Source organism: Azospirillum baldaniorum (assembly GCF_003119195.2).
Taxonomy (GTDB): Bacteria; Pseudomonadota; Alphaproteobacteria; order Azospirillales; family Azospirillaceae; genus Azospirillum; species Azospirillum baldaniorum.
Genome location: NZ_CP022261.1, coordinates 57672 through 115034, shown reverse-complemented (window position 1 = coordinate 115034; position 57363 = coordinate 57672). Strand labels below are relative to the sequence as shown.

At 67.6% G+C, this 57363-nt stretch carries 50 protein-coding genes and 1 pseudogene (2 of these 51 running past the window's edge); 26 read left to right on the top strand and 25 right to left on the bottom strand.

The genetic code is table 11. The features are described from left to right. Positions 1 to 941, bottom strand: the 5' portion of a protein-coding gene (locus Sp245p_RS31075; protein ID WP_014242650.1) for a sensor histidine kinase. The gene continues 460 nt to the left of window position 1, outside the view; only the first 941 of its 1401 coding nucleotides appear in the window; it begins with the start codon at positions 939 to 941; the stop codon falls past the left edge of the window. Positions 942 to 1471: 530 nt separating this feature from the next. Between Sp245p_RS31075 and Sp245p_RS31070 the strand changes: the two genes are divergently transcribed. The 4 genes from Sp245p_RS31070 to Sp245p_RS31055 all read left to right on the top strand — a co-directional run bounded on the left by Sp245p_RS31070 (position 1472) and on the right by Sp245p_RS31055 (position 13646). Next, entirely contained in the window at positions 1472 to 8488 is a 7017-nt protein-coding gene (locus Sp245p_RS31070; protein ID WP_014242649.1) for a peroxidase family protein, read from the top strand. 86 nt (positions 8489 to 8574) lie between these two features. Next, the gene (locus Sp245p_RS31065) at positions 8575 to 10326 is read left to right on the top strand and encodes a type I secretion system permease/ATPase (protein WP_014242648.1); all 1752 of its coding nucleotides are present in this window, start codon (positions 8575 to 8577) and stop codon (positions 10324 to 10326) included. Then, positions 10323 to 12245 carry a cadherin-like domain-containing protein gene (locus Sp245p_RS31060; protein ID WP_109139235.1) on the top strand — a complete coding sequence of 641 codons (1923 nt, stop codon included), beginning with the start codon at positions 10323 to 10325 and terminating at the stop codon, positions 12243 to 12245. Before Sp245p_RS31065 ends, Sp245p_RS31060 begins: the two co-directional genes overlap by 4 nt. Positions 12246 to 12365: 120 nt before the next feature. Next, positions 12366 to 13646 (top strand): HlyD family type I secretion periplasmic adaptor subunit, encoded by a 1281-nt coding sequence (locus Sp245p_RS31055; protein WP_211101819.1) that lies wholly within the window; start codon positions 12366 to 12368, stop codon positions 13644 to 13646. Positions 13647 to 13673: 27 nt separating this feature from the next. On the opposite strand, the gene Sp245p_RS36610 is transcribed toward Sp245p_RS31055, so the two are convergent. The 3 genes from Sp245p_RS36610 to Sp245p_RS31040 all read right to left on the bottom strand — a co-directional run bounded on the left by Sp245p_RS36610 (position 13674) and on the right by Sp245p_RS31040 (position 15308). Beyond that, on the bottom strand, positions 13674 to 13958 hold the full coding sequence (locus tag Sp245p_RS36610) for a helix-turn-helix domain-containing protein (protein ID WP_014242645.1): 285 nt from the start codon (positions 13956 to 13958) through the stop codon (positions 13674 to 13676). Between the two features lie 39 nt (positions 13959 to 13997). Then, positions 13998 to 14273 (bottom strand): hypothetical protein, encoded by a 276-nt coding sequence (locus Sp245p_RS31045; protein ID WP_014242644.1) that lies wholly within the window; start codon positions 14271 to 14273, stop codon positions 13998 to 14000. A 162-nt stretch (positions 14274 to 14435) separates the two neighbouring features. Continuing rightward, positions 14436 to 15308: an alpha/beta fold hydrolase gene (locus tag Sp245p_RS31040; protein ID WP_158310479.1), complete on the bottom strand. Its 873-nt coding sequence runs from the start codon at positions 15306 to 15308 to the stop codon at positions 14436 to 14438. Between the two features lie 538 nt (positions 15309 to 15846). Here Sp245p_RS31040 and Sp245p_RS31035 point away from each other — a divergent pair. Further along, complete coding sequence (locus Sp245p_RS31035) at positions 15847 to 16032, top strand: YdcH family protein (RefSeq protein WP_014242642.1); 186 nt, start codon at positions 15847 to 15849, stop codon at positions 16030 to 16032. A 43-nt stretch (positions 16033 to 16075) separates the two neighbouring features. Here Sp245p_RS31035 and Sp245p_RS31030 read toward each other — a convergent pair whose 3' ends face one another. The 4 genes and pseudogenes from Sp245p_RS31030 to Sp245p_RS31020 form a co-directional block, all read right to left on the bottom strand. Then, entirely contained in the window at positions 16076 to 16663 is a 588-nt protein-coding gene (locus tag Sp245p_RS31030; protein ID WP_014242641.1) for a hypothetical protein, read from the bottom strand. A 91-nt stretch (positions 16664 to 16754) separates the two neighbouring features. Beyond that, complete coding sequence (locus Sp245p_RS36090) at positions 16755 to 17159, bottom strand: hypothetical protein (RefSeq protein WP_246119834.1); 405 nt, start codon at positions 17157 to 17159, stop codon at positions 16755 to 16757. A gap of 99 nt (positions 17160 to 17258) precedes the next feature. Continuing rightward, a pseudogene (locus Sp245p_RS36375) lies at positions 17259 to 17399 on the bottom strand (recombinase family protein); the annotation flags it as partial. Positions 17400 to 17402: 3 nt separating this feature from the next. Then, entirely contained in the window at positions 17403 to 18314 is a 912-nt protein-coding gene (locus tag Sp245p_RS31020; protein WP_014242639.1) for a recombinase family protein, read from the bottom strand. A gap of 727 nt (positions 18315 to 19041) precedes the next feature. Between Sp245p_RS31020 and Sp245p_RS31015 the strand changes: the two genes are divergently transcribed. Together Sp245p_RS31015 and Sp245p_RS31010 are read left to right on the top strand one after the other, a co-directional pair. After that, positions 19042 to 19956, top strand: a complete 915-nt coding sequence (locus Sp245p_RS31015; RefSeq protein WP_173400361.1) for an aldo/keto reductase — start codon at positions 19042 to 19044, stop codon at positions 19954 to 19956. Beyond that, positions 19956 to 20636, top strand: a complete 681-nt coding sequence (locus Sp245p_RS31010) for a DUF6064 family protein (protein ID WP_014242637.1) — start codon at positions 19956 to 19958, stop codon at positions 20634 to 20636. The genes Sp245p_RS31015 and Sp245p_RS31010 overlap by 1 nt, the downstream gene beginning before the upstream one ends. Before the next feature lie 314 nt (positions 20637 to 20950). On the opposite strand, the gene Sp245p_RS31005 is transcribed toward Sp245p_RS31010, so the two are convergent. After that, entirely contained in the window at positions 20951 to 21904 is a 954-nt protein-coding gene (locus Sp245p_RS31005; RefSeq protein WP_014242636.1) for a ParB/RepB/Spo0J family partition protein, read from the bottom strand. Next, the gene (locus tag Sp245p_RS31000) at positions 21891 to 22922 is read right to left on the bottom strand and encodes an AAA family ATPase (RefSeq protein ID WP_041814736.1); all 1032 of its coding nucleotides are present in this window, start codon (positions 22920 to 22922) and stop codon (positions 21891 to 21893) included. Before Sp245p_RS31000 ends, Sp245p_RS31005 begins: the two co-directional genes overlap by 14 nt. 372 nt (positions 22923 to 23294) lie before the next feature. On the opposite strand from Sp245p_RS31000, the gene Sp245p_RS30995 reads away from it, so the two are divergent. Further along, positions 23295 to 25421 carry an ATP-dependent helicase gene (locus Sp245p_RS30995; RefSeq protein WP_014242634.1) on the top strand — a complete coding sequence of 709 codons (2127 nt, stop codon included), beginning with the start codon at positions 23295 to 23297 and terminating at the stop codon, positions 25419 to 25421. Between the two features lie 220 nt (positions 25422 to 25641). Here the strand turns inward: Sp245p_RS30995 and Sp245p_RS30990 are convergent, their stop codons facing one another. Together Sp245p_RS30990 and Sp245p_RS30985 are read right to left on the bottom strand one after the other, a co-directional pair. Next, the gene (locus Sp245p_RS30990; protein ID WP_014242633.1) at positions 25642 to 26922 is read right to left on the bottom strand and encodes a hypothetical protein; all 1281 of its coding nucleotides are present in this window, start codon (positions 26920 to 26922) and stop codon (positions 25642 to 25644) included. Continuing rightward, a complete protein-coding gene (locus tag Sp245p_RS30985; protein WP_129557278.1) occupies positions 26919 to 27461 on the bottom strand; it encodes a hypothetical protein in 543 nt (180 codons plus the stop codon). The genes Sp245p_RS30990 and Sp245p_RS30985 overlap by 4 nt, the downstream gene beginning before the upstream one ends. Here Sp245p_RS30985 and Sp245p_RS30980 point away from each other — a divergent pair. Beyond that, a complete protein-coding gene (locus tag Sp245p_RS30980) occupies positions 27442 to 27915 on the top strand; it encodes a hypothetical protein (RefSeq protein WP_014242632.1) in 474 nt (157 codons plus the stop codon). The two genes, Sp245p_RS30985 and Sp245p_RS30980, sit on opposite strands and share 20 nt — an antisense overlap. On the opposite strand, the gene Sp245p_RS30975 is transcribed toward Sp245p_RS30980, so the two are convergent. From Sp245p_RS30975 to Sp245p_RS30970, 3 genes are all read right to left on the bottom strand, one after another. After that, positions 27912 to 29309, bottom strand: a complete 1398-nt coding sequence (locus Sp245p_RS30975) for a helix-turn-helix domain-containing protein (RefSeq protein ID WP_014242631.1) — start codon at positions 29307 to 29309, stop codon at positions 27912 to 27914. The two genes, Sp245p_RS30980 and Sp245p_RS30975, sit on opposite strands and share 4 nt — an antisense overlap. A gap of 919 nt (positions 29310 to 30228) precedes the next feature. Further along, the gene (locus Sp245p_RS35280; protein WP_014242629.1) at positions 30229 to 30405 is read right to left on the bottom strand and encodes a hypothetical protein; all 177 of its coding nucleotides are present in this window, start codon (positions 30403 to 30405) and stop codon (positions 30229 to 30231) included. A gap of 1155 nt (positions 30406 to 31560) precedes the next feature. After that, on the bottom strand, positions 31561 to 32376 hold the full coding sequence (locus tag Sp245p_RS30970; RefSeq protein WP_014242628.1) for an AAA family ATPase: 816 nt from the start codon (positions 32374 to 32376) through the stop codon (positions 31561 to 31563). 226 nt (positions 32377 to 32602) lie between these two features. On the opposite strand from Sp245p_RS30970, the gene Sp245p_RS30965 reads away from it, so the two are divergent. The 4 genes from Sp245p_RS30965 (at position 32603) to Sp245p_RS30950 (ending at position 35141) form a co-directional block, all read left to right on the top strand. Next, complete coding sequence (locus tag Sp245p_RS30965) at positions 32603 to 33613, top strand: zincin-like metallopeptidase domain-containing protein (RefSeq protein WP_014242627.1); 1011 nt, start codon at positions 32603 to 32605, stop codon at positions 33611 to 33613. A 201-nt stretch (positions 33614 to 33814) separates the two neighbouring features. Further along, positions 33815 to 34216 (top strand): hypothetical protein, encoded by a 402-nt coding sequence (locus Sp245p_RS30960; RefSeq protein ID WP_129557277.1) that lies wholly within the window; start codon positions 33815 to 33817, stop codon positions 34214 to 34216. Between the two features lie 49 nt (positions 34217 to 34265). Beyond that, complete coding sequence (locus Sp245p_RS30955; RefSeq protein WP_014242625.1) at positions 34266 to 34724, top strand: hypothetical protein; 459 nt, start codon at positions 34266 to 34268, stop codon at positions 34722 to 34724. 27 nt (positions 34725 to 34751) lie between these two features. Beyond that, positions 34752 to 35141 (top strand): hypothetical protein, encoded by a 390-nt coding sequence (locus Sp245p_RS30950; RefSeq protein WP_144019442.1) that lies wholly within the window; start codon positions 34752 to 34754, stop codon positions 35139 to 35141. Between the two features lie 46 nt (positions 35142 to 35187). Here Sp245p_RS30950 and Sp245p_RS35275 read toward each other — a convergent pair whose 3' ends face one another. The 3 genes from Sp245p_RS35275 to Sp245p_RS35270 form a co-directional block, all read right to left on the bottom strand. After that, on the bottom strand, positions 35188 to 35337 hold the full coding sequence (locus Sp245p_RS35275; RefSeq protein WP_158310478.1) for a hypothetical protein: 150 nt from the start codon (positions 35335 to 35337) through the stop codon (positions 35188 to 35190). A gap of 786 nt (positions 35338 to 36123) precedes the next feature. After that, a complete protein-coding gene (locus tag Sp245p_RS30945) occupies positions 36124 to 36678 on the bottom strand; it encodes a hypothetical protein (protein WP_014242620.1) in 555 nt (184 codons plus the stop codon). A gap of 81 nt (positions 36679 to 36759) precedes the next feature. Further along, positions 36760 to 37365, bottom strand: a complete 606-nt coding sequence (locus Sp245p_RS35270) for a hypothetical protein (protein ID WP_041814732.1) — start codon at positions 37363 to 37365, stop codon at positions 36760 to 36762. Here Sp245p_RS35270 and Sp245p_RS35265 point away from each other — a divergent pair. Then, the gene (locus Sp245p_RS35265; protein WP_158310477.1) at positions 37351 to 37824 is read left to right on the top strand and encodes an OmpA family protein; all 474 of its coding nucleotides are present in this window, start codon (positions 37351 to 37353) and stop codon (positions 37822 to 37824) included. The two genes, Sp245p_RS35270 and Sp245p_RS35265, sit on opposite strands and share 15 nt — an antisense overlap. A gap of 5 nt (positions 37825 to 37829) precedes the next feature. On the opposite strand, the gene Sp245p_RS30930 is transcribed toward Sp245p_RS35265, so the two are convergent. The 4 genes from Sp245p_RS30930 to Sp245p_RS30915 form a co-directional block, all read right to left on the bottom strand. Continuing rightward, complete coding sequence (locus tag Sp245p_RS30930) at positions 37830 to 39251, bottom strand: type IV secretion system protein (RefSeq protein ID WP_165360026.1); 1422 nt, start codon at positions 39249 to 39251, stop codon at positions 37830 to 37832. A gap of 320 nt (positions 39252 to 39571) precedes the next feature. After that, positions 39572 to 39820 (bottom strand): hypothetical protein, encoded by a 249-nt coding sequence (locus Sp245p_RS30925; RefSeq protein WP_014242617.1) that lies wholly within the window; start codon positions 39818 to 39820, stop codon positions 39572 to 39574. A 7-nt stretch (positions 39821 to 39827) separates the two neighbouring features. Further along, entirely contained in the window at positions 39828 to 40400 is a 573-nt protein-coding gene (locus Sp245p_RS30920) for a hypothetical protein (protein ID WP_129557275.1), read from the bottom strand. Beyond that, positions 40379 to 40891, bottom strand: a complete 513-nt coding sequence (locus tag Sp245p_RS30915) for a hypothetical protein (protein WP_129557274.1) — start codon at positions 40889 to 40891, stop codon at positions 40379 to 40381. Before Sp245p_RS30915 ends, Sp245p_RS30920 begins: the two co-directional genes overlap by 22 nt. An 871-nt stretch (positions 40892 to 41762) precedes the next feature. Here Sp245p_RS30915 and Sp245p_RS30910 point away from each other — a divergent pair. The 11 genes from Sp245p_RS30910 (at position 41763) to Sp245p_RS30860 (ending at position 53722) form a co-directional block, all read left to right on the top strand. Next, complete coding sequence (locus Sp245p_RS30910; protein ID WP_109139230.1) at positions 41763 to 43643, top strand: MobA/MobL family protein; 1881 nt, start codon at positions 41763 to 41765, stop codon at positions 43641 to 43643. A gap of 95 nt (positions 43644 to 43738) precedes the next feature. Then, on the top strand, positions 43739 to 44092 hold the full coding sequence (locus Sp245p_RS30905; protein WP_129557273.1) for a hypothetical protein: 354 nt from the start codon (positions 43739 to 43741) through the stop codon (positions 44090 to 44092). Between the two features lie 5 nt (positions 44093 to 44097). Beyond that, the gene (locus tag Sp245p_RS30900; protein ID WP_014242686.1) at positions 44098 to 44433 is read left to right on the top strand and encodes a hypothetical protein; all 336 of its coding nucleotides are present in this window, start codon (positions 44098 to 44100) and stop codon (positions 44431 to 44433) included. Further along, positions 44430 to 46955: a VirB4 family type IV secretion system protein gene (locus Sp245p_RS30895; RefSeq protein ID WP_014242685.1), complete on the top strand. Its 2526-nt coding sequence runs from the start codon at positions 44430 to 44432 to the stop codon at positions 46953 to 46955. Before Sp245p_RS30900 ends, Sp245p_RS30895 begins: the two co-directional genes overlap by 4 nt. Beyond that, entirely contained in the window at positions 46952 to 47857 is a 906-nt protein-coding gene (locus Sp245p_RS30890; RefSeq protein WP_165360025.1) for a hypothetical protein, read from the top strand. The genes Sp245p_RS30895 and Sp245p_RS30890 overlap by 4 nt, the downstream gene beginning before the upstream one ends. Beyond that, positions 47858 to 48046, top strand: coding sequence for a hypothetical protein (locus Sp245p_RS30885; protein WP_109139228.1), 189 nt, complete (start codon positions 47858 to 47860; stop codon positions 48044 to 48046). Between the two features lie 15 nt (positions 48047 to 48061). After that, the gene (locus Sp245p_RS30880; protein ID WP_041814756.1) at positions 48062 to 48781 is read left to right on the top strand and encodes a VirB8/TrbF family protein; all 720 of its coding nucleotides are present in this window, start codon (positions 48062 to 48064) and stop codon (positions 48779 to 48781) included. Between the two features lie 7 nt (positions 48782 to 48788). Beyond that, positions 48789 to 50123, top strand: coding sequence for a TrbG/VirB9 family P-type conjugative transfer protein (locus tag Sp245p_RS30875; RefSeq protein ID WP_158310482.1), 1335 nt, complete (start codon positions 48789 to 48791; stop codon positions 50121 to 50123). Beyond that, a complete protein-coding gene (locus tag Sp245p_RS30870) occupies positions 50120 to 51565 on the top strand; it encodes a TraB/TrbI/VirB10 family type IV secretion system protein (protein WP_109139227.1) in 1446 nt (481 codons plus the stop codon). The genes Sp245p_RS30875 and Sp245p_RS30870 overlap by 4 nt, the downstream gene beginning before the upstream one ends. A gap of 10 nt (positions 51566 to 51575) precedes the next feature. Further along, a complete protein-coding gene (locus Sp245p_RS30865; RefSeq protein WP_109139226.1) occupies positions 51576 to 52712 on the top strand; it encodes a hypothetical protein in 1137 nt (378 codons plus the stop codon). Beyond that, positions 52709 to 53722, top strand: coding sequence for an ATPase, T2SS/T4P/T4SS family (locus tag Sp245p_RS30860; RefSeq protein WP_014242678.1), 1014 nt, complete (start codon positions 52709 to 52711; stop codon positions 53720 to 53722). Before Sp245p_RS30865 ends, Sp245p_RS30860 begins: the two co-directional genes overlap by 4 nt. 194 nt (positions 53723 to 53916) lie before the next feature. On the opposite strand, the gene Sp245p_RS30855 is transcribed toward Sp245p_RS30860, so the two are convergent. Both Sp245p_RS30855 and Sp245p_RS30850 read right to left on the bottom strand, forming a co-directional pair. Beyond that, complete coding sequence (locus tag Sp245p_RS30855; protein ID WP_014242676.1) at positions 53917 to 55101, bottom strand: ATP-binding protein; 1185 nt, start codon at positions 55099 to 55101, stop codon at positions 53917 to 53919. Between the two features lie 88 nt (positions 55102 to 55189). Beyond that, positions 55190 to 55831 (bottom strand): hypothetical protein, encoded by a 642-nt coding sequence (locus Sp245p_RS30850; protein WP_014242675.1) that lies wholly within the window; start codon positions 55829 to 55831, stop codon positions 55190 to 55192. Between the two features lie 184 nt (positions 55832 to 56015). On the opposite strand from Sp245p_RS30850, the gene Sp245p_RS30845 reads away from it, so the two are divergent. Continuing rightward, positions 56016 to 56945, top strand: coding sequence for a hypothetical protein (locus Sp245p_RS30845; protein ID WP_244439582.1), 930 nt, complete (start codon positions 56016 to 56018; stop codon positions 56943 to 56945). 131 nt (positions 56946 to 57076) lie between these two features. Here Sp245p_RS30845 and Sp245p_RS30840 read toward each other — a convergent pair whose 3' ends face one another. Continuing rightward, positions 57077 to 57363 carry the final stretch of a replication initiation protein gene (locus Sp245p_RS30840; RefSeq protein WP_244439581.1) on the bottom strand. 970 nt of this gene lie beyond the right edge of the window, so only the last 287 of its 1257 coding nucleotides appear in the window; its start codon lies beyond the right edge, outside the window — the gene reads right to left on this strand; it ends in the stop codon at positions 57077 to 57079.

Below are 57363 nucleotides of genomic sequence, written 5' to 3'. Positions count from 1 at the left end.
ACTGCGGCGAGGGCCGAGCGGACGGCCGAGCGGTCGGTGGCCTCAAGCGATCCCGATGGGGGCTTCCAGCCGTCCAGCCGCAGCAGCGCCAGCCCGACGAGTTGCGCCGGCCCGTCACGCAGACCGTCCGCCAGCCGCCGCAGGAAGCGTTCGTTGCAATCGGCAGCCCGCCGGGCCGACTGCTCAATGCGCTCCCGCAGTTCCTCGTTCGTCCACAGCGCCTCCGACAGCGCCTCAACCTGCCCCGCCAGGGCGGCACGCTGGGCGGCAATCGTCCGGCTGCCACGGGCGACCACCCCGTAGAGTGCCATCGCCATCAGAAGCGCCACGATTCCGGTGATGAGCCAAGCGTCGGTACGTGCCCGCGCGAGGTCGTCGAACAGCATTCCGGCATTCTCATAGATCTCCGCGACAGCGACAATCCTCGGCTCGCTCTCGCTCCACACCGGGCTGTGGGTTTCCAGCAACGGCAGGCCGCCATCCTGTGGCACCTCGAAACCGGCAATCACGTCGCCGCGGAAGGCCTCTCGGGTCGGCTCGTCCAGTTCGAACGTCCGGCCGATGAGGTCCTTGCGGGTCGAGTAGGCCACAGTTCCGTCCGGCAGCCTTATGGTGACGGCGACGATCCGCGATCTCACGGCGTCCCGCTGCAACAGCCGGTCCAGCGCCGCCGCGTTGGTTTCCGGAAGCGGTTCCCCCCTGGCGAGCGCCTGGAGGTGCGGGGCCATGAAGCTGTCCACGAACAGCGCGGTCGCGACGGAGTCACCGTGCTGGACCTCCGCCGCGATGCGGGTCGCGATCCAGTGGCCGATCACCGTCATACCGAGAAAGACCACCGCGAAACCAATCAGGATGAACTGTCGGGTGAGGCTGAGACCGCCCCAGAAGGCGATTATCCGTGCCTGGAGCCGATCCCCATGATTTTCTTTGCGAACCGCCAAGGCCGTCTCCCGTTTCCCAAATTCCCTTATTCACGCATGTGAACTGCAATGTTCGCTCGATGAATGAGCGAATCCTCTGCGGGACAGAGGCATACCTACTTGGCTAAATATTTCCGTCAGCTCTATGACCGGAAAAGATGAACCAACGAAATTCCAGCGAGTTCTGATGATCATAGGAATGCCAAAGATAATTCTCCGTGGTCCATTCGATATTCCGTGACACGAACGGTCCTTTGGTGCCGGGCCGGTCGCCAGAACGGGGTAACGCCAGCGAAGCGGAAATGCCCGATCGATTGGATGGCGGAGTGGCGATGAGCGGGGCTGATCCTAAGACGGCCAGACGCTCCGCGGTCTTTCGAAATTTGAATTAAACTGGACGGAATAGCCGTTTCGGCTCCGGTTGCGGCGGTTGGTCTGAAACCCGTCGGACCTCGGTCGGAAAACTCGCCCGACCTTCGCCCCTCCTTTTTCCGACCTGGAACCAGCCATCCTCCGGCCATGCCCCCACACTCAACGTTCGGAGACAAGGCATGGTCAAACTGGTCAAGCACGACCTTGAGTTCATTCTCAAGCAGATCAACATCGCGGAACAACATGCCAATGGCACGCCGCTCAGCGAACTGGTGGACAGCCCGCTCCTGCCCTACGGTCTGCGGACGGTGGATGGAAGCTACAACAACTTCGGCATCGGGCGCGAGCAGTGGGGCTCCTCCGGCCAGCCCTTCCCGCCCCTGTCCACCGGCTCACCCCACCAGGGCAGCGGCAGCCTGCCGCCCGGCTATCCGACCAACAACGACTACGGCCAGCCCGGCAGCGTGGTCGATGTCGAGCCGCGGCTGATCTCCAACCTGATCGTGGACCAGACGCTGGACAATCCGGCGGCGATCACCGCCGCCCTGCAGCATGCCGGGCTGAGCGGCGCGGCGCTGACCCAGGCATTGGCCGAAATCCGGGGCGCCCACACGATCCTGAAGGCGGTCCCGGAGGGCGGCCCGGCCTACGACCTCGCGAAGGCGCAGCTCGACGCGCTGCTCGACCAGCACGACGTGCGGATGGACGGCCCGACCGTCCTGCTGCCGAATGTCGCCCCGGACGAGGGCATCTCGGCATCCTACAACTCCTTCTTCACGCTGTTCGGCCAGTTCTTCGACCATGGCCTTGACCTTGTGAAGAAGGGCGGCAACGGCACCGTCTACATCCCGCTGTCGCCGGACGACCCGCTCTACAACCCGGCCAGCCCGCACACGAACTTCATGGCGATGACACGGGTCTCAACCGGGGACGAGGCGGGCAACGTCACCACCCCCTGGGTCGACCAGAACCAGACCTACACCTCGCACCCCTCCCATCAGGTCTTCCTGCGGGAATACGCGGTGAGCGGCGGTGTGCCGCTGGCCACGGGCAAGCTACTGGAGGGCGAATACGGCCTCGCCACCTGGGGCGATGTCAAGGCGCAGGCGGCGGAGCTGCTGGGCATCCGCCTGACCGACCTGGACGTGGGCAGCGTTCCGGTCGTCGCGGTCGATCCCTACGGCGAGTTCATCCGCGGCCCGAACGGCTTGCCTCAGATCGTCGCCGCGCTGCGTCCCGACGGCACGCCCATCCTGGTGGAAGGTGACTTGGCGAACCCCCTCGACCCCTCGGCGATCCAACTGCCGCCCGGCACGCAGATCATGGGATCCGGCGGCACCACCGTCACCATTGTGGATGGCCAGACCGTGTCGGCGCTGCGGACCGGCACCGCCTTCCTTGACGACATCGCCCACAACGCGGTTCCGGTCGCCGTAAACGGCGTGCTCCAGGCCGACGCCGATGATGCGGCCGGCTATTCGGGCGGCGTCGATACACGCGGGCGGAATACGTCCTACGACGACGAGACGCTCGACGCGCACTACATCACGGGCGATGGGCGGGGCAACGAGAACATCGGCCTGTCGGCAATCCACCACATCTTCCACGCCGAGCACAACCGCGTCGTCGATCACGTCAAGGACGTCGTTCTGGCGTCGGGCGATCTGGCCTTCCTCAACGAATGGCTGCTCGGCCCCGACCTGACCGCCTGGCCGTCGGCGGACCAGCTCGCCTCCCTAGCGTGGGACGGTGAGCGCGTCTTCCAGGCCGCGCGCTTCACGACCGAGATGCAGTACCAGCACCTCGTCTTCGAGGAGTTCGCGCGGAAAATCCAGCCGGACGTCGACGTCTTCATGGTCCAGCCGGATGTGGAGCTGAACCCGGCGATCTTCGCCGAGTTCGCCAACGTGATCTACCGCTTCGGCCACTCGATGCTCAATCAGACCGTCGACCGGATCAACGCCGACGGCACCCGCGACGACATCGACCTGTTCGACGCCTTTCTCAACCCGCTGGAGTTCGGCGGCGCGGGCGTCGATCACCACGAGGCGGCGGGCGCCATCCTGCGCGGTATGACCGCCCAGGTCGGCCAGGAGATTGACGAGTTTGTGACCGACGTCCTGCGCAACCAGTTGACCGGCATCCCGCTCGACCTTGCGGCGATCAACATCGCCCGCGGCCGCGACACCGGCATGCCGACGCTCAACGAGGCCCGTGCGCAGTTCATGGCGATGGCCAGCGGCGACACCCAGCTCAAACCCTATGAGAGCTGGACGGACTTCGCCCTCAACCTGAAGACTCCAGCCTCCATCGTGAACTTCATCGCGGCCTATGGCACGCACGACCTGATCGCGGGCGAGGCCAGCATCGACGGCAAGCGCGCCGCCGCCATGGTCCTGGTCTTCGGCACGGCGGAGACCTTCTTCGACCCCATCGCCAACCAGACCCGGACCATCGGTCCGCTGGACAGCGCCGACCGGCTGGACTTCCTGAACGCGCGTGGCGCCTACGCCGACCGGCGGGGCGGGCTGGACGACGTGGATCTGTGGGTCGGCGGCCTCGCCGAGAAGAAGATGGCCTTCGGCGGAATGCTCGGCTCGACCTTCTCCTTCGTCTTCGAACTCCAGATGGAGAATCTCCAGGACGCCGACCGCTTCTACTACCTGTCGCGCACCCAGGGACTGAACCTGCTGACCGAGCTGGAGAACAACTCGCTCGCCAAGATGGTCCTGCGCAACACCGACCTCGGCGAGACGGGGACGGCGATCCCGGCGGACATCTTCTCCACGCCGGACCTGATCCTCTACGTGGACCACGCCAAGCAGCTGGCGATGACCGGACGGGACGACCCGGAGCATGAGGACCCGACGCTGGAGGCGATCTCCGCGATGGTGGAGCGCCGCGACCTCGACGGCGACGGGACGCTCGACTACATCCGCTACAACGGGGACGCCCACATCGTCATCCAGGGCACGCAGGGCAACGACAAGATCGTGGCCGGCGACGGCGACGACGCCGTGTGGGGCGACGACGGCGACGACACCATCGAGGCCGGCTACGGCATCGACCATGTCAGCGGCGGCGAGGGCGACGACATCATCACCAACGCCGGCACCGACATCGGCATGACCGACATGCTGAAGGGCGACGGCGGCAACGACGTCATCCATGGTGGCAGCGGCATGGCGATGCTGTTCGGCGGCTCCGGCAAGGACTTCCTGATCGCCGGCCCCGACGGGTCCAACCTCCAGGGCGGCACCGAGGACGATTTCCTGCTGGGCGGCGACGGGTCGGACATGATCTTCGGCGGCGCCGGGAACGACTGGGTCGAATCCGACGGGCGCTTCGACTACATCGCGGGCGACACCGGCGACATCTTCTTCAACTCGACGATCATCGGCCACGACATCATCAACGGCGGGCGCGGCGACACCGACTACGACGCGGACTCGGGCGACGACATCATGGTCGCCGGGGAAGGCATCCAGAAGAACATCGGCATGTGGGGCCACGACTGGGTCATCCACAAGGGCCAGGAAACCGGCGCCGACGCCGACATGAACGTCCAGGTGTTCACGACCTTGCCGCTGGAGGTGCTGCGCGACCGCTTCAGCCAGGTGGAGGCGCTGTCCGGCTGGCGGCACGACGACACGCTGCGCGGCGACGACCGCACCAGCGAGGACGAGGAAGCCGGGGCCGTCGCCGATCCGACGCCCGAAGGCAACTTCATCCACAACGAACTGGATCAGGCCGGCATCGACCGCATCGCCGGGCTGGACCAGATCATCACGCCCGGCATGATGCGCGAGGTGAACTATTGGGCCGACGGCTCCGGCGCCCAGAAGATGGCCTTCGTCGGCGGCAACATCCTGCTCGGCGGCGGCGGCGGCGACGTCATCGAGGGCCGTGCCGGGGACGACGTGATCGACGGCGACGCCTGGCTGAACGTCCGCATCAGCATCCGCGCGAATCCCGACGGCACGGGGGACGAGATCGCCACCGTGGACAGCATGAAGGGCAACGTCACGCTGACCATCGACGGGGCGCCGGTCACCCGGCCCCTGACGGCCTGGATGCTGACCGGCCACATCAATCCGGGCCAGCTCCAGGCGGTGCGGGAGATCCTGCACGACGACAGCGGGACCGACGTGGCGGTCTATTGGGACGTCCGCGACAACTACGTCGTCACGCGCAACGACGATGGCAGCCTGCGGGTGGAGCATGTCACGGTGTCCGACGTGGTCGATCCGGTGACCGGCCGGCAGCGGCTCTCGGATGGCACCGACACGCTGCGCAACATCGAGGTGCTGCGCTTCGCCGACCAGGAGGTGACGCTGTCCCCGCCGACGCTGGCGCTGAACGCCTACGACTCCGGCGGCAACTACGCCGACAGCTTCGGCAGCAGCGGCTATGGCAACTCCAACGGTTCGCACTTCTGGGGTCCGGACTGGACGGAGAGCGGCGACGGCGGCGGAGCGCCGGCCACCGGGGGCCAGATCCGGATCACGGGCGGCGCCCTTCTGGTCGGCCAGGGCGACGGCGCCACCATCACCCGCGCCGTCGATCTGTCGGCGGCGACCTCCGCGCGGCTGAGTTTCACCGCCAACCCAGACAACCTCGACGCCGGGGAGCAGGTCGCGGTCTGGTTCTCCCGCGACGGGATGACGTTCGAACAGATCGGCACCATCACAGGCAACGGCCCGGCCGCCACCATGGCCTTCGATCTGTCGGGCCCCTTCACGACGACCGCGGCGATCCGCTTCGTCGCGTCCTCCATCAACGCCGGGAACGAGTTCGTCAGCATCGACAACCTGTCGATCGACCTCGTGGTCCCCGCCGCCAACCCGACGACGGATCACGCAGCCAGCTTCACCGAGAACGGCGCCGCGACCGACATCGCGTCCCTTCCGGGGATCGAGGAGGACAGCGGCGTTCTGGCCTCGGCGCGGATCGTGCTGACCAACGCCCAGCCGCTCGACGACCTGCTGGTCGGTGCCCTGCCCGGGACCATCGCCGCAACCGTGGACCGCTCGGTGGCCGGGCGGATCACCGTCACCCTGACGGGCGCCGGCACGGTGGAGGAGTACCAGCGGGCCATCCAGGCCGTTTCCTTCCGCAACACGTCGGACAACCCGGACACCCAACCCCGCATGATCGAGGTGACGGTGAACGACGGGATGATGGACAGCAACGTCGCCCGCACCACGGTGACGGTGACCGCCGTCAACGACCCGCCCGCCGCGTCCAACGACAGCGTCTTCACCAACGTGGCCGCCAACACGCCTTTCCTCATCCCTGAATGGGCTCTGCTGGCAAACGACTCCGATCCGGAAGGACCAGTGTCGATCACAGGCGGCATCGTGACCCAGTCCGGCCTGACCGCCGTCCGCAGCTCCGGCTCGGTCAGCGTGACGGACAACGCCACGGCTGGCGGCAGCTTCACCTACCGCGTCAGCGACGGCGGCCTGACCGACACCGCCCAGGTGACCGTCAACCGGACCACCTCCAACACGCTGAACGGCGACGGCGGGAACAACATCGTCATCGGCAACGGCAGCGCCAACACCATCGACGCGGGTACCGGCGACGACATCATTCTGGCCGGTGGCGGGAACGACACCATCCGCTGGTTCGCCAACAATTTCGGTGTCACGGACGGGCGTGACTTCGTGGATGGCGGTGATGGGCAGGACGACCGTTTCGACGTCAACGGCAACAACACGGCGGAGAGCTTCGTCGTCTACAGCCGGGTGGCCGCAGTGGCCATGGGCATCGCCGTGCTGAACCCGGCCACCGAAATCGTCATCACCCGCAACGGCACGGTGATCGCCGAACTCGACAACGTCGAGGAGATCACGATCAACACCGGTTTCGGGAACGACAGCGTGACGACGGTCGGCGACTTCAACCCGACCAGCCTCAACTTCAACACCATCACGATCAACGGCGACGGCGGCGACGACACGGTGGACATCTCAGGCCTGCAGTCGGCCCACCGCATCCATTTCCGGTCCAACGGCGGCAACGACGTGCTGGTCGGCACCCTGCGGCCACAGGACGTGATCGAGCTGGCCGCGGGCACCGAAGCGTCGGACTGCACCGTCGAGCGGACGGAGGACGGCATGACCCGCCTGACCGGCGCGGGATTCAGCATCGCCTTCTCCGGCACCGGGCTGCCGCAGGTCCGCACCGCAAACGGCCAGATTTTGGACCTCGACGCACCGCCCACAAATGACGGCGGGAACGAGGACGAAGACGAGGGGAACGAGGGCGGCGGCGATGACGATCATGATGACGGTGACGATGATGATGGCGGCAGCGATGGCGGCGGCCAGGACGATGACGCCGAAATCGGCGAAGGCGAAGAGGCCGGGGGCAGGGCCAGCATCGTGGGGACCGCCGGCGCGGACGCGCTGATCGGGACCGGCAGGGGCGAGGCGATCATGGGCCTCGGCGGACGCGACGTGATCTTCGCCGGGGACGGCAACGACGACGTTTTCGGCGGCGACGGGGCCGACATGCTGTACGGCGACGGCGGCAACGACCGCATCCTGGGCGGCGACGGCGGCGACTTCATCAACGGCGGGACCGGCAACGACACGGTGTTCGGCGGCGACGGCGACGACGTGATCGTGGCGGAGGCCGGGGACGGCAACGACGTCTACTATGGCGACGACATGGTCGGCGGCGGCGGGCGCGACACGATCGACCTGTCGGCGATCACCGCCAACATCACCGCCGACCTCGGCACCGGCCTGATGGGACGCGGCAGCGTTCACAGCGCCCAGACCGGCAGCGACATCCTGTGGGGCATTGAGAACATCGTGACGGGGTCGGGCAACGACGTCATCACGGCGAGCGGTGCGGTCAACGTGATGGACGGCGGGGCCGGCAACGACAGCTTCCGCTTCCTGTCGGCAGCGGACGCTGACGGCGACACCATCCTGGGCTTCCAGCCCGGCGACCGGATCGACGTCAGCGCCATGGACGCCAACGGCTGCGCGGCTGGCCAGCAGAGCTTCACGCTGGTGTCCGGCGCCTTCACCGGAAAGGGCCAGCTCCTGGTCACCCACGAAACCCGCGAGGACGGTGACTACACCGTCGTCCAGGGCAACACGACCGGGACCGACGAGGCCGACTTCAAGGTCAGCGTCAAGGGGTCGCACGAGTTGACCGCCGGCGACTTTGTCCTCTAGCGCGCTGCGGCTCCCGCGGGCGGGCCCCAACCCGGCCCGCGGGAGCCGCTCCCCGCCGTCCTTCCCGTCCGCCAATAGGGTGCGTCATGAGTTCCACGTCGTCACGCAAGGCGTCGAAGCGCCGAGACGCCGAAAGGCTGCTCCACGATTTCCGCGGCATCGTCTTCTTCCTGTTCGGGATGTCGGGGATTATCAACCTCCTGGCCCTGACGGGCGCCTTCTACATGATGCAGATCTACGACCGGGCGCTGACCAGCGGCAGCGTGCCGACGCTGGTGGCGATGTCGGTCCTCGCCATCGGCCTGTACGCCTTTCAGGGGCTGTTCGACGTGATCCGCTCGCAGATCCTGGTGCGGGTGGGCGCGCGTCTGGACCGGAAGATCGCCCCGATGGCCCATCAGGTCGCCGTCGATATGCCGCGCTACGGCTTCTCGACCGCGGAAGCGCTGGAACGGGGACGCGATGTAGACACGCTGCGCGGCTTCCTGGGCGGCCAGGGACCGGTCGCCCTGTTCGACCTGCCGTGGATGCCACTGTTCCTCGTCTTCGTCTACCTCCTGCATCCCCTTCTCGGCGCGCTGACCTTCGGCGGCGCCTTCGTCCTGACGCTTCTGACCATCGTGACCGAGCTGATGACCCGCCGGCTGAGCGGCGCCACCCACCAGGCGGTGATCACCCGCAACGCCATCGCCGACTCGAACGCCCGCAACGCCGACATCCTGAAGGCCATGGGCTTCGCCGGGCGGGCCGTGGCGCGCTTCAACCGGGCTAACGACGCGCATCTGGCGCTGCAAACCCGGACCAGCGACATCGGCGGCACCTTCGGCGCGGTGTCGCGGGTGCTGCGCATGATCCTGCAATCGGCGGTGCTCGGGCTCGGCGCGTTTCTGGCGATCCAGGGGGACCTGTCGGCGGGCGCCATCATGGCGGCGTCGGTCGCCTCCGCGCGGGCGCTCGCCCCGATCGACCTCGCCATCGGCAACTGGAAAGGCGTGGTTGCCGCCCGCGCGGCCTACCATCGACTGAAGGAGACCGCCGTCGCCCTGGCCGAGGCGGCCGAGCCGATGGAACTGCCGCCGCCGCGCGCCACGCTGAAGGTGGAGAACATCACCGTGGCCGCCCCCGGCTCGGGCCGGGTGCTGCTGAGCGACGTCAGCTTCGAGGTTCGCGCCGGGCAAGCGGTCGGGATCATCGGCCCCAGCGGCGGCGGCAAGACCACGCTGGTCCGCGCCCTGACCGGAATCTGGCCTGTGTTGCGCGGCAGCGTTCGGCTGGACGACGCCGACCTCGCCCAGTGGGACGAGGGGGCCCTCGGCCGCAGCATCGGCTATCTGCCGCAGGAGGTGGCGCTGATGGACACCACCATCGAGGACAACATCGCCCGGCTGGAGGAGGAACCCGACCCCCGCAACATCGTGGCGGCGGCCCAGGCGGCGGGCGTGCATGAGATGATCTTGCGCCTGCCGGATGGCTACCACACTGAACTCGGCCCACAGGGGACGGCGCTGGCGGGTGGGCAGCGGCAGCGCGTCGGGCTGGCCCGGGCGCTCTACGGCAATCCCTTTGTCGTCGTCCTGGACGAGCCAAACTCGAACCTGGACGGCGAGGGCGAGGCGGCCCTGACGGCAGCGATCCGCGACGTGCGGAGCCGCGGCGGGATCGTCATCGTGATCGCCCACCGACCGAGCGCCCTGGCCGCCGTCGATCTGGTCGCGGTGGTCCAGAACGGCCGCATGACCACCTTCGGGCCCAAGGAGGACATCCTGCGGCCCAAGACTGCTGCAGCGGACCCAGCATCCGGTGGGGAGGCGCACGCAGCCGTGCGGGCCTCGGCATGATCGGCGTCAAGGGCACCAAGGCGGTGGCGCCGGAGACCGAACTCGCCGCCCGCTACGTTTTTAAGGACGCTGGCCGGCACTCCTCGGTCCCCATCACGCTGGGCCTGTTCCTGGCCGGGCTGGCGCTGTACCTGAAATCCTTCCTTTCCGGAGAGGCGCATTCCCAGGAGGGCATGGCGGCGGCGCAGGGGACGGCAAGCCAAGCGGACGGCGGCACCGCGCCGGCCCCGACCACTCCCGTGCCACCCGGCAAGCCAGATCCGTCCAAGAACGAGCAGCCAGACGCCCCGCCTTCCCCGCCTTCCGACGGCGCGACGGGTGGGAGCACCGCCAGCGCGCCGGCCGACACCGTGCCCGTCTTCCCGTTCCGCCTCGTCGATACTCCGGACTTCGGCCTCCGGCCTCCGACCGTCCTGGCCGAGTGGAGGCCGGTGTCGCCGCTGCCTCTGGCGGACCGCGCGACGAACGGCAACGCCGCGTCCGCCGGCCCGGCGGATGGCCCGCCGCCCGCCGCCTCGCCCGACCAGGGTCCCGACGGCGGCCCCATTGATGGCCCCACCGTCGTTCCCGATGGCGGCGATCGGAAGACCGAGGACGCCCCGCCTCCCCCCGGCACCGACCGCCCCCCGCCCGCCACGGACGTCGAAGGCGAGGAGTCGGGCGACGGCGCGGGCGGCGGTGACGCGGAAGAGGAAAACGCCCCCGTCAACCGCGCCCCGCGGGTGAGCGGGCCGGTCCACCTGAGGGACGTCACCGACTGCGCCAGCCTGACCATCGGCCTCGCCGACCTGTTGCGCAACGCCGTAGACCCGGATGGCGACAGCTTGTCGGTCCGGGGGCTGTCCGTCTCGGCGGGAACGCTGACAGCGACGCCGGGCGGTTGGATCTTTCAAGGCGATCCCAACGCCATCGGCCGCGTCACCATCACCTATGAGATCACCGATGGCGCGGTCTCCATCCAGCAGGTCGCCTACATCTCGGTGCTCGCCCAGTCCCCTGTGACCGGAAGCGGCGGTAACGACACGCTGCTCGGCGGCCTGTGCGCGGACGACATCGACGGAGGGGACGGGGACGACCTGATCGACGGGAGGTCCGGCGACGACCTGATCGCCGGAGGCCGAGGCGACGACCACATCGTCGCGGGAGAGGGCCGGGACACCCTGTCCGGCGGCGACGGCGACGATATGCTGTTCGGCGGGAACGGCGACGACCACCTGTCCGGCGGCGACGGCAAGGATCGACTGTTCGGCGGCATGGGCAACGACGTTCTGCACGGCGGCGCCGGCGACGACACGCTCGACGGGGGAGACGGCGACGATCTGCTCATGGACGGCGAAGGCGCGGACGTGGTGCATGGCGGGAACGGCGACGACCGCGTGATGGCCGCCTCCGACCGCGCGAACGACACCTATGACGGCGGCGAAGGGCACGACACGCTCGATTACTCCGCCTCCACCGGAGCGCTTCGGCTGGACCTCGCCAACGGCACCGCCCAGGGCGTCGCCATTGGGGAGGACCGCTTCACCGGCTTCGAAACCGTGATCGGCGGTCAGGGCGACGACCATTTCATCGTCGGCGGAAACGCCGCCGTGCTGGCCGGCGGCGGCGGGCGGAACCTGTTCGTGTTCGAGCCCGCGGCGCAGCCGGTGACCCATGAGATCCTCGACTTCCACGTCGGCGACCGCATCCGGGTGTCGAAATACGATCTCTTTGCGGCGGTGGGCGACGGCCCTGACGACCGTTTCAAGGATGTTTATGGCGACGGCACCGATGACGGCCCGGCCATCCGCTTCCGGCATGAATGGGTCGAGGCGATGGAGCGCACCGTCATCGAGATCGACAGCGACGGAGACCGCAACGTGGACACGCTCGTCGCGCTACAAGGCTTCCACGCGCTGACCATGACCGAAACCACCTGACGGCGGCGTTCGGGCAGGGATCGTAGCAAATTGGGCTTTGAAGGAATGGACTTGGAGGGACTGGACATGAACGTTCGTCACCCGTCGCACGGCGCGGGATCGCCGGGCCGGAACCATGACATGAGCTTTCGGATCGGACCGCGGATTCTGGCCGGCACCGTCTTCGCCGGCATCCTGCTCGCCGGAGTCGGCGGCTGGGCCGCGACCGCCACACTGACCGGGGCTGTGATCGCGCAGGGCACCGTGGCGGTGGATCAGAAGCTGAAGGCCGTCCAGCACCGCGACGGCGGCATCGTCAGCGAGATCGCCGTCCGGGAGGGGGATGTCGTCCGCGCCGGTCAGGTCATCTTGCGGCTGGAGGACGCACAGACCAAGGCCGAACTCTCCATCGTCCGGTCGCAGATGGTTGAGTTGGCGGCGCGGCGCGCTCGTCTTCTGGCGACGCGGGACGGACTTTCGGCCATCGCGTTTCCACCCCGTCTGAACCCAGCCGATCCCGCCGTCGCCACGGTCCTGCAGGGCGAGACCCGGCTGTTTGCCGGCAACCAGCGCAGCCGCGACAGCCAGAAGGAGCAGCTTGAACTGGGCATCGTCCAGATTGGGGAGGAAATCCGTGGCCTGGACGCCCAGCGGATGGCCAAGGAGGATGAGATCGCCCTCGTCGAGGCGGAAATCCAGAAGTTGAAGACACTCCTGGCGAAGGGGCTGATCGAGGGCTCCCGCGTCTATTCCGTGGACCGCGAGCGCGCACGCCTCATCGGGGAGCGCGGCGAGATCAACGCCGCCATGGCGAGGGCGAAGACCCGCATCGGGGAAATCCGGCTCCAGATCCTGGCCATCGACGAGAACGCCCGCACCGAGGCGCAGCGCGAGTTGAGCCTCGTCGAGACGGAGTTTTCGGAACGCGACGACCGGCGGATCGCCATCGAGGACCGCTTGGCGCGCACCGACATCCGCGCGCCCATCTCCGGTACGGTCAACGAACTGAACACTCACACCGTCGGTGGCGTGATCACCCCCGCGGAGGTGCTGGTCACCATCGTTCCGGAAAACGCGAAACTCAAGGTGGAGACCAAGCTGGTGCCGACGGCCATCGATCAGGTTTCAGCGGGCCAGACCGCCCGGCTGCGCTTCACGTCCTTCAACCAGCGGACGACACCCGAACTGATGGGCACGGTCGTCCACGTCTCCCCCGCGACCACACGCGACCCCGGCACTGGGGACATCCACTATCTCGCCGATGTGGAGATCGGCGCTGACGAACTCCGCAAGCTCGGACCCGTCCAACTGCTGCCCGGCATGCCAGTCGACGTGTTCGTGGCGACCGGCGAGCGCACCGCCATGTCCTATCTCGTCAAACCCGTTACAGACCAGTTCAACCGTGCGTTCCGCGAACGGTGATGAGACCGTCTCAAACCTGGGGAGCCATCAAGCCGCCCGCCGGAACGGTCGGCGGGCGAATGGCTCGGCGGCGGTGTGGTCCGCGGCGAGTATGCCGTTCATCACGGCGGTGCGCACCTTCAGCATTGCTTCGGCATCCACGCCGGCCTCGGCAAAGGCGCGGCAGAGGGAGGCAAGGACCGCCGCACTGCCGGGCTTCTTGCCGCGTTCGAATTCACCGACAACGGTATGGCTGCGCATGGCTCGATGCGCCAACTCCTCAATGGACCAGGCGAGCCTCCGGCGAGCGGCTTTGCACTGGGTGGGTGTCATGATGCTGTCTCGCTCAAGGGTGCTCTCCGGTGTGTGGGGCTATTCCATCGCTGAGCTGGGCAGTCCGTCCAGCAAGCCTTGCTCACGCGCGCGGTCGAGCAGGGACTTGACGCTTGACGGTGCCCAGGTCTTGGCCCCGGTTGCGGTGCGCACACCCTGACGCTCCAACTGCCGGCCGATGCGGGCCAGTGTCGGCTTTCGCCCGGCTTCGGCGGCGTTGTGAATGGTGGCGACCAGTTCCAGCAGTCGTTTGGCCTGTGCCACCGCCTTCTTGGAGCGGCGCGGCGCCGCCTTCAGCAACTCAGGTTGCGCCAAGCCGTCGGCGACCTCTCTGCCACCCTTCGACCGGACACGGGCCCTGCTCCTGCCGACCGTTACGTGGACGGCCCAGGCACGTGCTGGAAGAGATCAGGTAGCAACCGGCGGGCTGGATGGCCGAGGACCGGGGGCCCGTGCAAGTTGACCCATGGGTATCGGTCAGCGCCTCATCGCTGCTTCCTGAGGGGCGGCCGTGTCGCCGCGCGGTGGCGAGTCCGCGATGAACGCGGCCAAGTCCGTAGCCACGTCACGGCTCCGTTCGATGGGCAGCATGTGGGTTTCGTCCGGGTAGAGCTTGAGCCGCGCATTCTGAATCATCCCTGCGGTCTCTTCGAAAACACGGACGTCGAAATATTGGTCCGAGGTCCCACCAATCACGAGAGTCGGCGCCATGATCCGCTTGGCGAATCCGGGATTCCGCGTGAAATCATCGGAGAAGATGCTGCGGTACGCGCGCAGTATCTGCCCGGGTTCCTTGAATTCCGAGGGGAGCCGGTCCCGATCCTTCCACAGCTTGAGGCGCACGAGCCAGTTGTACCAGGGACGACGGAACAGGAGAGCGTTGTCCTTCACCAGCGTGTAGAAGTCGCCCGTCGAGAGCGCCTCGAACTGACGCTCCATGACCTGCCACCCGGCGTCGGAGAAACGGTGCCCGCTGATCAGAATGACAAGCCGGTCGACCAGATCTGCGTGTTCGGCAGCAAAGCGTTGGGCCACGAATCCGCCGAACGACACGCCGACCACCAGGTCGGGCTTGCCCAACTCGGCCCGGACCACTTGGGCAAGGTCCCGGACTATGGTGTCAAGCGTGTAGTCCTCAGGCGGGCTCTCCTCGTAGCCGAGTATGGTGAACCGATAATCACCGGGCAGAAGATTGGCGATCTGGTTGGCGTAGCGGCTCGGGTTGGATGATTTGTCGAGGCGCTTGAAAAGAGCGTTTCCGCCGAAGAAGACGACGGCATGCTTCGTTCCAGCGCCGCCCCGTATGTACGGAATTGATTTCGCCAACAGACCAGTTTTTATGGGATTCACGGCTTTACTGCTTTCTTGAACTGTCCAGATTTATGTGAATTTTTACTGTATGCTTGTGAGCGTGGCCACAAGACGCACGTGCCGCCGAGGGCGAGGAAGGACCCAGCAAGTCTTGAAAGAGCGACGCCCTTGTTCATGATGGCAGCGTGGAAGCTCGTATGGGCGCGTCAGGCAAAGGGGGCGTGCATGCGCCTGGGGGATCCCGAGCTTAGCCCTCGCAATCCAAGTGGTACAACCGAAAAGGGGCGAAGCGGGCCATCGCCAGGTAGTGCGAAGCCGCAGGGCGTTGCCGATTACGCTCACCGAACTCAGTCGGCCACGGCGATGACGCCTCGAGTTGCTGAAACGTCATTCCAGCTGCCGCCCCGTTCCATAGGAGTGGGCGGTGCACACTTTCAGGCGCTCTCCGGCTTCATCGCCACTCTGGAAAGGGGCCAGTGTCAGGATTAGGGGAGCCAACGGTGTATTCCATCCGCGCCGCGGGACACGTCCCGTCCGCCGCGGTTGCTGGAGTGATAACCACACTGTGGAGGAGCGCATGCAGCCCTCACACTCACGCTGTCCAGACGCCCGCATCGAAACTCTGCGCCAGCGCCACGTGGCGCTCGACCACGCGATCGCGGCGCGGGAAGCCGCGACGCGGACCGACGACCCCGCCGTAAAACGGCTGAAGGCTGAAAAGCTGGCGTTGAAGGACGAGATCGACCGCCTCAACCGGGACTGAGTACGACCTCTCGCTTGGAACGGCAGATGGCGACAACCCGACGTCACCTCGGGACGGGCTTTGGACGCGGCGGCCACGTCAGCAGCCTGCCACCCAGATCCACCAGCGCTTCGGATGGCAGTCCGTGCGCTTTCAGCACCACTCCAAACGTCTCGGCCGCACGGTCCAGGAACACTTCGGCGTGTCCGGGAAGACGGCTTGCGGCGGCCACCGCGAACGCCGCCGCATGGAGCATTGAGCGGGGACCGCGAAGGCCGCGCACGCCCCACCCGGTCAAGGCGTCCGGTGCGGGGAACACCTCGACCGCCAAGTCTGCCATGCCGGGAATGTCGCGGACGATGCCGCACGCGGCCACGGCCAGGGGGGCCAGCAGCATGTCCCACCGCAAGCATTCCCGAGCGTCAAGGAGAAAGCCGTCAACGGCGCACTCTGCGCTCTTGGTCGCCTCGAGAAACCCGTCGCGGAAGGCCGCCACCGCTTGTGCGGCGTCATCTTGCGGCATGGGCTTGTCGCTCACCCCATCCGGCAGAGAGATGATCCGGCCCTGCCAAAGGCTGGACGGCGGCAAGCACTCCGCGCGGCGGCCGATAAGCGTATCGCGAGCGGCAGCGAAGTCGAGAATCTTGGGCATGGCGCGGTCATGGAACGTGGGGCGGCGCTCGTACCGTCCCGCTCACGCTATGTCAACGGACAACCGCGTCAACCGGCCGATCCCGGTCCACTCACCCGGTGCCAGAACTTCCGATCCGCCATGGCGGCGACACTAACGAGGAGCTCGTCGCTCGGCGTGCCGCCCTCCAGGGCCAGGCGGGCGTGCGGAAGATGGCCCGGCTTGGCTTCTCGCCGGCGGCGGCGTTGTGGATGGTCGCGACCAGCTCCACCAAGCGCTTGTCCTGGGCGATTGCCTTTTTGGCGCGGCGTGGTGCGGCCTTGAGCAGATCGGGTTCGGCCAGGCCGTCGGCGACCAGGCGGACGGCGCGGATCAGCGCGTCGCGCGTCCAGGGCGCCGGATTGTCGCCGGGGCGCTTCTTCACGGCGGTGTTGAGGACGTCGACGACACGGTCCCAGGGTTGGGCCGGCCGCAGGCGGCGCACGACGGGAAGGAACTCGCCGGCGCCAGCGGCCACCCGCTCGCTCCGGCGGTCGTCCCGCGCCCGGGCGACCCGCCGGCGGGTGAGCGGGTCTTTGGCGACCAGGCCCGGGTTGCCCGGCTGCTTGCCAACCGCCTGGGCCGCCCGCACGCCGGCCTTGGTGCGCTCGCGGATCAGGGAGCGTTCGAATTCGGCGACCGCCCCGAGGATCTGCAGGGTGAACTTGCCTTGCGGGCTGCCGGTGTCGATGGGATCGCCGAGCGACTTGAAGGCCAGCCGCTACGCGGCCCCCGCGTCTCGTACCAGCCCTTGCTCCTTGGCCCGGTCCAGCAGGTTTTTCACCGACGACCGGCTCCAGCGCAGGCCGCCACGTGGCGTGCGCTGCCCCATGCCCCGCAGACGGAGCGCGATGCCGTCGAGCGTGATGCCGGGTTCGGCCCTCACCAGCCCCGCCACCATCAGCACGAGGTCGTTGCTGTCGACCCGCTTGGGCGCCGGATCGAGAACATCCTGACGAACCAGTCCCACCGCGGCCAACCGGCGCACGGCGCGGATCAGGCTGTTGGGCGTCCATGGCTTGCGATCCCACGGTCGGGTCCGCCCCTGCCCCTTCAACGTCCGCACGACCTGATCCCACGGTACCGTTGGGCGCAGCGCCTCGACGGTTGGCAGGAACTCCTGGGCGTGCGCGACGACCAGCTCGTCGCGGGCGGTTTCGCGGCCCTGCCGTGCCTTTTCCAGCGCCGCAGGGTCCCGTCGGCGCAGGCCGGGATTGCCGGGTTCCTTGCCCTTGGCCACCGCGGCCTTGAGCCCGGCGATCGAGCGCTCGCGGATCAGCGCCCGTTCCAGCTCGGCCGCGGCACCGAGAACCTGCAGGGCAAAGCGCCCCTGCGGGCTGGTGGTGTCGATCGGGTCGCCCAGCGACTTGAAGGCGATCCCGCGCTGCCCCAGGCCGTCGATCACCTCCAGCAGGTGGAACAGCGAGCGCGCCAGCCGGTCGATGCGCGCCACCACCAGCGTGTCGCCCCGCTTCAGGCTGGCGAGCGCCTTGGCCAGCACTGGGCGGTCGCGGTCACCGCCTGACGCGTGCTCCTCGAAGATGACCGAGCAGCCGGCCTGCTTGAGGGCGAGGAGCTGCGAGTCCGTGGACTGCTCCTCGGTGGAGACGCGGGCATAGGCGACGAGGGCCATGGGGCCTCCTGGGCGGTTCAGGCGGGGAAACGCCCGCCAGCCCCCTTTGTACAGAATGTCAGTTGGCCTTATCCACCCGGATGAACATGGAGGCATAGTCCGAAGTGGGTGACAGCCCCAAACCGCGGACCCGGCTCTCCGGACCCTGCTGCGCGACAAGAAGCCAGGGATCGCCGGCAGGGCGGGTCAATGCATCGTGAGCACCAACGTTTTGAGCGTTGATTGCGCCGAGCAGAAGCCGCGGAACGCAGCGAAATGGCTCGGTTCTAAACCGATCCCCTCTCTTCTAAACGGAACCGGTCTGCAAAACGCTGGCCGATCCGGGACGGAAGCCGCGGAAAGCCGGCTTCTAAACTGATCCACCCGACAACGACAAACGACACCTGGGCGGAGGCTGCGAAAATCCGGCCTCTAAGCTGTAGCAGCAAGCCATGACAGACGGCAGCAAACGCTCTATTTAGTATCATCTTTGAACAAAATCGATCGGAATCAATAACTTATCAGAACAGGGATAGAGTGGATGGAGTGCGAAAATCAGAAAAGGAGTCAGCACTTCCCCGATGTTGTCAGGTTGCTGCCGGGGAAGGGAGGGCAGATCTCACCGATGGCATGGTTCTCCGCACCATGCCTGTTCTGAAGGTTCTTCGATCACGCCGACGCATTTCACCGCATATAGGAGTCGCATCCGTCGGGGAGCGCAGCGACACGGAGACAAAAGGAAGGAAACATGAGAGCGACACGACGCGCCGTTCTGTATGGTGTTATGGCCGGGGCCGCCCTGATGACGCCGCGGCGCATCCTGGCACAGAGCGCAGAAACACCGGTTCGACGCATTCCATCCACGGGAGAGGCCATTCCTCCTGTGGGCCTGGGCACCTGGATCACGTTCAACGTCGGCAACGATTCCGAACTGCGCGCGGAATGCGCGGCGGTCATGCAGGCCTTCTTCGAGATGGGGGGCCGGATGATCGACTCCTCGCCCATGTATGGGTCCTCCCAGGCGGTGATCGGGGATGGCCTCCGGACGCTGGGGCACTCCACATCCCTGTTCGCCGCGGACAAGGTCTGGATTTCCTCGGGCACGCGCGGGCCGTCGCAGATCGAGGAGTCGCGCCGCCTGTGGGGTGTGCCGCGCTTCGACCTGCTTCAGGTGCACAACCTGCTGTCCTGGGAGGAGCACCTCAAGACGCTGTTCCTCATGAAGGCAGCAGGTCAGCTCCGCTACGTCGGCATCACGACATCGGAAGGGCGGCGCCACGACCTGTTCGAAGAGATCATGCGGAGGCAGCCTCTCGATTTCGTGCAGCTTACCTACAACATCGTAGACCGCGAAGTGGAGGAGCGCATCCTGCCATTGGCGGCGGACCGCGGGATGGGCGTCATCGTCAACCGTCCGTTTCAGCAGGGCGTGCTGCTCCGCCGGCTGTCGGGCCATCCCCTGCCCTCCTGGGCCGCCGACATCGGAGCTTCCAGCTGGGCGCAGTTCGTCCTGAAGTTCATCATTTCCCATCCCGCCGTGACCGTGGCCATCCCGGCGACCAGCCAGGTCGCGCATGTGCGCGAGAACATGGCCGCGATGACCGGGCCGATGCCCGATACCGCGATGCGACGGCGCATGGCCGATCATGTAAGGGCCCTCTGATGCCGGAATGGTGGACCTATTCGGCCGAAGACTTTTTGCTCTTCAGCCCGCGCACCTACTGGCGGCTGATCGAACGGCACAACGAGGCGCTCTGGCCGGCGCATGTCCTGCTGCTGCTGCTCGGCGCCGCCATTCTTCTGTGGCTCATCCGGCCTCGCCCCTGGTCGCATCGGGTGATCGCAGGAACCCTGACCGTCCTGTGGGTGTGGGTGGCCTGGGGCTTCCTATGGGAACGCTACGCCACCATCAACTGGGCCGCATCCTATGTGGCGCCGCTGTTCGCGCTTCAGGCTGTCCTGATGGCCCTGATCGGGAGCCGGCTCCGCTGGTCGCTCTCATGGGCCGGTCGGGCGCCCGTGGGGCTTGCGCTGTTCTTCTATGCGCTCGCCCTGCACCCGCTTGCGGCGTTCCTCAGCGGACGGTCCCTGCGCGAAGCCGAGGTCTTCGGCATCACACCGGACCCGACTGCGATCGCGACCATCGGGCTGGTCATGATGGCGGATGGACGATGGTCGTGGTTGCTGCTCGCGGTGCCGATGGCGTGGTGCCTCGCCAGTTGGGCGACCCTGCACAGCATGGGCGCACCGGAACAATGGGTGCTTCTTGGGGCGATGCTGGTTGCCCTCGTTCCGGTCGCACGTCGGCGTACGGCCCGACCGGCGTCGGCGGAGCATCCTTGACGGATACCGTCGAGCAAAAGTTCCGGCTTATGCTCGACGGCAGGCGCCGCAACAGCACGCCCTTGTAGGCTCATGCATGCGAAGGCAAGCGGTCGTCCGGCGCGTGGCGACACCTCCCGCCCTTCAAGACGACAACGCACAAAGCCGCGCCGACCCTTGCTGCTGCACAGGAAAACCCGCGGGGTCCACGGATCTCGCGATCCACCAGCCATGCCTAACCCCGCAAGCTCAGAAGCCCCGGTCCCAACAACGTCCCACGACCAAGCATTCTGCAGGACGTGGCACATTGCGACGTCGCAACTCCGCTTTGGCCATCAACGCTCCAGCACCTCCCCGATCAGCCGGTGCAGGCGCCGCAGGCGTTCCATATGCTCATCGTCCAAAGGCACCTCTCGGAAACGCTCGACCTGCTGCTCGAACCGACCGACCACCTGCGAGAAACGCCGCACGGACGATCCTCCGGCATCCGCGTTGCGCGTGACGGACGGTGAAGCGGGCTTCGGTCGGTCGTTTCCACCGGCCTGCGCATCGGCAGGGGGTTTGCCCTCGCCGCCTTTGTCATGAGATGTCGCGGCAGCCTCGAGTTCCAGCTTGGCTGCCCGCAGTTCGCGCACGGTGGCGCCTTCTTGGGCACGCTGCCACAACGCCAGCTGCTGCTCCGTCGGAGCGTCCGCGATTTCGAACAGGACCGACCGTGAAATGGTTCGACCGCTTTGCGTGAAACCGTTGCGGATCTCCGTCGGCAAAGCGTGCACCGCCATCAGACGGCTGACCTCGGCCTTCGAGCGTCCGATCAGCCTTGCGACGTCGGCTTGCGTGGCGCCGTCCTTGCCCAGCAGTTTCGCTATTCCGTCCGCCAGCTCGAAGGGATCGAGATCCTGACGTTGGGTGTTCTCGATCAGCGCGATCTCATCCGGATCGCCTTTCGTGATCACCGCGTAGATCGACGCCCTTCCGGCGAGCCGGCAGGCCCTCCAACGGCGCTCACCCGCCACAATGATGTATTGTTCCGCCCCCTCTCCTTCCCGGACCAATATGGGTTGCAGTTGTCCCTTGGCGCCGATGCTGTCCGCAAGCAGCCGAAGGCCTTCTTCGTCGAACTGCTTGCGCGGCTGATCAGGGTTCGGATGCACCTGCTCCAGAGGCAGTTCCCGAACTTCGGGAAAATCCGACGGCTGGCCGAACAGGGCCGCGACGTTTGGGACCGCTCCGGCAGCGCTCCGGAAGAGTGCGGCGTTCGGCGCGCCGAACTGTTTACGCGGCGGCATGGGCGCCTCCGATGGCCGGCGGTTGACGAAGTTCAATCAAGCTGCCGACGATTTCACGGTATCCGTCGCCGCCGACGATCTTGGGTTCATGCTCGAAGGCCGACCTGCCTTCGAACACCGCTCGGGCAAAGACCGTGGAGCGCGAAATCGGCGAGAAGATCCGGGTGTGCTCGCCGAACTGCTCGCGCAGTAGGCGCAGGCTCTCCGAATCCTGCAGCGTTTGTGAATGCATGGTGGGCAAGACGCCGAAAACGGTCAGGTGCGGGTTCACGCTACGACGCACTTGGGTGATGGTGGTGAGCAGTTGCGGCACGCCCACCAGCGCCAGCATTTCGGTCTGGCAGGGGATGATGACATATTGGGCGGCCGTGAGGGCCGCGATCGTCAACGGCCCCCGATTGGGCGGGCAGTCGATGACGATGAAATCGTATCGCGCGCTGACGTTGACGTCGGGATGCTCCTTGTTGAGCGATGCCTTCAAGCGCATCGTGCCGTACGGTACGGTCAGCAGTTCGATCTCCGCCTCGCCGAGCGTGATCGTCGCCGGCACCACATGCAGAGGCAGTTCGCCGACGGTCTGTGCGACGTCCTCGACGTTCTTCTCGAGGCGCAGCACTTGGTAGAGCGTGGTACCGGCCTTCTCCTGCTTCATGCCGTCGATGCCGAGATGGACCGTCGCGTTGCCCTGGGGATCGGCGTCGATGAGCAGGACCCGATATCCCTCGTTTGCGAGAAGCCATGAGACGTTGACGGCGGTCGTCGTCTTGCCGACTCCCCCCTTCTGGTTCGCGACGGCGAGGACGGTTGCCCCCTGCCCGCTCGTCGCCAGTTCCGTCGCACCGCTGGACAGGAACGTGGAGACGATTTTCGGCACCGGTTCGCGACCGCCTTCCCACCGGCTGATCCGTTGCCGGTCGTAGCTGCGGTGAAGCGCGGCATTGAGATGCTCCGCGAACTGTGCCTGTGTAAGGCCCCGAGCCTCACGATGATGTTTGAGGGATTCTCCGGCTGTCGTCATGACGGCGTTCCCCTGGCCCACGGTTGCTGCTGAGCTTCAGCGTGGCAGGGAGACGGAATACTGTCAACAAAAAGGGTATTCTCAGCGAGAAATGTCTACATCATCGTCAACATCCTATGGAGCGATGGCGTCTGAGACGGACAGCGCCGATTGCTGATGCGGCGCAATCAGACACAGTTGCGATGTCGCAGCCGAGTGCATCCTCGAACACACCAGATGCTTAACGCCAATGCGACGCGCCCGGACACAGTTGCGATGTCGCAACCAGGCCCAAGACGTGTGGGTGCTCGAAACCGCCCAGACCTCCATGCTGAAATCCCCCCTGACCACGCGGGACCTCCGCCGTGGAAGACACGGTGGGAGAAAGGCAGCATGTTCGACCGGTATCGTGGGACGAGGCGTCGCACTGATCCCCTGAGCGGTCTGAACGACCAGCAGCACGAGGCGGCCACGGCGCTGGACGGCGCCTTGCTGGTGCTCGCCGGAGCCGGCACTGGCAAGACGAAAACCTTGACCGCCCGCATCGCCCATCTGATCGCGCAGCGGCGCGCACGCCCCTATCAGGTCCTGGCGCTGACCTTCACCAACGACGCCGCGGAGGTCATGAAGGACCGGCTGTCGGAAATGATCGGCGAGGAACGCGCGAGCCAGATCTGGGTCGGCACCTTTCATTCCATCGCCCGCCGCCTGCTGGCCGAGCGCCCCTGGCTCGCCGGCCTCGCCAAAGGCTTCGAGATCGCCGACGCCGCACAGTCGCGCAGGGCCGTCCGCATCGCGATGGAAGACGCCGGCGTCGAGGGTCACGACGACCGCGACGCCGTGCAGGCCGCCGCGGCCGTCATCGCCACCATGAAGGACGAAGGGATCACGCCCGACGAGGCGTCCGTCGCCGGATGGATCGGAACGAAGTATGGGGGAGATGAGGTTCCGGAGGATGTCGCCACGGCCGCCCAGGTGTACGCGGCGTACCAGGCGATCCTGCGCGAGGACAATCTGGCGGACTTCGGCGATCTGCTGCTGTGGGTGGTCAAGGCGCTGGAGGGCGATGAAAGCTACCGGCGCGACGTCGCGGGCCGCTTCCGGTACATCCACATTGACGAGTACCAGGACACCAACGTCCAGCAGGCGCTGTTCGTTCACTTGCTCGGGCGGGATCACCGCAACGTCTGCGCCGTCGGCGACGATTCCCAGTCGCTGTACGCGTGGCGTGGGGCCGACGTCGGCAACATCCTGGGCTTCCCCGACCAATGGACGCCCTGCCGCATGGTGCGGCTGGAGATCAACTACCGCTCGACACCGGTCATCCTCGCCTGCGCCAACGCCGTGATCGCCAACAACAAGCGCCGCTTCGCCAAGACCTTGCGGCCGGACCCCACCCGCCGCGATGCCGGCCCCCCGGTCCGTGTGGTCGGCGCCGAGTCCCTTGAGGACGCCGCGGACTGGCTTGCCGACGACATCCGCCTGAGGCAGGCCGAGTGCGACGACGAACCCGGAACGCTGGTGCTGTACCGGGCGAACTGGCTGAGCCGGGTCGTCGAGGAGGCCTTGATCGATGCGGACCTCCCCTACACCGTCGTCGGGGATGTCGGGTTCTGGGGCCGTCTCGAGGTCCGCGACGCCCTCGCCTATCTGGCGCTCGCCGTGAATCCCGCCGACGCGGACGCCTGGGAGCGCATCGCGAATTTTCCGCCCCGCGGACTCGGCGACGTTGCCATGGAGCGCATCCGCGCCGCAGCCGGCGCCGGCGATCTGGTGGAGGCTGGGCGTCGCCTTGCCGACGCCGGGATGCTGCGGGGCGTCCAGGCGTCCGGCGCCCGCGCCCTCGCCGACGCCATGGCCGGGTGGCGGGACTCGGCCTCCTCCGGCGGCTTCGCCGACCGCCTTCAAGGCCTTCTCGACGCCGCCGGCTACGAGGAACACTGGCGGGCCGCCGACGATCCGCGCGCGGACGAGCGCCTCGACAACGTGGCGGAGCTGCTGCAGGTGGCCAGGGAGGTCGGCAGTGCCGCCGCGCTGCACGAGCGGGCGCAACGGGCGGCCCAGGCCGAACGCGATGACGCGCCGGTGCGGCTGATGACCGTGCACGCTGCCAAGGGGCTCGAAGACGACGAGGCCTATCTCTTCGGTGTCGACGAGGGCATCTTTCCGTCGGCCCACGCCGTCCGCGCCGAAATGCACGATGGCGGCCGCGGCATCGAGGAGGAACGGAACGGCATGTATGTCGGCATGACCCGTCCGCACGAACGCCTGACGGTCGTCCACACCTCGACGGCCCCGAGCCGCTTCATCGACGAGATCCCCGGACAGGAGACGCTCCGCATCGAGGGACGGAGCTGGAGTCGGATGCGCCGGCGACGCCCGTCGGCCGACGCGCTCGCCGCGGCCCGGACCCTGGCCCGGACCCGGCGCCGGAGCATTCCGGCGGCAGCGCTGAATGACGCGGCGCTGCTCGCCGCCTGGACCTGCGAGGCGAATTCGGCGGCACCGGCGGAGCCCTGACGACCTCCCGGCCGGGGCTCATCGGTGCATCGAAGGGCGTGCTCCGAGCCGGGACGCCTGGAGTGTTGTCGCGCGACGGCGCGTTGACGCACGACCGTGCCCGGTCTATATAGGTGGGGACCTCCGATTTCATGGAAACATGAACGGAAGTCTCCAGCTCAAGGCGCGCCGAGGCCTCGGTCAACTACGCCCGGCGCGCCGCCTGCTGACCTCCCCACCGTCAGTTCGATAGGCGCTTCAGCCCTGCCCGGTCCAGTGCCGCGGCGATGAGATCGTCGGGCGGCCGTTGATGCGGGCCGATCGCCGCCATGAGGGACATGCGATCCCCGGCGGCCAGAGTGCAGACCTGCACGGATTTGCTGTCCCAGCGGCGCTCGGTCTCCTCGTCCGGCACGATCGTGCCTTCCGCCATCAGCACGATGGCTTGGCAGGAGGTGAGGCGGCTGGCGGTCTCCGGCGAACCGTCGATCGTCTTCAAAAGCTGCTTGAGCAAAATGTCGACTCCGAGGACGGGCGAGAGGCATGCGACGTCCGCCGCTCCCGTCCACCGGTCGCTGCGATCGATCCACGGACCAGGCCGCGTCCAGGCCAGAATGACGGCGATGCCCGATGCCCCGAGCGCGACGAAGCCGCGGTTCGATCCGTCGTAGCTGTTGAGTTCCCACACCGCGGTGTTGCAGGCCTGCAGCCCTTCCAGGAAGGGATCCATCCATTCCGGATCGTCGTAGGGAACGTCGGTGGCCAAGGCTGGCCGCTTGCCCTGCGCCTCGCAGATCCGGTCATGCTCCATCTGGGCGGCGGCCGATACGGCGACCACGGCGGTCATGGTTGCCTGTAGCTCGGGATCGACCCGGGCGATGGCGTCCCGCAGCTCGTCACGTTGCCGTTCGTCCGGGACCAGATCGAGGATCGCCGCCAGCTCGGCCACCGACAAGGGAGCGTCAAGATCGGGTGGCCGGTACTCGTCCGCGGGTGCGGGCGGCGGGGCCGGTGGCCGTGGTGACGCTGGGGACCGCTGCGGAGCGCCGGGCGACGCCGGATGGGCCGGGACGACCGCCATCGCCGGCGCCGGCGGCAGAGGCGGCATCACCTTGTCCTCGCTCCGGACAGCCTGGACCGGCGGCGGAGCGGGCAGGGCGGTCCCGAGACCGGCGAAGGGGGAGGGGAGGCCGTCGTCCGCCGGCGTCGGAGCTTCGTCGGCGTGATGCCGCCGGACCCGCCGGTCGAGCCAGTGATCCAGCAAACGCGCGAAGACGGTCGGCAAGGGCAGAGCAACAAGGGTCGCCCAACACCACAGCAGAAGGGCAGGCCAGCTCAGCAGGAACAGGATCTGCGCCGGGGTGTGGAAACGGGCGCCGGCGAGGAAGGCGGCCCACACATAGGCATAGTGGCCGGTGTTCAGGACGTCGAAGCCGCAGCCGATCCACAGCGCCGTTTTGAACGGCCATACCGTCAGCACGAGCCAGAGGAGCCAGCCGACCAGGCGCGAGCTTCCGGTCACGGAGCCACACCGCAGGACGCCCGGGCGAGAGCCCGAAGCTCGTCCGGGCCATGCAGATGGAAGGCGGCCCGAAGGACGCAATGGTCACCCTCGGGATCGAGACGCCAACCGCGCCGCGCCAAAGCGAACAGGCAGCCGCGATCGCCGGCGAGGAGCGCCAGGGCCTGCAGCGACGGCCGGTCCGGCATCGGCGGGTTGACGATGCGGGGAATTCCGGCGGCCGCCGAACGCCATGCCGCAGACGAGATCCGGCCACCGTCCGGCAGTGTTCCCGATGGGCCTCCGGGCTGCCCCGCCAGAAGACCGTCGAGGTCACGGGTCGCGCCCGCGAGAATGCACGCGACGACCTGCCTACGGATCTGCCGCCGCCGGCTCCACATCAGCACCCAGAGCACACCGGTCAGCAGCGTTGCCACCGTAAGACGGCTTTCCGGCATTCGCTGTCCCTTTCCGCAGGCTCGAAACCGAAGTTCAAGGAACGGTACGATCGACCGTTTCCACAAGTCGAGCACCTGCACGATGGCCGAGCGGAAGACCAATGCTCCCTTCCTCATTCTGCCCCTGCTGGCCTTCGCCGCCGGCCTGATCCTGCTCAACGGGGTCCTGGAGCCATCCTGGATCGCATTCTGGATGATCATTCCGGCCATTCTTGCCGTCGTCGCCGCTTCCGGACTGGCGATGGCGTCGGGCTCCGACGCCCCCGTCGACGACGGCATCCCGGCCGATGATGCGGTGGAGCGTGCGACTCCATCGCCGGTGCCCGGGCCGAAGTCATCCGGTTTCTCCCAACGTCTGGTCCGGCGAGGACGTGTCCTCCAACGGGCGGGATTGTGTCTCGCCGGATTCGGGCTGCTGTGGGGCGGCAGCCTCGGCGCTTGCGCGATTCTGCTGGCCCTTCTGGCGGGCATCCTGCACGAAACCGCTGTGCGCCGCCCGCTGCGCCGGCTCACCAGGCGAAAGGCATCCGGGCGTTCGCAATCCCCGGCCTCCTAACACAAGAGCCGCTGTCCGGCGTCGACCGCCGGTTCCGCCGACCGTCGACCAGCCATGCCGAACAACGAGGCGAGCGGATTCAGGTCTTCCGACCGTTTCAGGTACATGCCGGCGAGCATCTGCGCGCGCGATGTTCGGATCTCATGCGCCGGACGATCGCCGGCGACCAGCGCGCACAGCGCCGCCCGGACTTCGCCGTGCCGGTCCACCGCCCGGCTCCACGAGACGTCCGACAGCCCCAGTCGCAGGGCGGCGATTCGCCCGACGATCCGAAGATCGTCCAGGTCGGCGGATTCCGGCCCGGATTTCCCGGTCCGATACTGCGCGAACAAGCTGGCGAAGGTGGGGCTGACGGAAGCGAGCAGGCGTCCGTTCCAGCGTGGAGGAGGCATGGCCGGCTTCTGCGATTCCGGAACGAACGGGAACAGGTCCGGGGACGCTCCGTCGTTCCCGCCCCCCTTCTCCCGGGTGGAGTTAACCACAGACCTGGACGCTACATCACCCGCATAGCCATACAGAATACCATCCTGCGGATGGTCTAAGCTTGTAGTGTTATGTGTCTCGTTACTGGGATGCGCGCATATTGTTTTCTCGTCCAAAGCCTTGGAAACGATGGCTTCGGCAAGCGCTCTGGACCTCGTCTCGACCATCCGGATTTCAGTGTCGATCGCCGCGAGGCGGCCAAGATGCTCGGACTGCTCCTCCTCGTCGACCCTCGCATCGCGGCGCATGATCGTCCTGGCCTCGGCGATCAGCGCGTCCGCGTGCCGTGCGTTGGCGGCCAGCTCGAAGCACTCCGGCTCATCAGGTCCGGCGCCGGCGGCGGATGCGGCATCCTCGTGCTGGTGGGTCAGATCGGCCCGGCAACGGATGCCGGCGACGATGCTGCGCAGCGCCCGGCCGCGCTCGGCCTGGTGCCGGGCGACCTCGACCATGCGCCGATGGAGATCGACCAGGGGGGACAGGTCGAGCCCGTACAGCTCGACGATCCGGCCCGTACTGTCACGAACGGGCTGACGCCGGTTGCCGGGACCGATCTCCAGCTTCAGCGCGGAGGCCGCGCGCAGCCAGGCAAGGTGTCGGTTCACCGTGGCGATCGACAGACCGGTGGCCTGGGCGATCCTCGCGTTGCCCGGCCAGACGACGGGGCGGCCGCCAGGGCGCCAGTCCTCGAGCCTGGTGTGGTCGAGCAGGAAGGCCAGCGTATCGAGAGCGCAGCGGGGGAAGGGCAGGTGACGTCCCGCGGCGCGGAGCGGTTCCAGCAATTGCTTTGGATGGGACAGCGAAGCAGGAAGCCCGCCGAACGAGGCGGCGGCGGCGGCGGCGCGGTAGTCGCCCGCACCGAAGCGCGCCCGGCCGGGAGGGGGCTTTCGGACGAAGGAGGATTCTGGCATGCACATCTCTCCCGTGGCGGGACCTTGTCCCGCGATCGGTGGAGCGCTCGGGCACAGAGGCAGCGTTACCGGAACCGTGAAATTCCAGTTGACGGGCACAAATGGCTGGTGCAGTGTCTAGGGGCTGATTACCTGACACTGCTGCCGGTCATGTGTTCATGTCGGCTCGTCCAAGCCCAGGCTCTCCGGAAGGGGGGCTTGGGCTTAGTCGTTTCTCGTGCGCGTTCGATTGGCCGTTGGCATGTCCTGTCCGATGGCGTGATCGGGCCTGCTGAAGACGCGCGCATGAATCGTCATGCAGACGCGCTGGAGGCGCGACCGTAATCAAAGGGGAGTTTGCGATCGACGAGCAGAGCCGTGGCGGGCGAATGTCAGCACCGCGTGAAACGACGAAGTTTCCGAACTGCCGGAAAACCCTCGATAGCTTCTGAATGGGTTGCTCGGAGGAGAGTGCGACTACACAGTCATTTGGGTTCTCCAACTCTTGCAGCTTCTGGTGACGGTCATCACCCGAATGCAACTATGGACTGGAGTCCCCACACAGCGCAAGCGTAAGAGTCTATTCCGCCATCACCGTCTGGAATCCGCATGATCGGTTTCCCAGTTCAAGCGGAAAGCGCAGCCTGTCCCCCACTCGACAACGCCGTCCGCTCGCGCAAAAGCATTGTTTTCCATCGCGGGCTCGCCGACTGATCATGCTCTTTTTCCTCGAATCGGCCGGACATTTCAAAGACTCGAACCAGCGCAACCGAATCAACGCAATCGAAGGGTTAGAAACCCTCGTGGGAGCGTGGGCGCTGGGGGACCGCTCCGACCAGGAGTCGCGCGCCACGTCCCCCACTTGGTCCCTGCACCTCATAGCGGTGGCACCTGAACGCGCCACCGCCAAGCCCCTCTCGATCGACGCCATGGCATTGAATCACCGCAGGCTGGCCAGGACGCGGACGGGAGCGGCGCCATCCTGAGCGATGGACCCGGCGGACGAATTCGCCTCGGCGGCGGCGATCCGGACGCGCAGATCGGTGTAGCCGGATTGAACGGCGTTGGCGGCGAAGGTGATGGCGGCGACGGCGGCCAGAACGGCAATCGACTTCATGGTCAATCCTTTCAATTTGAGCGGATGAGTGGCGGCTGGCTGTCCCGGTGCATCCTGTTGCACGACGCCGGGCAGCCTGTCTGACATCAACGATGCGCCGCGCCCCCCGCCATTGCAAGAACTTTTTTCGCACTCCCCAAACAAATTATTCGCTTATATTTTAAATAAGCGGCCATTGTCTTTGCTCAATGATGATATTCACATGCGGCATGACAGGACATTACATGAGGTATTCTATTACTCTGCCGATCATCATCATGACATGACGGCGCATATCCTTCCGTCACGATGTATCGACATATCATGCTGACCGTTTCACAGTGGCCCGGCGGTTCGGCCGTTTCTTTGGGGGGGGAGAATGGCGAATACATGAGGCCTCAACGAATGCCGGCGGATGGACGGACAAGGACCGTGACGTGGCTTATGATCAGAGGCCGACTCCGCGTTGCCGGGGCCCGACGGGCGGCAACCGGAAAAGCGACGTCGGCACCCTGCCGGCACCCTTCGGGCACCGACCTGGGGCACCACCGCCTCCGGCACCCTTCGGGCACCGGAGGCGACTGCGGCTATGGTTGGGCCTCAAACCTGCGCTGCCGGTGCCCGGAGGGTGCCAGCAAGCTGAAAGGGAACGCCAAATGCTTGCGGCACCGAACGCAGCGTCCTGCCGGCGGCCTTCGGAACACCGGCAGGACGCGCCATAGGAAATCCGGACGCCCTCGGCACCCTTCGGGCGCCTGCGGGCATTCCTGGGCACCTTCTGGGCACCCAGGAACGGTGCGGGCCGCTGTCACCAAGCAGGCAAGGCATGCGCCGCCGACGCCCAACGGGTGACGGCGGTGCGTGAAACGACTGAGGAGCGGCATGCGTCGCCATGGCCGGTATCGCCGACAGGAACGCGCGCCGCCGATCATGCGCTGCCGGTGCCCGGGAGGGTGCCGGCAGGAAGGATGAACGTCGGGACGGGCGTGCGACGCCGGCGCACCAGCAGACGCATTCACCACCCCCCTTGCAGCACCCTTCGAGCGCCGCGCCGGGGGAACCATCCCCGCCTCCGGCACCCTTCGGGCACCGGAGGCGGGGGCATTGAAGGCGGAGGCAGGCCGGCGGCACCGAAGGCACCGTCGGCCTGTCGGAGCATGCGTGGCCGATGGTCCGTCAGGGACCGTGCGTCGGTGCCCCATCGGCATGCCCGGGCACCACCACGAGGTGTTGGGCCAAGGCGTGGAACGCAACCCGATGGATCGGGGACGCTATCGCCGCAGGGTCGATGCTCTCCGGTCTCCGGGCCGTCATGATGACGGGTCCGGCAAAGCGCTCCACCTCGTTGGTCAAAGCAGCGGATCTGAGCAGATCCCCGTAGCCGGCCGGATAATCCGGCCGAAGCAGCAGAAAATCGGCCGCCTCCACCAGAAGCAATGCGCCGATCCGTTCGGCGCGGTCGATGAACGTCCGGAGATCCTGGTCGCGGAGCGTCCGCACCTGAGACGGCCCCAGTTCCACCACAGGCAGGCCATGGCGGTGGGCCAGGGCGCGCGCGCAGGTGCTCTTTCCGCTGCCGGCCGGACCGAGGAAGAGACAACGAGCAGAGCCGTGAAGCCACCGACGGCTCTCGAACCAGGGCTCAACCGCAGGCACCGTCCGCCAGCGGCTCTCGGACAGTTTGTCCGGCAGGGGCCGCTGGGGGAGGGAGGCGGGATCGTGGAGCGCCAGCAGCCGTTCGGCACGCCCGAACAGCGACACGGCTTCCTCGTCGGTCCGAAGTTTGCGCCATTCCTTCGGCGAATGCCGGATATCGCTGAACTGACGGCCGAGATCGCCGAACGCCAACCGGTCCATCGACGTCGCCGCCCCGGCGCCGATCAGATCGCCCAGGCGGATGATCTCGGCGGCGAGATCGAGACTGGAGCGGCAATCCGCAAGGTCACCCATGCACGGCGGCTCGGCTGCGGCGCCGGAAGAATGCAGCGTCATCCTGCGGGGATCTCCTGGCCATTGGACGCGGGACGCCGAAACGGCAGCGCCCCCTCACCCCGATCATGCCGATGGCCCGGCCGGCCGGTCGAGCACGCCCATGAACGCCGTCGGCGACCTCGACCCGATGCCGCTACCTGGGCCGGCCGTTCGTGGAGGCTCGAATTGACGGCTTACCACCCGGTACCGTCGTGTGGAGCACACGCACGACGGAGACTCACAGGGCATGACCGACGGACTTCTCACCGAGGAGGAGGCACACACCGCAATCGCGGAGGACATTCTCGGCGCTGTCGAGCGCAACGCCGCCGGGGAGTGGGTCATGCCTTGGGCCGGCTTTTCCGCCCGCCCGACCAACGCGTTCTCCGGCCGCCCCTTCAAGGGACAGAACACGCTCGCTCTGTGGGCGGCTGCGCGACGGAACGGCTACACGGCTCACCTCTGGGCGTCCCCGGAGGCATGGGAGCGGAACGGCGGCGCCATCCGGACCGGCGAAACCGGCACCCTCATCCTGGTCCCGATCTTCGATGAGGAGGCTCCGGCGGCGGCCTGGACCCGTGAGACGCCGGGCATCGCCAAAAAGCTTGGTCCCATCGGTGGGGATGCCCTGGGCGGCCAGCTCCGTCCGATGATCGGCTTCGAACGCCAGCGGTGGTTCAACGTTCACCAGGTCGACAATGTGCCGATCGCGCCGCCGGCGGTGCCGTCACCAACACAAGCCGCCCTGAAGCTGGAGGATGCGCTGCTGTCCTGGCGGCCTCTGCCGGACGATCCCGTCGGCGGCCCCGCCCTCATCGAGGGGGGAGTCCGGGCGTTCTGGAACCCGGCGACCGACCGGGTCAACATGCCGCCGAAGGCCGCCTTCCAACCGCGCGGCGGGCTGAGCGGCTACGAATATTACGTGCTGACTTTCGCCCATGAATGCACGCACGCCACCGGGTCGGCATCCCGCCTTCGCCGCGACACGCTGCTCAACTACGGCAAGGGCAACAACCGCCCGAAGGAGGAGCTGGTGGCGGAGATCGGCGCGGCCTTCCTCTGCGCACAATTCGGCCTGCCGGCCCAACTTCTTTCCCACAACACGGCCTACATCGCGAGCTGGATGCAGCATCTCGGGACCCGCGGCAAACGGAAGAGCTTCTTCTGGGCGGTGGGGCAGGCGGAAAACGCCTGCGCCTACATCCTCCGCCGTGCCGGCGGCGGCGGCCATCGGCCTTTGGCCACCGCGGGAGCGTGACGGATGGAGAACGGAATCCGCAGTCGGGAACGCAGCACCTTGCCGCCCGCCTTCCTTCAGTTGGCCGCTCAGGTGACGGAAACGGTTTTGCGCAGCCATCCCGGACTGGAGATCGGCACCTCGCCTGACAGCCGGATCGTCCGACTGACCCACGGTCCTCGGGCGCTTCCGCCGCCACCGCCGGCCGCTTGCGAGGGCGGGATGGCTCTCCACCTCGTCGACGTCGTTCTGCGAATGAACGGCGAGGACGCGCTCTACGGGATCGCCAATCTCGGCTGGCACAGATCCGCCCAGGACGTCCTCGACAGCGCCGTGGAGCATCTCCTCCAGAGCCTGCCCGTCCGGTTCGCCGGACCGGACGATTCGGTCGTGCAGCGGCGCATCGTCGGGCGGATCGATCTCTGCGACTGCTGCTACGGGACCGGGCGTCACCCCGTGTTCCAGCCGGACCGGCCGCCGGAGGCGTGCCTGCTGTGTTCGGGGACCGGCGAGAAGATCGTGCCCGACGACGTCTGGCGGTCGTTCCTGCGCAGCATGAGGCATGGGCACCATGATCCGGTCGGGGGAGACGCGCCCACGCCGGTGCTCGAATGGCCGGGATGAGGAGCGGCATGCTGGTCGGCATGCGTTTTCCACCAGCGGAGTTGTCCTCATGACCGTCTCCACCTTTCCGATCGGACAGGCTTCACCGGTGTCGGCCGGCTTCTTCACCGGCCTTCCGCCTTCGGTCGAGACGGCGGCCCGTGCCGCCCATGCCCGCGCCTACGCGTCCGGCCGCACCCTCGGAGTGGATGAGGCCCATTGGAGGATCAAGGCCGAGCATTTCATCGCCGGCGTCGTGCTGCTGGCCGCGGAACGAAGCGACCGCGATGCCGGCGATGCGGACAACGGTCGGATCGCCGCGCTGATCGAGGGCATCGCGTCCGGCGCTTACGGCCTCGACGACCTCATCAAAGAAGGGCAAGCCCTTTCCTATTCCAAGACCGTGATCGATGGCCTTCAGCATGTCCTGCTGTTGCCGCTCGGTGAACGGTCCGCGGTCATCGCCACCGCCATCTTCGCGTTGAAACACTCCTCCCATGGTGGAGGCCATGCGCCGGCGGCGGCATAGCTCTGCCGGTTCGGAGACTGCGTCCCCATGACCAGCCCTTCCGCCGCGCCGGGGCCAAAACGACACACGGCCCTCCTCACCTTTGCCGAAGGATGGTTGAGGATGGACGTGCTGATCGAGGGCTTGGCCACGTCCGAAGAAGCCGAATGGTTCGGCCGATCCGCTCGCGCTCTTCGCATCAGGCCCTCGCGGTGCGGTGTCGTGGCTGAGGTGGATCTTGGCGGTCGCTTGATCGAGATCGATCCCGGCACGGTCCGCGTCAGCGCCATGGCGATCGATGAAGGTGCCCCGTTCGTACCCGACGACATCGAGACCTCGCCGGATGGCGGCGTGATCAGTCTTGCCTGGACAGCCGCCGATGCGTTCAACCGCCTGGGTGGCGCCGTCCGCCTTCTTCATAGGCAGGCCGGTTCATAGGCCGGCCAGCGGCGGGCCAGCAGTGCCGTCGCTATGACCTTGCAGATCAGCGGCGAAGACACGTTTCATTGGCGATGGCGGCCTTCACCTCGGAGACGTTGCCTACGTCTACCGGGACGCAAGGTTTGATCAGGTTGGCTGAAGAATCTTCTAAGCCCTTGAGGCGACTGAGCAGGAGGTCGTCCATCTTGCTCATGCAAGGCTTCTCATCGCTGCCGGCCTTCTTCGTTTCGGACGGCAAACCCTCTTCCCTTTTCTTGATCAAGAGCTTCTAAACGCAAGAACTCCAACATGAATTTGTCAAAAAAAAGCGCCATAACTCCGAGATAAATCGTCACTTTGACAGATAAGGCTATTTATTAATCAACAAAAAACAAGCAGTTTATTGCGGACACCTCTCTCTTTGTACTATTTTTATTACGGCAGATTTCTTTATTATTCCACTGTCGCTGAGGGAAGGGACGTGCTTTATCATAGAAACCACAGAATTCATGGCGTACAGTTCGAGCTCTCTGGTGTTCTGGACATGAGCCGGCTGGGTCGTGACCCGGCTGGGTCGTGACCCGGCTGGGTCGTGACCCGGAGTGACAAACAACAGCTTGTCATTCCGGGCCACCTCCTTAACCAAGCGAGGGCCGCATAATGCCTAACATTCCGCGTATTACGGGCTGCTTCGAGGTAATCGCCAAATGGGCTGCGCTCGGCATCCAACTTGCTTTGCACCTGAAAGTTGAATATCACCCGAGCAAGCGTCACTAAGGCAGAGGCAGGACGGCGGGGGTGCTGCCACACCTACCGCCGTCTTGCCGGTCTTACGCTGCAACCCTGCCATCGTCATTGCAGTTCCGTTAATCATGTAAGTTTCCCACGGGTACGGCAGATGCTATCCGTTGCATGCTACCAGTCCGATCCGCGTCGCGCAGATCTTCGGATACTACCACGTTGACCGCTTCGACGCCGAGCATGCGAAGCCCCACCCTGGTCACGCCGGACCGGCAAATCGCAGGGCCAGGGCATGCGCTCCAGCGCACCGCTCAAGTGTCTCCTCGATGCTGCCGGGCCGGGCAGAGATGGTGCCGATGCCGTCCAGATCGCCACCCGTTCCGACACCGGCGAGCATGCCCTGGGGCATCATGCTCACCAGTGAGGGACAGGCGCGTTCGGGAACCTCAAGGTACCAAATGCCGGTTGCCGCGTCGAAGCGTTGAGGGCCGCCCCACGGGTTGGCCAGCACGATTGGCCCGCCATTGTTCAGATGAACCGTGATCGCACCGTCCGGAGCCGTCTCGGCGCCGGCGACGTCGCCGCGCGACAGGGCGTAACCCACGGCCGTGGCCATCGCCGCTCCCGCCTGTTTGCGTGTCATCTCGCTTATGCCCTCGACGACCTTCTCGGTTTGCTGAAGGTGATGGGAGCTGAGGAAGCCAATCGCGAGGAGGGCTCCAAACAATGTACTCATCCCCATCAGGCACAGAACGGTGACCAGCTTCGAGGCAGCATCCAGAACAGGCCACGAGGTGCTGAAGCGCTTGGACATGCCGAACTCCGGTACGGTGCGTCGAAGCTGCAGCGTAGGGCCTGTGAAATGGCCGCTTCGAGCACCCACACGAGAAGGCACTCATGTGTCCGCGATTTTGCGCCGGCCGAGGTGCTCGCCCATGGGCGGCGATCGCCTGACCAGTGCCTGCTCGGCCTGCTCGAGGAGGCGTAGCTGGTCGATCGTGACGTAGAAGGCCAGGGTGCGGATCAGCCCTTCGATGTGGCGGTCGCCACCCCAGACGACGCCGCGGCGCCGGAGAAAATCGGCGCGAGCCGTGATCGACCCGAGGGTGCGGCCGGACCGGTCGAGCAGAAAAAGGGCGACGTCGACGGCGTCCGTCCGCCGAAACGCGACGTCGGCGATGCGGTCGCTGACCGCGTTGATCAGCGCTTCGGCGTCCAGCTCGATGCGATGATCATCCGGGCGACCGTCGGGGTGCACATGCTCCATCCGGACATGCCGCCGGCCTTGCGGGAGCAGACTCAGAGAAAGATCGTCCAGCTCGGCCTCGGCCTGCTCGGTTGGGTGGTCGGGCATCGCAGCATCCGTGAAGGGTTGCGGAAACAGTTGGGTGGTGTGCGGCCCGAACGATGGGCCGAGCGGCAACCCGCGATCCGCCGCGAACGCCGGCGCTCGCGGCGCGCCCGGGAAGAGCGCTATTCTCACGTCATGATCCCCCGTCATCGCATGCTCTCCGCCCATCTCATCGCCGCGGTGTGCGTGACCGCCGCCGCGTTGCCCTTCTCCTCGCGCGCGGGCGAACCGATCCGGCTCGTCCCGCGGGGAACTGCGGCGTCCGAGGCCCGCGGAATGCAGATCGGCCGCTGCGCGCCCATTCCCTTCGCCCCCCGCTCTGCGGCCCTTGATGGACAAGCCGAGACCATCCTGCAAGCCTGCGCCGACGCCTTGCACGGAACGACGCTCGATCTCGTCGTGCAGGCCTGGGCCATCCCCGTCCCGGACGCTCCGGACTACGCCGCCGGCCTCGCCGCTTCGCGGGCCGACGCGGTGAGGCGGTGGCTCACCAGCCACCGCGTGCCTCCGGCGCGCGTGACGGTCCGCGGGGAGGCCGGCGGCGTTCACCTCGCGCAGATCCGTTTGCGGCTGCCCGATCTGGACCGTGGTCGCTCCGGCCGCCGTTAGTTCTGTCATGCTCCCGGCGCTCCATTCCCGCGGGTGCCGTGGTACGCCGCTCTGAGACCCGCCGCGATTCCGCGGGCACCGGCCGCCGCGCCGGCGCCGGCCAGCCCGACGAGGCCACGCTGCGCGACGACGTCGGCCATCTGCTGTCCGCCTTTGGGCAGAGCGTTCAGAATGGCGCCGCTCATACCGCCCGTCGCGACATTGCCGGCGCTGTCGAAAATCGAATTGCGCGCGCCGCCGCCGAACAATTTCCCGTGGGCCATCCCCCCCGCTTTCGCCGCACCGGCCTGTCCCGCGGCGGTCACCATGGCGGCGCTGGTGGCGGAGTCCGTGACGCCCGCGATGTTGCTCGCGATGCGCGGAGCCGCGAGATGCAGCAGGACGGACACCAGCCCGACGATGAAGGTGTACCAATATTCCGGGTTGGTGACGTCGAGCAGCTTCTGCAACGCCTCGGGGGAAGGATCGCCGAGCGACACATTTTGAAACTGCGACTGCAGCATGGCCGATGTCGTGCCCATGGCCACCGCGGCGAACACGAGCGTAAAACCGCCGCCCAGCATGAACTTCAACGCTCCCCAGAGGTAGGATCGCGTCGTTCCCCAGGGAAGCCCGACGACGAGCAGCGGTCCGATCGCCGTCACGGCGGCCGTGTAGAAGATGACCTGCACCATGAACGCCATGAAGATGCCGAGGACGAAGCCGAACGGCGCGACGATCAACAGTGTGAGGATCAGGCGGGGAAGTGCCGCGATGTCGTACCAGGCGCCCGGAGCCCCCGCCCGTATCAGCTTCAGCACGAGCGGAAAGACCGTGCCCTCGACCTCGCGCCACAGAGCCGTGTACCAGGCGCTGTCACCAACCGGCGGCACGCTCGCCGTTCCGCCGAAGGCCGACTGCGCGGTGCCCAGCACGTAGGCGGCCACGCCCATGAAGGTTTGCTCGCCCGCCGTCACGATGTTGTCGAGTATCCACTGCGGCGCCGAGAGGATGCCGACCATCGCCAGCAGCCAGCCGACGCGGCCGAGGAACGTTTCCAGGAAGCGCGGGATCTGGCTCGGCTGGAGAAAGATCTGAACGGCGAACAGATAAATCCACAGGAGGCCGAGCATGCGTCCGAAGCTGGACGCCGGGCCGACGAGGTTCTTGAAGCTCGCCTCACGGAACGTCCGGCTTGCCTTTTCGATGCGCTCGGTCAGGCCGCAGGCGATGCAGGACGGGTCGGAGCTCTGCGCCTGAGCGGTGTCGGGAAGCAGGATCACCAGCGCCACGAAGAAAGAGCAGGCGATGGCTGTGGCGAGGACCCGGTCATCGTTTTTCATGTCTGGCCCCCTTCGTCCGGCGGTGACGGTGTCGATGCCGGCGGCCGGCGGATAAAGGCATAGTCGATCACAGCGCAGATTGCCGGCACGGCTGCCAGTGAGCAAAGTTCAGGCGCGGCGCCCCAGGCCGGCACCGTCAATATGGCGAGTGCACCGCCGGCCATGCCCACGTACCAGTTCCAGCAGCCAATTCGCCATGCGACGGTACTCTTCGGCGGCGCTTGGCGGCGCCACGGAGCACTTGGCCATCGCCGGCGAGTGAAGGTCCCTGCCGCCACTAGGGCGATCAGCAGGGCCAAGCTACCGACGTATGGAATGATCTCAAACATGCTCGATATGCCTCATCAAATCCACGCCGGTGGCAATCATGGGCGCCGCGAAGAAGGCGATGGCGATGGCTGTGGCGAGGACCCGGTCATCGTTTTTCATGTCTGGCTTCCTTCGTCCGGCGGTGACGGGCGTGGATCGCGAATGCGGCGCACGGGCCGAATGATCCAGCGTTCGATGAAGGGCACGCGCAGCATGCCGCGGTCGACCGCGATGACGATGATGGTCAGCACCAGCAGCACGGCGAGCGTGATCGACGCCAGATCGAAGATCCACTGCGCCATCCGGGTCAGACGGAGAAAACCGTCGGCGGGATCGAAAGGCCGGGGAATGGTGGTCGCGTCCATGGCGCCGTCATCCCACCAGTTGCCGGGTGAGATCCGCCACCAGCTGCGCATCGCCGGCCCTTTTGGCCGCCGCGAGGCGGAGCAGCAGATCCGCGCTGATCCCGACATCCTCGCAGAGGGCCGCGGCCTGCAGGCGATGCGCGTCGCGCCGACGGTCACGTTCGGCCTGCAGCTCGTCCATGGCCTTGCGCTGATCGTCGCGGGCCTGACGCAACGTCTCGCGGAACTGCGCCAGCTCATCCGCGAGTTTGCGCACGCGGCGGCTGGTGCGGTAAACGGCACGCTCGCGCCCGTCGGCCGGTTCGTCGCCGTCGAGATCGATTCCCATCACCCCCTTGTCTGCGTCTTTCTCGCGGTTCTTCGGTGGCCGGCCACGCCCCTGGCGCGGCCGGTCCATGAGCGTGCCGCCGCTCGGACGATCGTCCTCCTGGCCCGTCTCGTCGCCGTTGTTCCGGATGTCCATATCGCGGATGTCTCCTTGGTGCTGACCGATGCCCGGCCAGCCTACGGAGGTGTGCCCGGTGTTTTCGAGCACCGGCGGAACGCAGCGGCGGCGCATCATCGGTTGGCGTTGATCCACGCGCTCATTTCCGCCCGGTCGAGACCATCCGGCACGGACAGGCCGCGACGCTGTGCAATTCTGCGCGCAAAGTTCATCTGATCGGCGCTGGGCGGCTGCCCCGGAAGCGCCCCTTCCACCGAACCGCGCCGCCGCTCCACCACGCCCCTTCGCTCCATCGCGTCGCCTTCATGCCGGCCACCGGTGTGACGCCCGTTGCGGGGGGATTGCCCACCATCGCCACCGTCCAACGGTAAGTCGGCTCCCAGCATCCGGCGCAGGCCGTCACGAAACTCGCGATCCTCCGGAGCGTTGCGCAGACGCCCGATCAGATGCGCAAGCAAGGGTCGGTCGTCCGGCCAAACCGCTCCTTCGAAACGCACAAGCCCCCCAGCTTTCGACCGTGCACGGTACCGCCGAACACGCGCGGCGTTCTTGGACAGAAACCGGTCGCCCATCACGCATCCCCGTTCCGCCAAGTACGCCACCAATGCATACCGCTCCTCGGCCATCTCAAGATCCCGGCCTGCGCGTCGCGATCCCCGTCCATCGTCGATGCCGATAGACTCGCTGCCGGCGCTTCCCCTCGGCCGGCTTCACCGGCGCAATCGCTTTCGTTTCCGAAGCCGTCGCCCAGCATCCGGCGCAGGCCGTCACGAAACTCGCGATCCTCCGGAGCGTTGCGCAGACGCCCGATCAGATACGCAAGCAAGGGTCGGTCGTCCGGCCAAACCGCTCCTTCGAAACGCACAAGCCCCCCGGCTTTCATCCGTGTGCGGCATCGCCTGATGCGTGCGGCGTTCTTGGTCCGCGGCCGATCGCCCATCACGCACCATGCCGATTGGTTTCAGGCCGACACGGTCGGCGGACCGCGCCTTTCCGGGGCGTCCATCGCACTCCGGCGGTCATCGGCGCCGACCGTGTATTACATGTCATACGGAAGCGAAATGGTGGCATGGGTGTCCTCCACGGTGAAACCTGGCCAGCCTACGGACATGCGACCTCCGTGTTCGAGCACCGGCGGTTTCGAACCGCATGCCGCATGTCGACGCCGAGCCGATGGCTACACCCAACGCCCGGCGGAACACGCCGTGATTTGCCTGTCATGACAGAGCCCAAAGCATTACCGGTAATGACATGATCGCCCCTTGAAGGGCCGTCATGTGTAATGTCAGGGAAGAGGTGTTTGCGCAATTAGCCATTGTCATACAAAGGCGCATTACCGGTAATGGCTTATCACATTACCGGTAATGTTACCGGTAATGGTTGGAAAGCGCGTGGGCGCCCACGTCCAAATTCTGGGCGCCCAACCCGTTTTTACTGCTGTGGGCGGCGTGTCGAGCAGCCACGGCACCAAGATGGCGAAGGGTAAGGACAACAGGCATGGTGACGTTCGCGAAGGCGTTGGCGCTGATCGGCGAAGCCGAATGGGACGACCGGCACCGGTCCGGACGGCTGGACGAAGGCGACGCGGTGGAGCGCGGGCTGGCGACGGGACGCTACTTCAAGGTCGGTCTGCGATCTCTCCTGCTGCCGGCTCCCCGCGGCCGGAGCGGACCGCCACCGCGCGTCGAACCGCTCCACATCCGGGTGTCGTCGGTGTCGAAGCGGCCGCCGTCGGGAAGCGGTGGCCTCTCGCCGAAGGAGACGGAGGCGCGCCGCGGCCGGGTCTATGTGAAGGCGAAGCGCGGACGGGTCCGTGACCTGCAGGCGGCGGGCGGCGCCTACGACCGCAAAGCGCGGAGCTGGTACGTTCCCGAGGCCCAGTTCGCCGCGGCGGCGCGGGCGCTGGGCCCGGCGATCCAGCGCAAGAGCGGCGGAGCGTCGCGAACCAGCCGCGGTCGGGTGCGCGCCGGATCGGCGGCGGCGTTCCAGCGCTACGTCGAGCGCGCCGACCTGCCGCACGATGAGCGTGTTGCGGAATTGATGGCCGACGGCGACGGCGTGCTGATCAGCTTCGGCACCATCGGCGACGACGCCGACGAACGCGCCGCCTTCTGGGACGCGGTGGAGGCGCGGGAGCGCGTGGACGGTTGCGTTCAGAACCGCGCCATCATCGCCTTGCCCCACGAGCTGGACGGCGACGAGCTGGCGGCGCTCGCCCGCGACCTGATGCGGCCCCTCGCGGAGCGGGGGCTGCCCCATCACGCCGCGGTTCACCGCCCGGACGTCGAGGCCGGGTCCGATCCGCGCAACATTCATCTGCACGCGCTGTGGAGCGAACGTCCGGCGGAACGCACCGCCTCCCACGCCTGGACCTTCGCCGCGCGCAAGGACCGGACGGCGCGCGGGCCGTCCTGGGTCCGCGAATTGCGCGAGCGGTCGGCGGCGACGATCAACCGCCATCTCGACGCCGCCGACGAGCGGCGGCGGGCGGACGGGCGGCCGCTCGTCGGCCGGCGGTTCGACGCCCGTTCCTACGCCGAACGCGGCGAGGCGACACTGCCCGGCGTGCATCTAGGACCGGGACGCTCGGCCCTGGAGCGGGCCGGCGTGCCGACGGCGGCCGGCGTGGTCAACGCGCTGCGCGCCGCGGTGAACGAGCGAGTCGAGACGGCGAGCCGGGCCAACGATCGGCGCGGCCGGGCGGCGATCCTGTCCGGGTCCCCCGGCGTGCCGGTGGAGGCGGCGGAACGTCTCGTCCGTGCGCTCGACCGCCTGGACGAGATCGAACGCCGCCCCGATCCGGCGCTTCGCGCGCGGCGGCGCGCGGCGTGGGCGCGCGCTGCTGCCACGCTCGCCGACGGCCGCCAGGAGCTGGCCGCTTCCGCATTTTCCGAAGCGTCGCTGTTGCTCGGCCTTCTCGGGGATGACGCCCGCGCGCCCGACGCGGCGGAAGCTGCCGCGGCGGTGCGGGCCGCGGGCTGGGCAGCGGCCCGCGCGGCGGCCGGCCATGCCCGCCGGCGGGTCGAAGCGCACCACAACGAACGCGCCGCCGACGCGGATGCCCTTCGTGCCGGGCGGATGTCGCCGGCCGAGGCCTTCGCTCGCGAAGGCGAGCGGCGCGCCGACGAGCGCGAGACCGCCCGGCTTCGCGTAGCGCTGCTGGAGATGATGGAGCCGGACGCCGACACCGCCCGCCGCCGGCGCGCGCGGCGAGATCTTGATCGGGCGGAGGAGCGGTGTGCCGTGGTGGCGCGGATCTCCGGGCCGGCACCGCTTGAGCCCGCTGTCGTGCTGCTGGAGCTTGGCGCAACCCCAGCCGGTCCGGATGCGATGCCGCATCCGCCCCAGCGCCGCCGGTCCCGTAACGTGGAGCGGTGAGCGGGAAAAAAACGCATCGCCGGTGCTCGAAATCCGGCGACGCACCTCCGTAGGCTCTGGGGCACCTTCCATTCTTCTGCACAGGTGTCCCTCTCATGAACGAGCGTTTTCCCGATCGCCATGCGTCCATGGCCGCTCTGGTGATCCTGATCACCGTGGCTTTGCCGTCCGCGGCGTTCGCAGTGACCGCGGACCCTTTCCAACCAACGGTCGCCGCGGGCAACGCGGTCACCAACTTCGCCATCTGGGGCGTCCGGATGCTCGGGTTCATTGGGCTCGTGGTCGCCGCGGTGAAGGCCTACTTCAAGAAATTCGACTTTATTTTCTTGGCAAGCGTGGTGGCCGGAATCCTGCTGGTCGCGTCGGCACCGCTGATCATCAATTACGCCTTCAGCCTCGGCGGCCTGTCCGACGCGTCGTCGGTCGGTAGCTACACGCCGATCAAGTAACGGCGATGGCCGCGGCCCGGCGCCTGACGACCCCGGTGTACACGGCGGTCGCCTATCCGCTCCACATGCTCTGGGTGCCCCTCCAGCTGTGGTGCCTGAACATCGTCGTCGGCACGGTTGCCGGGGTTGCCGTCGGCCTGGCCGACGGCACGCTGGTGCGGACCGAGCTGACGGCGGTGCTGTGCATCGGCATGCACCTCTATTTCGCGCGCTGCTTCCGCCGCGACCGTCACATCGTCGCGGTGTGGCGCGCCCGCTTCGATCCCCGCGCGCCGATGTCTCCGGCCTCGCGCCCCCGCATGATCCTGATGCGGCGCGGACTCATAGGAGCCGATCCATGAGCGTCTCGCTGGCCGCCCTGGACGACCTGCTCCGGGGAGGGAGCTCCTGGTGGGAAGTCGCGGCGACCTGGGTGTCGGTCGTCGGCATCGCCGTGGGGTTGGGCATCGCCCTCGTGCCGCCTCTCGGGCGGCTGGCCGTGCCGCCGCTGCGGCGGACGAAGCTCAGCGAGTATGTGCTGTTCGACAAGATCCTGTCCGACGGCCGGACGCTGCGCAGCCGCAACGGCACGCTCAGCGTCGCGATCGAGCTTGCCGGCCTCGACTATTCCGGCGCCAACGAAGAGGTCCGCTACGAGCGGCGCGACCGGCGCCGGCAGATGTTCCAGCTCCTGTCCGAGATCGACGTGCATGTCCGCGTCTTCGACCTGCGGGAGCGCGTCCCGGCATCGCCGCCGCAGCGTAGGGCCGCCCGCGGCAACGCGGCGGGGCTGGCGCTGCGCAGCCGGGTAATTGGGCGGTGGGAGGCGCAGTTCAAACGCGCCTACCGCAACCGCCACGTCGTCGTGCTCAGCGTGCGCGGCAACGGCGACGACGCGCGCGCCCGGCTCGAGAGCGCGCGCGCCCAGGTGTGGAAGGCGCTGGAGGATTTCCAGCCCATGGATCTGGGCGAGGTGGGCCTGGAGGAGGGAAGCCAGCCGGCCAGCACCCTGCTCGAATTCTGGGGGCATCTGGTCAGCCGGGTGACGCGGCCGTCCCCGGTCGGGCGCCTGGACGTGGCGCGGCTGGTCGCGGTGGATTCGGTCGACCTCAATCCCGACAGCGGCCTGATGATCCATTCCCATGGCCAGAGCAAGGCTTACGCGCAGGTGATCACCCTCAGCAGCTGGGGCGGGGCGACGCCCGAGGAGCTGGTCGCTCGGCTGCAGGCGTTGGACGGCGAGCTGCTGGTGCTCAACGCCGCCTATGTGCATTCGGAGATGGGTGGGACGTTCACGCTGGACCAGCTCGAACGCGGCGCCGCCTCGACCTGGGTGTCCCAGCAGGCGGCGGCCGAGTTCCTGGAGGTCAAGGAAATGATCGCTCCGAATTCCCGGGAACGGGAGCGGCTGGTCCGCCATGCCCTGACCGTTTTCGCCTTCGGCGACAGCCCGGACGAAGCGGCCCGCGTCCAGAAGCAGGTTGAGGCGGTGTTTCAGACCTTCCATGCGGAAACCGTGGTCGAGCGGGACCTGGCCGGGGTGCTGTGGTGGTCGATGCTGCCCGGATGGGAGGACTGGAGCTTCATCCGCGAGGTTCGCGCCGTTTGCCAGAACGTCGCCGACCTCGTGGTCTTCGAAACGCCGAAGGCCGGGCTTCCCCGCTCGGGGTGGGGGAGCGGCGCGGGCGACAGCTGGATCTTGCGCGCTCTGACCGCGTCCGGAACGCCCTACTACGTCAACCTTCACGAGACGGCCAAGCGCGACGCGCTCGCCCACACCATCATCTTCGGGCGCACGGGGTCGGGCAAGACGACGGTGGCCGACCTTCTGGTGATCGGCGCCCTGGAGCACTTCCCGGGACTGATCGCCACCCTGTTCGATTCGCGGTTCGGCCAGTATGTCGCCACGACCATGTGCGGCGGGCGCTACGTCAGCTTGCTGTCGGATCGCCCGGGCGGGGAAACGGACGCGCAGCTTCAGCCGCTGCAGCGTCCGCCGACCACCGCGGTGCGCGCCCATCTGGCGAAGCTGTTCCGGCTGCTCACCGGCCTGTCGGACCCCGACAGCGAGCGGATGTACCAGAAGGCGGTCAACGCGCTCGTGCGCATGGAAAGCGCCGGCACGCCGATGGACGAACGGACTCTGGCCACGGTGGTGGAGGCGGGGTTCGATCCCGGCTCGCCGGCCTTCACCCAGATGCAGCGTTGGCTTCCCGGCGGGACCTACGGATCGGTGTTCTCGGGCACCGAGCGCGTGCCGATCGGTGAGAGCGACCTGCTCGCCTTCGACTTCACCACCGTCCTGAAGGACCCGGTGCTGGCGCCCCCGCTGGTCGAGGATGTGGCCTATCTGGTGACGGAGCGCGTGCGCCGGGAAGGCCGCGGCGGAATCATCCTGATCGACGAGACCGCGGCGCTGTGGAGCAGCGACGAATTCCTGAAGAACGGCATCGACTGGATGCAGCAGGTGCGAAAGGACTTCATCGCGGTGATGACGCTGTGGCAGCGGCCGTCGTCCCTGTCGGAGATCCACCCCAACCTGCCGAAGATCATGCGGTCGCAGACGGCAACGTGGATCTTCCATCCCGACCGCGGGGCGAAGTACGCGGACTACGAGGAGTGGCTGACGCCGGAGGAGTTCGCCTTCGTGGACGGGTCGGACCGCAGCTACGACCACATGGAGCACCCGGTCCTTCTCAAGAAACCGAACGCCGGGGAATCGGCGGTGCTCGAATTCTCGACGGCCGCTCTGGGAGACTTGGCCTGCTGCTTCGCCTCCGACGTCGGGTGCGTCGAGCGGGCGCGGCATTTGAAGGACTGGGACCCGGTCGATTGGCGCGACGCGTATCTGGACGAATTCGGAACGGAGAGGGCGGCCTCATGACGGCGTGGTGGCGTAGAGCGGTCGGCGGTGCGGGCCGCCTGTTGATGCGGGCGGCCGGCGAGCCGCGGGGCGAAGTCGAGAAAGACCATGGCGGTGGGCCGCCCCAAAGCGGCATGGCGGGGGTCGGTCGGCGGGCCGTGCCGGCTCTGCTGCTCGGCGTCGGGGCAACGGCGCTTTTTGCGAAGCCGGCGCAGGCGGTGTGCTGCCCGCCGACCGTCTACGACCCGATGGTCGATGCGTCGGTTCAGGGCGTCAACGCGACCTTGAAGGGCGTGATCGACAAGCTGGCGGAAATCCGCGCCCTGCAGTCGCAGATGCTCGATGGCCAGGGGCGGGGCTCCAGCGTCGCCGACCTCGCGCCCGAGGTCCAGAGCATGTTGAAGAGCGTCCTGGGCGGGGCGGGCGCGGTAAGCCTGGGCGCATTGGGTGGAACGGCGCGGACCGCGTCGAGCACATCGATGCCGCTCAACCTGCAGCGTGGGCTGACGGCGTTTCAAGGCGAGCCCTCCACCGTCTTCAAGACTCCGGCGGATGGAGCCGTCCGTTCCCGCCAATGCTTCGCCCCACCCGCCGGGTCCGACTTGGCTGGAATCGAACGGGTGCAGCGCCGACGGGTGGCCGAAGGGAGAAACGCGGCGTTCGACGGTCTGGGCACCGCCTATCACGGCATCGCCAGCAGTCAGGCCGGAAACGAGCGCCTGGCCCAGCTCAGCGACGGGATGAACAACGCGGCGAGCGAACGGGCGCAGAACGCGGCCATCGGAGCGGCGCTGATCGGGCTTTTGGAGGAATCCCAGACCACGAACCGCCTGCTGGCGGCCCTGCTGCGGATCCACGCCGCAGAGGCTCTGCGCCGGGAGGACATCGGGCCGGGCTACAAGCCCTTGTTGGAGGATGCGTAAGTGGTGCGACCGCTTCTGGCGCTGTGCGCCCTGATCCTGGCCGGCTGCTCGTCCGGCGGGTCCGTCGACCTTCCCCGCCAGAGGATCGGCGGCGGTATGGATGACCGGCAACGCAGCCCCTGCGCCTGCGTCGAGTTGCCGTTGTCGAGGTCGCCGGCCGGGCTCCCGCCCGCGGCGTCCGCCGCCTGACGTCCGGAGATCCTCATGTTCGGCGCCGGTTCACGAAGCGATAGCAACCTCGTCGCGGTCGAGCGGGTGTGGGACAAGCACGACAGCGGCGACGGGATCGGCGTGGTCGGCTGGGTCGCCCGCCTTCTCGGCATCCTGCTGTGCCTGTCGATGGCCCTGAACATCACGCTCGGCCAGGCGCTCGTCCGGCTCACGCCGCTGAAGGAGAAGATCCCATACGCGATCACCGTCGCCCCGGCGATGGATGCGGTGGTCGAAGCGGCGCCCCTGCGGCGGCAGACCACCAGCTTCGCGGTCACCGAAAGGGCGTGGGTCGCCCAGTATGTCCGCATCCGCGAGGGCGTGGTGGCCGACGAGGGGCTGATGAAGGTGCGGATGCGGCCAACAGACGGCTGGGTCGCCCGGCGGTCGACGACGGAGGTCTACGAGGGCTTCCGGGCGCGCAACCAGAAGCTGGTGATCCAGGCCTTGGCGCGCGGGGCCGAGCGCGCCGTCAAGATCGAGTCCATCAACCTGGCGTCTCCGGGCCTGTACTACGTCGACTTCACGGTGCGCGACACCGAGAAGGGCATGGATCTGGGCACGCAGTCCCTGCGGGTGCTGCTCCGGATCGGCTATCCGGAGCTGGTGGAGTTGGACGGGACCATCGTGGAAGGCGAGGGGCTTCTGCCGCAGGACAGCGACCTCGCCTTCGGATTTCGGGTGATTCAATATGACCTTTCGCGCCGTTCCTGACCGCGGGATGCCGGCAAGGTTCCGACATGGCTTCGCACTCGGCCTCGCCGTCGTCCTGCTGGCCTCCTGCGCGCTTGCACGCTTGGCTAATGCGCAGGCGGTGCCGCCGGGGCTGGCCACGCCGGACGGGGCGCCGCTTCCCGGGTTGATCGACAGCGTCGCGGAGCCGGGAATAGCGCTGCCCAAGCCGAAGGCCGAACCCGCCGGATCGCCGGACGGCGGCCTCACCCTGCCGCGGCCCGCCGAACGCTCCGGAGGGGGTGCGACGGCGGCGGTGGCCCCCTCGACACGGCAGCCGCGCGGCCTCGACGCCGACGCGCAGAACCGGGGCGACTATCCGGTGCTGCAGCGGTCGGGCGAGGCCGGAGCGGCGCCTGAGGGCACCGGGCCTTACCAGGAGGCGATCCTTCGGGGAGTCTCGCTCGGGCGCATCCAGCCGGCCTGGGACGACGCGGTGCCGGCGCCGGGGCAGGTCGAGCCGGGCACCGTCCGCTTCGCTCACCGGGTCAACCGGGTCATGCCGCTGCGCCTGCGGCTGGGCATGACGACCTCCGTGGTGCTCCCGCCGTGCGAAACGATCAGCCGGGTCTCCTTCGGGGACGAGGAGAGCTTTCCGTGGGAGATCCCCGACGGGCATGCGAACCTGCTCCTCGTCCGGCCCGACCGGGCCGGCGTGGACACCGCGATGCAGGTGATCGCCCGCAGCGGCCGGCTCTACACTTTCTACCTGCGGTCGGAGACCGTGAAGGCCGCGCAGGTCACCGATCTGACGGCCTTCATCGACGACGACGCCTATTGCGCCCGCTCGGGCCGCACGGCGCGCAGCCCGCTGAGCGTCGAGGTCGGACTCAACGGGGCAATGGGGGGAGGTTCCGTCCCGCCGCGCGGCGGCTACGACCGCGCCAGCCTGTGGCGGGAGGAGCGGGCCGAGGAGGGCGCTCCCGACGGCGGGGCCGGCGGGGGCGACTTCGCCACGGTGCATCCCTTCCGGGTCGAGGATCTGTCCTTCGACGACATCCGGGTGTTCGCTCCGGACGAGGCCTCGCGCGTGCTGGGTCCGCTTCGCGCCTTCCACGACGGTCGGCGGACCTTCCTCGACTACGGCGAGCGCCTGGGATCGACCCGCCTGCCGGCCGCCTTCCTGCTGGTCGGCGGCGTCGACCAGCCGGTGGCCGTGCGCTGGGGCGGTTCGAAAGGCCAGATCCTGATCATCGACGCGGTCGGCGATCTGACGCTGAAATCCGGCGACCTCTATCTGTGCGTCCGCAACCGCTTCAAGCCGGCTGCGTCGCCCGCCGCCACCGTGGACGCCGCCCTCGGCCGTTGGGGGAGCGCGCCATGAACGCCCCGGCGCCGTCCTGGCGCGCGCTCCTGGCCAAAACCTCCCCGCGGCGGCTCGGGCTGGCCGCCGGGCTGCTCGGGGCCCTGGCGGCCCTTGCCCTGTCGCTGGGCGGGGAGGGCGAGAAGCCCGCTCCGCCGCCACCGCCGACGCCGCCACGGGCGGCGCCCGAACCGCTCGAGCTGTCCGCTCCTCTGGTCGCAGCCGCTCCGGCCCCTCCGCCGGCGCAGGAGCCGGCGCCGGCTCCCGGGCGTCTGCTGGCCATCCCGTCGTCGGTCGAGACGATGCCGGGAATGGCCGCACCCATCGTCGTGCACAACGTCGGCGGGACCGCGGTGACGGTCAGCGAACTCGTCGTGACCGGCGGCGTGGCGGCGGCGTCGGGATGCGGCGGCGCGCTCGAGCCCGGGGCCTCCTGCCGGATCGAGCTGGCCGTGACGGCTGCCGGCGCCGGCGAGGTGATCGGAGTGGGCGGGTCCGGCGTCGCGCTGCGCGTGCCCTACCGGGTCGCGGCCCCACCGGCCGAAGCGGCGCCACCGCGCGACCGCTACGCCGAGCTGGTGGAAGCGGCGCGCGCCGACCATCTCGCCGGGCTGGGCCGGAGCCGCATCGTGGACACGGCGGCGCCGCGGAGCGACGGCCGTCTGTCGCGCGGTCCGTCCATGTCGACCTCCGGGAAACCCGCAGGTGCGGCGTCGGAGGCGGCAAGCTACGGGGAGGACTATCCACGGGTGGTGTCCAGCCAGCCGGTGGACCTCTCCCGGACGGTGCTCCAGGACACCCCGATCCCGCTCGTCCTCACACGGTCGGTGAATTCCCAGATCGGCGGGCCGGTCACCGCCATGGTCGAGCGCGACGTCTACGGCGCCGACGGAAAGACCGTGGTCATTCCCGCCGGCAGCACGATGCACGGGCGCTACGAGGGCATGCGTCGGGGCGAAACGCGGCTGCGCACGGAGTTCACCCGGTTGGTGCGGGCCGTCGACCACGCGCAGTTCGACCTGCGCGCCAGCCCGGGCGTCGGCGCCGATCTGATGGGCCGGGCCGGCCTCGTGGACGATCTCAACCAGCGCGTCGCCGAGCGGTACGGCGGGGCCGTGATCGCCGGGGCGATCGAGATCGCCGGCAGCGTCATCGAGCAGCGGTTGGCACGCCAGGGCGAGGGCACGGCCGACGGCCAGACGGTGGTGGTGGCGGGTGGCCAGGCCAACCGGAACGCCCAGTCGATTGCCCGCCTACTGCTGGAGCGGAATCTCGACCTGACCGACGTCCACATCGTTCATGGGGGCTATCAGTTCCTGGTGTCGCCCTCGGTCGATCTGTGGCTGGCCCGCCCCGGCGAACGGTCGGCGGACCAGGCTGTGCGCACCGCCGGGGCGGGAACCACGACGGGCGCGGGCGCCGCTGCGACGACCAGGCCGGTCGTGCTGCCGCCGCCCCAGTGAGGAGAAGATCATGTCACAGCTCGTCCTGTTGCTCGCCGCCGTCACCGCCGCCACGCTCGTCCCGTCCGCCTCCCAGGCCCAACAGCGGACGTGGTTCGGGTGCGGCGATCAGATCGTCTACGAGAGCGGCGTGGCGCTCGGGCAGTCGCGGATCGTCGAGGCCGGGGCCGGCCACACGGTGTGGAGGACGGCGTGCCAGGCCGACGGCCGACGGTTCGAGATCCGCCGGACGAAGGCGGGCTGTTCCTGGGTTCCCGACCCGGCGCACGGCGTCGCCCGGCGCGAGGAGCGCGAGGTGTACCGCGACGCCGCCGGCGAGGAGATCGAGGTGAAGCCCTGTTCGCTGCGCGACGGCGCCGAAACGGTGCCGCTGCGCCTCACAGTCTCCGGCTGCCGGATGCGCAACGACTTCGAGGACGGCGTCACCATGGGGGAGTCGCGGGCGGTCTTCAGCCCTCCGGAGGACGGCGGCGGCGCAGCCCCCCGTCTGGCGCAGGCCTGCGCCGAACGCCGCGACGCGCCGCTGGTCTGGAAGCACCGCGTGGAGACGTGCACCCCGCCGAAGGAGAGTGTCGTGGCCGGCGCTCCGGCGCTGAGCTGGACGCAAGTGACCGTCGAGTCCGATCCGCCGCGGGTCATCCGGTCCTGCCAGCCGCAAGGAGGCGGAACGCTGCGCACCACGACGGAGGGATGTGCGGGGGTGTATGTTCACGATCTGGCAAGCGCCACCTCCTACGGCACCCGCCGCTGGTATCAGGTGACGGTGTCCGGGGAGGCCGGGGAAACCTTCGCTGGTTGGGTCACCCGCTGCGTCCAGAATCCGGACGAGGCCTACCAGCACCTGACCGTCAACACCGGCTGGCGCCATGACGACGCCGCGCGCACCAGCCTGCAGCTGTCGGACACGGTCGTCGACACCCCGACCAACCGGATCGTGCTGGAGACGGGCGTGGCGCGGGAGCGGGCCCGTCCTTACGCGCTTGAGGAGGACCCGGCGCCGCGGGCGGCAGGGGCGCCGGTGACGATCGGCTGCGAGCGGTGGCAGGCGTGGCGCCGCATCGGCCTGGTCACCCGCGGCGACGGTTCGCGGATCGAGATCGACCGCGGGCCGTTGCCGGCCACCCGCGTCGCGGCCTGCGCCCCATGAGCGCCGTCCCGCCGATGAACGCCGCCCTGCGGGCCACGCTGGACCCGCTGGTGCCGTTGATCTACGGTCGCGACGACGTGGTGGAGGTCTCGTTGAACGGCCCCGGCGACCTTTGGGTCGAGATCGCCGGGCGCGGCTACGAGAAGATGGATGGAGCCGGCCTCGATCTCTCCTGGAGCCGCGACCTCTGCGATCAGCTCAAGAACCTGTTCAAGCGGCCCTACGACCCGAACCGCTTCCCTCTGCTGGCTTCACCGCTTCCCGGCGGGCACCGCCTGCAGGCCGTGCTGGGGGCGAACACGCGCAGCGGCATGGTGCTGAGCATCCGCGTTCAGCGCCACAAGAGTTTCGATTTCAGCGACTTCGGTTTGCTGCCGGGCCGGCTGGTGGAGGGCGGGGCCGCCTACCGGGCGGCGCGGTTCGACAGCGGTCATCCGATCGGGACCGTCGAGGATCTGGAGGCGGTGGTGGCGGCCGAACTGCCCGTGCTGGTGTCGGGTGGAACGAACAGCGGCAAGACCAACTTCTTGAAGCGACTGCTGCGGTGCGTCCGCTCCGACCGGCGCGTGGTGACGGTGGAGGATGTGGAGGAGCTGGTGGTGGCGCAGCCGAACCAGGCCGGGCTCCTGGCGGAGGAGTCGCAGACCGGGACCGCCGTCGAGCCGATGCATCTCCTGAAGGCGGTGCTCCGCCTCAACCCCAGTGTGGCGGTGCCCGGCGAACAGCAGCTCGAGAACACGCTGCCGAGCTACCGGCTGCTCAACACCGGCCACAGCGGCTGGATGTCGACCATCCACGCCGACAGCCCGCTGGACGCGCTGGAAGCGTGGCGCACGAACATGACCATGGCTCTGAAGTCGGCCGCCGCCGCCGATGCCGCGCTTCCCGTCCTGGTGCGCAAGATCGCCCGCATCGTGCAGCTCTCGGAGCAGCGCAAAGTGGTCGAGATCGTCCGGCCCGCCGATCTGCCCTGGCAGGAGCTGATTGGAAGAGCCGGAGGAGCGGGATGAACTGCTGTGGAAAGGCTCGATCTGCATTCCACACGGCTTCTTATATCCTGGCGGACGGACAGCTACGCCCGGTTCGCCGCCGAGGCCAGCCTGCCAGTCGAGCAGGTGGTGGCGGCCGCGGCCAGCAAGCTCGCCTCCCGGCATGGGGCTGCCCCGACGCGCCGGGACGGCGGACCGAATGAACCGACCTGCGGTTAATCTTCTACGGGCTCGTCGAGATTGAAGAACCGACGTGCGAACTGGTCGAACTGGGGAACGGTGAAGTCGATGAAGGCATGCTGTGGGGCGTACACGAACCCCTTGCGGATCAGGGTCGCACGCGCCGGGCCGATCTGTTCCACCTTCTTATGCATGTGGGCGGCCACATCGGCGATGCGGTAGGGGCCGCTGCCGATCTCGGCCATGGCGGCGAGGAACCTCTTCTCGCCGGTCGTCGCCCGGTCGATACGGACTTTGAAGAAGCTTGCGTCGAGGGCCTTCGTCGCCTCATAGCGTGCGATCTCGGCATCAACCTTGGTGATCGGGTTGGCGAGGGCCTGCTCCCACGCGTGCTTACCGAACTCTTGGATGAAGTAGGGATAGCCTTCCGTGATGTCCAAAATGTGCTCCACGGCGTCCGGAGTGAAGTGGACGTCCCGCTCCCGGGCCGGGCCGACCAGGGCCTCGGTGGCGGCGTCGCGCCGCAGGTTCTCGACAGGCCGAAAGTCGAAAAGCCGCTCCGCGTACGACCGGGCGTCGCCGGAGAGGGCGGCGATCTGCGGCAGCCCAGCGCAGACGAAGACAACGGGCAGGGCCCTCTGCGAGATGCGGTGGCTGGCGGCGATCAGCCCGGCGAGGCCGTCCTCGTCGAGGTACTGCACCTCGTCGATCAGCAATCCGACGGGCGTTCCCGACGACCGGGCGGCCTCTCCGAGCGCCACGAACAGGTCGGTGAGGTCGGACTTCAGGTCCCCGGAGTCGGCTTGCCCGAGCGCGGCATCGATGTCGAGCCTGAACTCCGGCCCGTCGGGGATTCCGATGGTGAAAGCCTTCAGCACCCGTAGGGCGGAAATCCCGAAGTCCTTGGCCCGTTCAAACATATTGGCCCGGAGAAGCAGCTTCCGGACGGCTTTGGCGATCTCGCCGCGGAAGTCGATCCCCTCCGCCAGCTCCATATGCTCGATGCGGTAGCCTTCCTCCTCGGCGATGCGCTCGGCCTCGTTCAGCAGGACGGTCTTCCCAACGCCGCGGAGGCCGTAGAACATGATCGAACGCTGCGGCGCCCCCGCCTTCACCATCTTGTACAGCTTGGTGACTGCATCGATTTCAGCCTGACGGCCCGAGAGGATCAGCGGACGCGTGCCGGCGCCCGGGCGATACGGGTTGCAGTAGGGATCCAATGCGCGACTCCACCTATCCGTCCCGGTAAGAGGCGTCCCTTATAGCGGAAGCGGCGGGAGTGTTCACGCGATTGCGTCCGCCCGGCTGTCATGTCACCCGGCGGACGGAAGTCTCCGGCATCAACGGCCCCGCCGCATCCGCCGAGTGCTCTTGTGGACACCCAAATGAGGTCAGGTCGATGGCCGCCTCCAGGAAGGAGAACACGTTCAGGCCCACCAGCCATCCCCGCTGCCGATCGCAGCCGGTGAGCTCGACGGTGCCGTCCATCGACCACACTCCCTCGTCGCGAGGGGCGCTGCTGTTGTCGTAGACCGGACGGAAATCGTTGGCGTGGATGATCTTGTTGCAGCTCTCGCAAATCCCCAGTTCCCCATCGCCTTCGTGGAAGCTTCCGAACGGGCCCTGCTCGCTGTTGATCTTACGCCTGTGATCAAGGTAGCCGGGCGTTTCTCGGCATTGGTCGTCGAACGTCCTGACGAGGACGGCCAGCTTCAGCAGGCTGCGGGAAAGCCTGGCCTCGGCACTCCTGTGGTGCAACGCAGCGAGGTTTGGGAACTCCCACGGGGGTTCCTTGTGGTCATCGACCCACAGTGCCAACATGGAGTTGCTGGCCAACACGACGTGCAGGCATTCGAGGCAAAGGTTACGGATTTCGTCACGGTCAACGACGTGCGATTTGTCGAGTTCGTGCCAGTAGGGGTTCTTGGTGGGATGCCTCGGCTCGTCCATCGCTCGTCTCTGTCTGCGGGTAAACGCCGGCATCATGCAGCCAGAGCAGACCCGCTTGCAAAGAAGGCGAAATCGTAGCCCTTTGCCGCTGGTGGCGCGACGAGCCCCCGATGCGTCTGGCGATGACGGGCGGGCGACGCATGGTATAGTTCACGCTTGGCGGTGGCGCGGAGCGGAGGGAGGCGTGAAGGTACGCAATTTTATGGAGCCAGGTGGCAAGGTCTTCTTGAAGTCGGAGTGGGGTCAGATCGGCGACGACTGGCCATGCGTGAGCTTCACGAAGAAGTCCGTGGGCGCGCGGCTAACCGCCGATTTCAAGCCTGGGCGCGACGTGCTGGTCTACGTCGGCACCACCAACGCCGAGATGACCGAGGATCCGGCGCACCGGGGGCGGCTCATCTCCGCTGTGGTGATCGAACCCAATCAGGTGATCAGCACCGGCAACATCGTACCTCCCGAGGTCTGGAGGAGGAAACTCGCCCGGTGGGGTAACCGCTGGCCTTTCTCCATGGCTGTGCTGCGCGCCGCCAACCTCTTAGGCCCGCCGTATCCCGACGCCCACGACGTGATTCCCTCCGCCTACAGGTCCTTCGCCCTCCTCCGGAACCGTGGCGGCGTCGTGCTGGCCGAGGGGGCGGAGCGCGAACAGGTCATGGATCTGGACATCGCCGAAGTGACGCTGCGGTTGCGTGGCGACGTGACACGCTACGTCGAGGACCGCAAGGACGCCCTGACAACGGCGCTGGACGACAGCGTAAAGGGCGAGATCGGCCGCATGGCTCAGCGCATTATCGAGCGCGTCCAGTGCGGTGGCGAGCGCAACGTCCGCATCAACCCGCAGCGGTTCGCGCCGAACATCTCCGACCTCGTTCCGATGTTGACCCGCAAGTGGCAGGCCCAGGAGGGACGCTGCGCGCTGTGCGACGGCCTGCTGGTGACCAGGAGCACCAACCGCATGCTTCAGCCGTCCGCCGACCGCAAGGACAGCGGTGACGGCGCCTACTCGGAAGACAACGTCCAAATCACCCATCTCGCCTGCAATCTCGGCAAGAACGAGTACGGGCTGCCTGACTTCCTCGAATGGCTCAACGTGGTGCGCGGCATGGAAGATTGAGCCGGCCCTACGACTGTGCCCAGGCCGGGTGTATCGCCGTACACGCCCTCCAGCTCGCTGGCATCCTCCCGACGCCCATCACCACCAGTGTACCGACCGGCGCGTAGATCAGGAGTACAGAGCCCCGATCCTTACTTGCCGCGGCGTGCCGCTGCCTCGAACGCCACATCCGCAATCAGCCCCATCGTCAAGGATGACAGGGCCGATTTGATGGTCGGCCAGTGATTCATGCCCGCCGCGTCTGCCGTCGCGGCAGTGCGCGTCTGGAGGACCAGACGGCGGACGCCATGCGCGACGTCCTCAACCCGCAACGGCGTCAGCTCGTTGAGCAGCGGCGCCGGCACCTTTCCCTTCAGCGCGTGCAGGGCGGCGGCCCACAAGGCGTTCACATCGTCCGCATCGGGGAGCGGCCCCGGCT

Bases quoted from the DNA above. Each gene is read 5' to 3' on its own strand.
- Sp245p_RS30925 (WP_014242617.1), bottom strand. From the start codon at position 39,820: ATGGACGCGACCACCATTCCCCGGCCTTTCGATCCCGCCGACGGTTTT.
- Sp245p_RS31010 (WP_014242637.1), top strand. From the start codon at position 19,956: ATGCCGGAATGGTGGACCTATTCGGCCGAAGACTTTTTGCTCTTCAGC.
- Sp245p_RS30875 (WP_158310482.1), top strand. From the start codon at position 48,789: ATGCCGGCAAGGTTCCGACATGGCTTCGCACTCGGCCTCGCCGTCGTC.
- Sp245p_RS35270 (WP_041814732.1), bottom strand. From the start codon at position 37,365: ATGACGGGGGATCATGACGTGAGAATAGCGCTCTTCCCGGGCGCGCCG.
- Sp245p_RS30960 (WP_129557277.1), top strand. From the start codon at position 33,815: ATGGCTCTCCACCTCGTCGACGTCGTTCTGCGAATGAACGGCGAGGAC.
- Sp245p_RS31035 (WP_014242642.1), top strand. From the start codon at position 15,847: ATGCAGCCCTCACACTCACGCTGTCCAGACGCCCGCATCGAAACTCTG.
- Sp245p_RS35265 (WP_158310477.1), top strand. From the start codon at position 37,351: ATGATCCCCCGTCATCGCATGCTCTCCGCCCATCTCATCGCCGCGGTG.
- Sp245p_RS31015 (WP_173400361.1), top strand. From the start codon at position 19,042: ATGAGAGCGACACGACGCGCCGTTCTGTATGGTGTTATGGCCGGGGCC.
- Sp245p_RS30860 (WP_014242678.1), top strand. From the start codon at position 52,709: ATGAGCGCCGTCCCGCCGATGAACGCCGCCCTGCGGGCCACGCTGGAC.
- Sp245p_RS35275 (WP_158310478.1), bottom strand. From the start codon at position 35,337: ATGAGCAAGATGGACGACCTCCTGCTCAGTCGCCTCAAGGGCTTAGAA.
- Sp245p_RS36610 (WP_014242645.1), bottom strand. From the start codon at position 13,958: ATGACACCCACCCAGTGCAAAGCCGCTCGCCGGAGGCTCGCCTGGTCC.
- Sp245p_RS31030 (WP_014242641.1), bottom strand. From the start codon at position 16,663: ATGCCCAAGATTCTCGACTTCGCTGCCGCTCGCGATACGCTTATCGGC.
- Sp245p_RS35280 (WP_014242629.1), bottom strand. From the start codon at position 30,405: ATGAAGTCGATTGCCGTTCTGGCCGCCGTCGCCGCCATCACCTTCGCC.
- Sp245p_RS30890 (WP_165360025.1), top strand. From the start codon at position 46,952: ATGACGGCGTGGTGGCGTAGAGCGGTCGGCGGTGCGGGCCGCCTGTTG.
- Sp245p_RS30850 (WP_014242675.1), bottom strand. From the start codon at position 55,831: ATGGACGAGCCGAGGCATCCCACCAAGAACCCCTACTGGCACGAACTC.
- Sp245p_RS30965 (WP_014242627.1), top strand. From the start codon at position 32,603: ATGACCGACGGACTTCTCACCGAGGAGGAGGCACACACCGCAATCGCG.
- Sp245p_RS31000 (WP_041814736.1), bottom strand. From the start codon at position 22,922: ATGACGACAGCCGGAGAATCCCTCAAACATCATCGTGAGGCTCGGGGC.
- Sp245p_RS30970 (WP_014242628.1), bottom strand. From the start codon at position 32,376: ATGACGCTGCATTCTTCCGGCGCCGCAGCCGAGCCGCCGTGCATGGGT.
- Sp245p_RS31070 (WP_014242649.1), top strand. From the start codon at position 1,472: ATGGTCAAACTGGTCAAGCACGACCTTGAGTTCATTCTCAAGCAGATC.
- Sp245p_RS30865 (WP_109139226.1), top strand. From the start codon at position 51,576: ATGTCACAGCTCGTCCTGTTGCTCGCCGCCGTCACCGCCGCCACGCTC.
- Sp245p_RS30975 (WP_014242631.1), bottom strand. From the start codon at position 29,309: ATGCCAGAATCCTCCTTCGTCCGAAAGCCCCCTCCCGGCCGGGCGCGC.
- Sp245p_RS31065 (WP_014242648.1), top strand. From the start codon at position 8,575: ATGAGTTCCACGTCGTCACGCAAGGCGTCGAAGCGCCGAGACGCCGAA.
- Sp245p_RS30880 (WP_041814756.1), top strand. From the start codon at position 48,062: ATGTTCGGCGCCGGTTCACGAAGCGATAGCAACCTCGTCGCGGTCGAG.
- Sp245p_RS31020 (WP_014242639.1), bottom strand. From the start codon at position 18,314: ATGGCCCTCGTCGCCTATGCCCGCGTCTCCACCGAGGAGCAGTCCACG.
- Sp245p_RS30980 (WP_014242632.1), top strand. From the start codon at position 27,442: ATGGCCGAGCGGAAGACCAATGCTCCCTTCCTCATTCTGCCCCTGCTG.
- Sp245p_RS30870 (WP_109139227.1), top strand. From the start codon at position 50,120: ATGAACGCCCCGGCGCCGTCCTGGCGCGCGCTCCTGGCCAAAACCTCC.
- Sp245p_RS31060 (WP_109139235.1), top strand. From the start codon at position 10,323: ATGATCGGCGTCAAGGGCACCAAGGCGGTGGCGCCGGAGACCGAACTC.
- Sp245p_RS31055 (WP_211101819.1), top strand. From the start codon at position 12,366: ATGAGCTTTCGGATCGGACCGCGGATTCTGGCCGGCACCGTCTTCGCC.
- Sp245p_RS31005 (WP_014242636.1), bottom strand. From the start codon at position 21,904: ATGCCGCCGCGTAAACAGTTCGGCGCGCCGAACGCCGCACTCTTCCGG.
- Sp245p_RS30950 (WP_144019442.1), top strand. From the start codon at position 34,752: ATGACCAGCCCTTCCGCCGCGCCGGGGCCAAAACGACACACGGCCCTC.
- Sp245p_RS30995 (WP_014242634.1), top strand. From the start codon at position 23,295: ATGTTCGACCGGTATCGTGGGACGAGGCGTCGCACTGATCCCCTGAGC.
- Sp245p_RS30955 (WP_014242625.1), top strand. From the start codon at position 34,266: ATGACCGTCTCCACCTTTCCGATCGGACAGGCTTCACCGGTGTCGGCC.
- Sp245p_RS30945 (WP_014242620.1), bottom strand. From the start codon at position 36,678: ATGTCCAAGCGCTTCAGCACCTCGTGGCCTGTTCTGGATGCTGCCTCG.
- Sp245p_RS30900 (WP_014242686.1), top strand. From the start codon at position 44,098: ATGGCCGCGGCCCGGCGCCTGACGACCCCGGTGTACACGGCGGTCGCC.
- Sp245p_RS30915 (WP_129557274.1), bottom strand. From the start codon at position 40,891: ATGGCCGAGGAGCGGTATGCATTGGTGGCGTACTTGGCGGAACGGGGA.
- Sp245p_RS30895 (WP_014242685.1), top strand. From the start codon at position 44,430: ATGAGCGTCTCGCTGGCCGCCCTGGACGACCTGCTCCGGGGAGGGAGC.
- Sp245p_RS30910 (WP_109139230.1), top strand. From the start codon at position 41,763: ATGGTGACGTTCGCGAAGGCGTTGGCGCTGATCGGCGAAGCCGAATGG.
- Sp245p_RS30905 (WP_129557273.1), top strand. From the start codon at position 43,739: ATGAACGAGCGTTTTCCCGATCGCCATGCGTCCATGGCCGCTCTGGTG.